Origin of the sequence: Streptomyces sp. AJS327, assembly GCF_013450295.1 — a bacterium.
Lineage (GTDB): Bacteria > Actinomycetota > Actinomycetes > Streptomycetales > Streptomycetaceae > Streptomyces.
In genome coordinates this window covers 247,672-305,342 of record NZ_SKBR01000001.1, presented here as the reverse complement: position 1 = coordinate 305,342, position 57,671 = coordinate 247,672, and the positions used below count along the sequence as shown (strand labels likewise).

Genomic DNA, 57,671 nt, shown 5'->3' with positions numbered 1-57,671 from the left:
TAGCTGGCCCGCGTTCACCTCGGTCATCAGGTCGGTGCCGCCCGCGACGGGCACGGCGGCCGGGACGGCGGAGAGCGCCGCCACCGCCTCGTCGATGGTGGTGGGCAGCATGACGGTCGGCACAGCGTGAGGTTCATGCAGTGCATGCTGTGCGTGCGTGCTCAATCCAGCTGCCCCTTCCCCGGCTCCCCGGCTGCACTGCCGTACGGTACGTGCTCACAGCCCGGACGTGGCAACTCTGGCATACCCGGGCTGGCCACCGGTACGAGGGTCCGTTAAGGGCCGTTCCGCGCGCGGCCGTCCGGTGCGCCCCACCCGTCACCTTCTCGCCCGCTCGCCCCTTCCACGGCGGGTATCACCACCCGCGCCGTGGTTCACCGGAAATCAGCACCTCCCTCCGGTGAGTCCGGAATCCCCCTCCCGGGGAACCCGGGGCGGCTCCGGTTCCCCAACGCGCCCGGCGCCGGGGCGACATGGGCGGTACGGGGGCGGCGGCGGGCGGCGGGAGCGGGGCGGGAGCGGAGGCGGCCCGATGGTGCGTGGGGCGTCAACGGGGGCCGTCCACCCGGGTGTCCGGGGTGCGGGCCGGGGTTCGCCGGGGGCGTGCGGCGCGTGCCGGGGGCGCGGTGGTGCGCGGGTGGCAGCGGACGGCCGGGGCAGCGCGAGGCGCGGAACGGCGCCCACGGCACACCGCGGGCCCGGCCAGAGGTGTCCGGCCGGGCCCGGGCGTCCGCGTCCGGCCCCGCACGACCGGGTCGGCGCGGGGGGGGCGCGTCACACGGCGGGGGGTGGCCCGTCGAGGGGGCGGCCGAGCAGTCCGGGGCGGCGCTGCCACGGGTGCGGCCCGGCGGGCGGGCGGTAGTTGACCCCGAGGGCGTCCAGCCGGGCGTAGTGCGCGCTGGCCATGCGCTGCTCGAAGTGGGCCGGGTCCCGGTCCCCGGGGGCGGGCAGCTCGGACCAGGCGACCTCGGCGAAGGCCGCGAGCCGGGGGAAGAGCTGGTAGTCGATCCGCTGCGGCGTCTCGGTGCACTCGGTCCACATGTTGGCCTGGGTGCCGAGCACCCGCCGCTCGTGCGGGGTGCCCGCGAGGCGGGGCGGCACCGGCTCGAAGAGGTAGACGTCCCGCAGGGTCCGGACGAAGCCGATCGGCACCGGCTCGTCGGCGCCGCCGTCCTGCCGGTGGTCCAGGTACACCTGCTGCTCGGGGCACATCACCACGTCGTGTCCCGCCTCGGCGGCGGCGATCCCGCCCGCGTAGCCACGCCAGCTGGAGACGGTGGCGCCCTCCGCGAGGCCGCCCTGGAGGATCTCGTCCCAGCCGACGAGGTGCCGTCCGCGCGCGGTGAGCCAGCGGTCGAAGTGCCGCATGATCCAGGACTGGAGCTGGTCCTCGTCGGCGAGGCCCTCGGCGCGCATCCGCTCCGCCGCCGCCGGGGAGGCGCGCCACTCGTCCCGGCGGCACTCGTCGCCGCCCATGTGGACGTAGCGGGACGGGAAGATCTCCAGGACCTCCTCCAGGACGTGCTCGTAGAAGCGCAGCACGGTGTCGGAGGGGGCGAGCGCGTGCTCGCTGATCCCCCAGTCCGTCCACACCTCGATCGCCTCGGTGTCCACCGCGTCCGCGTTGCCCAGTTCCGGGTAGGCGGCGATCGCGGCCTGCGAGTGGCCGGGAATGTTGATCTCGGGGATGACGGTGATGTGCCGGTCGGTGGCGTAGGCGACGATCTCGCGCAGGTCGTCCTGGGTGTAGTAGCCGCCGTGCGGGCGCTCGTCCCAGTGCGGTGAGGCCCGGTGACCGGCGCGGGAACGCGGGCGCCAGGCGCCTACCTCGGTCAGCCGGGGGTACCGGTTGATCTCGATCCGCCAGCCCTGGTCGTCCGTCAGATGGAACTGGAGGACGTTCAGCTTGTGCGCGGCCATCAGGTCGATGACCCGCAGCACGCCCTCCTTCGGGGTGAAGTGCCGGGCCACGTCCAGCATCAGACCGCGCCAGCCGAAGCGGGGCGCGTCCGTGAACCGCCCGGGCACCAGCGGGCGGGGCCCCTCGGTGCCGATCCGCGCCCGCCGGTAGGCGGCGGGCCCGAGCAGCTGCCGGAGCGTCTGCGTGCCCCAGAACAGGCCGGCGGGCGTGGCCCCCGCGATGTCGACGCCCCCGTTCGGCGCCTCGGGGCCGACCGTCAGGCGGTAGCTCTCCGGGCCGAGTTCGGCCTCCAGCGACGGGTCGAGCCGCAGCGCCACGTCCCCGTCGCCCGCCTCACCCTCGTCCGCCGCGGGTCGCGCGGCGGCTCCGGCCGGGGACGGCAGCAGCGGCAGTCCGGTCGCCGCGCCCAGGTCGGCGCGGAGGAGCCGCGCCACGTCCCCGGCCCCGGGTCCGGCGTCGAGCGCCGTGCCGGGACCGAGGCGTACGGGCGGGCCCGCCGCCTCGCGTACCTCGCGCACCACGGGGATCACGTCCGGTGTCACCTTGGTTCCTCCTCGCCGCCGGGGCGGTCGCCCGCCCGCTGTCGGTTCGCAATTGTCCGTTCGTAACTGTCGGTTGGCGCGGTCACGCCCCGGCCCGGTGACGCGCTCGCCAGCCGGTACCGGCGGTCCTCGCCGGTGGCGGACCGGGTCGGGATGGACGGGGTCGGTGGTGGAAGGGGGTCGGTGGTGAACGGGGATGGTGGACGGTCAGGGGGTGGTCGGGGCCGGTACGGGGCGGGGTGGTGGCCGGGCCAACGGCCCCTGCCCGACGGATGGTTGACGTGCGCGGCTGGTACGGGGACGGGCACGGCTGGCCGGTACGGGGGAGGGGCGCGGGTCAGTCCTTCACCGCGCCCCCGAGTCCGGACACCAGCCGCCGCTGCACCAGGACGAAGAAGATCAGCACCGGCACCGTCATCACGGTTGACGCCGCCATCACCCCGCCCCAGTCGGGGGTCTCCGCGTCCAGGAAGACCAGCAGCGCCATCGGCAGCGTCGAGTTCTCCGTCGCGCTGATGATGAACGACTTGGCGAACAGGAAGTCGTTCCACGTCACGATGAAGGAGAAGACGCTGGTGGCCACCAGCCCCGGCAGGACGAGAGGAAAGAGGATCTGCCACAGAAAGCGGGTGCGGCTCGCGCCGTCGATGAACGCCTGTTCCTCCAGCGCCTCCGGAACCGCTTTCACGAATCCCCGCAGCATCCAGACGGCGAACGGCAGCGAGAACGCCAGGTGCGGAAGGATCAGCGACACCAGTGAGTTGAGCGTTCCGATATCCCGCATCAGGAAGAACATCGGAATCGTCAGCGCCTCGACGGGCACCATCTGCGCGGCGAGGAACATGATGAGCAGAGAGGTGCGCATCCGGAACCTGAACCGGGTCACGGCGGTCGCGGCGAGAAAGGCGATCAGCCCGGAGGCGACCACCACGGCGCCCGCCACCAGCAGGCTGTTGAGGAAGTACCGCCCCAGGTCCTGCTGTTCGAAGACCCGGCGGAAGGAGTCCAGCGTGGGGTCGAGCGTCCACGGTCGCGGCTCGTCCGACCGGACCTCCCCGGCCGGTTTGAAGGCGGAGAGCACCATCCAGTAGAGCGGGAAGGCCACCACCACCGCGATGACGACGGTGGCGGTCTCGGCCGCCAGCCGCCCCGGTTTACGGAACCACCGGCGCCCCGCGCGGGATCCGCCCCGCCCACGGGTGGTTTCGGGTACCACCTTCCGGGCGGCGGAATCCCGACGGCCCCGCTGGGCCCGCCGGTCCTGCTGGTCCCGGTCATCGCGGTCCCGCGGCATCCGGTGATTCGGGTGACCCTGGTGATTCTGAGAACGCACAGTCGTCTTCCGGCCTCTCACGGTCGGCTCACAGCTCCTCCCCCTCGCGGCGCAGGAGCCGCAGATACACCAGCGTGACCGCCAGCAGAATCAGCAGCATGACGACTCCGATCGCGGCGCCCAGGCTGTACTGCGAGGAGGCGAACGCCTTCTGGTACGCGTAGACGTTCAGCACCAGGTTCTGCCCGGCGATTCCGCCGCCATCGGTCATCACGTAGATCTGGGTGAATATCTTGAAGTCCCAGATGATGGACTGGATCGTCACGATGACCAGGATGGGGCGCAGCATCGGCGCCATGACGCTCCGCCAGGTGCGCCAGGCGGAGGCCCCGTCCAGCGAGGCGGCCTCCAGCACCTCCTCCGGAATGGCCCGGATTCCCGCGTACACCGTGACCATCACGAACGGGAAGGAGCACCAGACGACCTCCATCAGCACCAGTGCGAACGCGCTCATCCGCTCGTACGTCCAGGAGTGGTCGCCCAGCCCGAGCAGCTGGTTGACCGGCCCGAAGTCCGGGTCGAACAGGAACACCCAGACCGTGGAGCCGGTGATCGCCGGGGTGGCCCAGGCGCCCAGCGCGGCCATCATCAGCATCAGCCGGGGCACCGCCCGCACCCGGGTGAGCAGGACCGCCAGCGCGCAGCCGACGCTCAGCGTCCCGGTCACACAGGCCGCCGTGAACACCAGGGTGGCCAGCAGCACGTCCCAGAACTCGCCGTCCGAGAACAACTCGGCGTAGTTGCCCAGCCCCTTGAACTCGGTGGCCTCCCCGCCGCTCACCTGCGCCTGGGTGTACTCCAGCAGGGAGATCAGCCCCAACTGGTAGATGGGGTAGGCGAGAAGACCGCCGAGGACCACCAGCGCGGGGGCGAGGTAGATCCAGGGCGTCCAGCGGCCCCCACCCATGGGGCCGCGCCCGCCGGGACCCCGCCCACCAGGGCCACCACCGGCCCAAGTCCCCCCGGCGCTACGCCCCTTGGGCCCGCGCCCGCGCCCGTGTCGCGGGGCGGGCCGACCCCGGCCGGACGCCGGGGCCGGTCCCGTCACGGCGCTCACTTCCCGAATGCCTCGTCCATCGCGCTGGCGGCACCGTCGGCGGCGTCCGCGACGCTCTTCTTGCCACTGACGATCTGCTGGAACATGGTCGGCAGGATCTGCCCGGCGTCGATCTCCCCCCAGTCCGGACTGGCCGGTACGAACTCCGTGCCCGCGTCCAGGGTCTTGACGAACGGCGCGACGAACGGCTCGTCCTTGGCGGCCTGTTCACGGGTGTCGGTGAAGGTCGGCAGGAAGCCCATCGCCGAGAACAGCTCGCGCTGCGTCTTCTTGCCCGCCAGCTCCTTCATCAGGCTGACCGCGAGCGTGCGGTGCGAAGTGCTCTTCAGCACCCCGATGTTGTTGCCTCCCGCGAAGGCGGGGGCGATGTCGCCGGAGCGCTTCCCGGGCAGCGGAACCACCCCGTACTCGCCCTTCGACTTCCCGTCCTCCATGGCCTGCCGGTTGAAGTCACCACCGATGACCATGCCCGCCTTGCCCCCGGCGAACGCCTCGACGGTGTCGTTGCCGGTCATCTGCGCGCACTTGCCCGCGGGACAGTTGTCGTCCCCGAACAGGTCGGCGTAGGCGGCGACCCCGTTCCTCGCGGCGGCGGAGTTCACCCGGGAGACGAACTCCCCGTCCTTCTCCTCGGCGATCTTCCCGCCGTGTGCCCAGAGGAACGGCATCGCGCCGTAGGTGTAGGCGCCGCCCACCGCGATGCCGTAGAGGTCCGGCCGCTCGGCGCGGATCCGTTTGGCGGCCGTGGCCACCTCGTTGAGCGTGGACGGCGGTTCGAGGTCCAGTTCCTCGAAGACGTCGGTGCGGTAGTAGAGCGCGCGCACCCCGACGAACAGCGGCGCCCCGTACACCTTGTCCTTGACGCTGGCGGACGCCTTCGCCGTCTCGTCCATGTCGGGGGCGGCCTTCCAGCCCTCGATCTCCCTGGTGACGTCCGCGAGTCCGCCGTCCGCGACATACCCGGCGGTGTCCGTGTTGCCGTACTCGATCAGGTCGGGCGCCGACTCCGGGTCGTTGAACGCGCCCTTGATCTTCTCCGCGCGGCTCTCGACGGGGATGTACTCCACGGTCACCCGCACGTCGTCGTGCCGCTTCTCGAAGCGCTTGAGGACGTCGTCCACCACGCGCTCCTTGGGCTTGTTGCCCACCTCCTTGAAGAGCCAGACCCGCAGGGTGCCGGTCTTCTCGTCCTTCTCGGACGTTCCGTCCGAGGTCGACGGCGCGCAGCTGGTGGCCGCGACGGCCGCCACCCCAACCACGGCCGCCAGCGCGGCACTTCGCAGGGACAGGGACACCCTCACGGTCGGACCCCCAAGCTATCCGGCGTTGCAGAGTACGCAATTGATGTTTCGCGCTGCACAACTTCCGCAGGAGGCTACGAGGGAGCACACGCCCCCGGCAATAGGTCTCAACCAATCCGCTACAGGTCTCTACCAATCCGTGACCGGATCCCGGGACCACCCCGGTGACCAGGCACGCCGCCCGGCCCCCGAACCCGGTCGGCGCCGGGACGCGAGACGGGCCCCGACACAGCGGTGCGCCCCGCACCCCCCTCCTGCGAGGGGCGTACGGGGCGCACCGAAGAGCCTTGCGCGGGGCCGGACGGCCTGGACGCCGGATCGGCGCCGGTCAGCGGCTACTTCTTGGCACCGCCGCCCTTTCCGTCCTTGCCCTTGTCGCCGCCGGAACTCATCGACTCGTAGATCTCCTTGCACATCGGGCAGACCGGGTACTTCTTCGGATCCCGCCCCGGCACCCAGACCTTGCCGCAGAGCGCGACGACGGGGGTGCCGTCCATCGCGCTGGCCATGATCTTGTCCTTCTGGACGTAGTGCGCGAACCGCTCGTGGTCGCCGTCACCGTGGGACGTCTGCGGTGCGGGCTCGACCAGGGTGCCGGTGCCGGTTCCGCGCTCGGGCTCATGAGTGCTCATGGAATCCAAGGGTACCCATCCGCGCCGCGTGCCCGTGCGCCACCGACCGCGCCGGAACCCCGCCCCGGCCCCACCGCCACCGGCCCCCCGAGAACCGGGCGGCCAGCGCGCGGCACCGAGCGCGGACAGCCGGACCACGACGGCCCACCACAGCGGGTGACCGCGGCGGCCGGAGCGGGCCCCGGCACCGGAGGCGGCCCGGTCGTGGGGGTCAGTTGAGGGAGGGGTCGTCCGGATAGGTGGCCACCATCGCCAGCTCGCCGCGCTGTCGCCGCAGCACCGCGCGCCACAGCCCCTCGGGGGCCGGGGAGGAGACGTCGCCCGGCTCGGAGTCGACGACGTACCACGCGCCCTCCGACAGCTCCTTCTCCAGCTGACCGGGGCCCCAGCCCGCGTACCCGGCGAAGATCCGCAGGGAGCCCAGCTCGGCCGCGAGCAACTCGGGCGGGGCCTCCAGATCGACCAGGCCGATCGCCCCGTAGACCCGGCGCCAGCCCAGCGGGCCGTCCAGCGCGGGCTCCCGCCCGTCCGGGGCGCCCGGTGGTGCCGGAGCGCCGGAGGGCTCCGGGGTGCCGGGGGCGTCCGGCGGCTCCTCGGCCCCGGGCGCGACCTCCGCGTCGGCGGTCCCCGCTCCGGCGGCCTCCCCGGGCCGCTCCGCGCCACCCCGGCCCCCGGGCCACTCCGCCCCGGTGACCGGGGCGCCGCCCGGGCCGTCGGTTCTCCCCCGGCGGACGGGCTCGGTCTCCCCGGCCAGCGGTTCGGTACCGGCGAGCGGTTCGGCGGCCCCACCCGAGGGCACCACGGCGACGCCGAGCGCGGCGTCCAGCGAGACCGGGCCACCCTGGAAGACGACGCCCGGCGCACCGGCCAGCGCGGCCCACGGAGCCAGGATGTCCCCCACGTCCACGGGGGTGGGACGGTTCAGGATGACGCCGAGGGTGCCCTTCTCGTCGTGATCGAGCAGGAGCACCACCGCGCGGTCGAAGTTCGGGTCGGCAAGCACCGGGGTGGCGACGAGCAGCCGTCCGGTGAGCGAGGACTCCTCTGTCATGCGGCAATGATCCCGCACCCGGCCCGTCAGCGGGAGGCAACCGGTCAATCCCCGGGACCCGCCGTAGCGATCCGGTCAGCCCCGGCCGTGCGCCGACCGGGACGACGCCGGGAGCGGACGCCGGGACGTGCCACCGGGCCGGTCACGGAACCGGGCCCCACCTCAGGACACCTCGGGACACCTCCGAACACCCCGGGTCACGCCACGGCGGCCACCTGAGGGCGACCGGACACCGGAGCGCGGCCGAATGCCGGAGCGCGACCAGGGGAATCCGGAGAGCGAACCGACCCGACACAAAAAGCGATCAGGTACGAACAGAGAGCGCTCATACGGCCGTTGGGAAACGGACACGGAGCGTCCCAACGCGTCGCGTAACATGGGACGGACGGAATGTCACCGCTCCCGTCCCCGGGGCCAGCGGTCCGGACCGCGCGTACGAAAGCGGAGCCGGACCCCCTTACGATTGCGTTTTGTCCACCCCCGTCTCGCCGAACGCGGAGCACCATGAGCGACAGCCCCCCCGACGTCCTGCTCGTCCACGGCGGCGCCCCCGTCGAGGGCGAAATCCGGGTCCGCGGTGCGAAGAACCTCGTGCCGAAGGCCATGGTCGCCGCGCTGCTGGGCAGCGAGCCGAGCCGACTGCGGAACGTCCCCGACATCCGGGACGTACGGGTCGTGCGCGGGCTCCTCCAGCTACACGGCGCGACGGTGCGCGCCGGGGAGGAAGCGGGCGAACTGGTGCTGGACCCCTCGCGGGTGGAGAGCGCGCACGTCGCGGACATCGACGCGCACGCGGGCTCCTCGCGGATCCCCATCCTGTTCTGCGGTCCGCTGCTGCACCGTCTCGGGCACGCGTTCATCCCCGGCCTCGGCGGCTGTGACATCGGCGGCCGCCCCGTCGACTTCCACTTCGACGTGCTGCGGCAGTTCGGCGCCACCATCGAGAAGCGCGCCGACGGCCAGTACCTGGAGGCCCCGCAGCGACTGCGCGGCACCAAGATCAAACTGCCCTACCCCTCGGTGGGTTCGACCGAGCAGGTCCTGCTGACCGCGGTCCTCGCCGAGGGAGTGACGGAACTCTCGAACGCGGCCGTCGAGCCGGAGATCGAGGACCTGATCTGCGTGCTCCAGAAGATGGGCGCGATCATCTCGGTGGACACCGACCGCACCATCCGCATCACCGGTGTCGACAAGCTCGGCGGCTACAACCACCGGGCCCTCCCCGACCGGCTGGAGGCGGCCTCCTGGGCGAGCGCCGCCCTCGCCACCGAGGGCAGCGTCTACGTACGGGGCGCGCAGCAGCAGTCGATGATGACCTTCCTCAACACCTTCCGGAAGGTCGGCGGCGCCTTCGAGATCGACGACGAGGGCATCAAGTTCTGGCACCCCGGCGGCCCGCTGAAGTCCATCGCCCTGGAGACGGACGTGCACCCCGGCTTCCAGACCGACTGGCAGCAGCCGCTGGTCGTCGCGCTGACCCAGGCGTCCGGGCTCTCCATCGTGCACGAGACGGTGTACGAGTCGCGGCTCGGCTTCACCTCGGCGCTGAACCAGATGGGCGCGCACATCCAGCTCTACCGCGAGTGCCTCGGTGGCACCCCCTGCCGCTTCGGCCAGCGCAACTTCCTGCACTCCGCGGTCGTCTCCGGACCGACCAAGCTCCAGGGCTCCGATCTCGTCATCCCGGACCTGCGCGGAGGGTTCTCGTACCTGATCGCGGCGCTCGCCGCGCAGGGCACCTCCCGGGTCCACGGCATCGACCTCATCAACCGGGGCTACGAGAACTTCATGGAGAAGCTGGGCGAGCTGGGCGCCAAGGTCGAGCGCCCCTGACCCCCGCCCCGAGCAGCTGATCCCGCGCCCTTCGGCGCCGCGCGCCGCCGCCCCTCCCCCCGGACGGGCGGCGGCGCGCTTCCGTCCCCGGCGATCCCGGGCCCCCGCGCGCCCCGTACGTCCGGGATTCCGCACGTACGAGGGGCGGTCGCCCGGATCCCGGGTGACCGCCCCTCGCGGTGGTGCTGTGCAGAGCGGCTGGCGACCGCTCCGGGCCGCTTACTTGCCCTTCGCGGATTCCTTCAGCTTCGAGCCCGCCGAGACCTTGACGCTGTACCCGGCCGGGATCTCGATCGGGTCGCCGGTCTGCGGGTTCCGCGCGGTCCGAGCGGCACGGTGGGTGCGCTCGAAGGTGAGGAAGCCGGGGATGGTGACCTTCTCGTCGCCCTTGGCGACGACCTCGCCCACCGTCTCGGCGAAGGCCGCCAGCACGGCGTCAGCGTCCTTGCGGGTCACCTCGGCGCGCTCGGAGAGCGCGGCCACCAGCTCACTGCGGTTCATATTCGTACTCCCGTGTTCTTCTTGCCAATGAGGCGTGAGATCGAAGCCGATGCTGCCAGGGCCCCCGGAGAGTCCCCGGACCCGGGTCCGCGATCCGAAACCCCCGCGCCCAGAGAGGCATCCTGCCCTCACCTGCGGCGGTAAAGCCAATCCGGCGCCCAGCTGACAGCGGCGGAGTCACACGAAAAGCTCGGGTGGCTCGCCGGTGCTGACTTCCGGGGGGCGCGGACTTCCGTGGGCCGCCTCCGCTCCGTACCGCGGCAACCCTACGGGCGGCCGCCACCCGCCCGGCCCACGACGCGCCGTGCGCCGGGGCCGCCGGGACGGGCCCGGAACGCCCGCGCGGCCCGGAATTCAGCCTTCGCCGGGCCGGGGGGCGACCGCCACCGCGGGCTCCTCCTCACCCTCCGCCGCCCTGGCGGCGTTCCGCACCGCGTCGGCCACCGCGCCGGACACCTTCTCGTTGAAGACGCTGGGCACCACGTAGTTGGGGTTCAGCTCGTCCCGCGACACCACGTCGGCGAGGGCACGGGCGGCGGCGAGCATCATCCGGTCGTCGACCGAGCGGGACTGGGCGTCCAGCAGGCCCCGGAAGACGCCGGGGAAGACCAGCACGTTGTTGATCTGGTTCGGGAAGTCGGAGCGTCCGGTGGCTACCACGGCGGCCGTCTCCCGCGCCACCGCCGGGTCGACCTCCGGGTCCGGATTGGCGAGCGCGAACACGATGGCGCCGTCCGCCATGCGCGCCACGTCCGTCCCGTCGAGCACGTCGGGGGCCGAGACGCCGATGAACACGTCGGCGCCCACCACCGCCTCCTTCAGGGTGCCGGTGACGCCCTCGGGGTTGGTGTTGTCCGCGATCCAGCGGAGCGTGGGGTCCTCGCTCCCGTCGTTCAGGTCGGCCCGGCCGCCGTGCACGACGCCGTGGATGTCCGCGACGACCGCGTGCCGCACCCCCGCCTCCAGCAGGAGCTTGAGGATGGCGGTACCGGCGGCGCCCGCGCCGGACATCACCACCCGCACGTCCTCTATCGACTTCTCCACCACGCGCAGCGCGTTGTAGAGCGCGGACAGCACGACGATCGCGGTTCCGTGCTGGTCGTCGTGGAAGACGGGGATGTCGACGGCCTTCCGCAGCCGGGCCTCGATCTCGAAGCAGCGCGGCGCCGAGATGTCCTCCAGGTTGATGCCGGAGAAGCCCGGCGCGATGCCCTTGACGATCTCCACGATCGCGTCGGAGTCCTGGGTGTCCAGGCAGATGGGCCAGGCGTCGATGCCCGCGAACCGCTTGAACAGCGCGGCCTTGCCCTCCATCACCGGCAGCGCGGCCTGCGGGCCGATGTTCCCCAGGCCCAGCACCGCGGAGCCGTCGGTCACCACCGCGACGCTGTTCCGCTTGATCGTCAGCCGCCGCGCGTCCTCCGGGTGCTCGGCGATCTGGGTGCAGACCCGGGCCACCCCCGGGGTGTAGATCATGGAGAGATCGTCGCGGTTGCGAATGGGGTGTTTGGCGGACATCTCGATCTTGCCGCCGAGGTGCATCAGGAACGTACGGTCGGAGACCTTGCCGAGGGTCACCCCCTCGATCTCGCGCAGCCGGCTCACGATGTCGTCGGCGTGCGCGGTCGAACTCGCCGCGATGGTCACGTCGATGCGCAGCCGTTCGTGCCCGGACGCGGTGACGTCGAGGCCGGTCACCGAACCGCCCGACGACTCGACGACCGTGGTGATCTGACTGACCGCGGTCCCGCCGGCGGGGACCTCCAGGCGGACCGTCATCGAATACGAGACGCTTGGCGCCGAGCTCATTGCCGACTTCCCTCTGCTTTCCCTTGTCGCGTGATGAACGCGTCCTTCCCGGGCGTCGTCGTTGGCACGGCCCCAGGCAGGGCACATTGACTGATCGTGCCACCTACCATCCGGTACGCGGTAACGGGTCCACTCATCACGGAAAGACCCTTTCACCATACGAGAGCCCTCCCCCTCCCCGTGCCCCCACCGGTCCCGAGCGGCCCTTCGATGGCTCCCGGCACCCCTCGGTGGCCCCGGTCGCCGTCAGCCACAGCGCGCGGGCGCGACCCCGGTCGGGCGGCGGGGGGCGTGGGTTGGAGGATGGGCGACCGGAGGACGGGAGCGCGCCACGGCGCGAGGGACGGACCACACGGTGGTGGGAGAGCGCGGGCCCGGGGAACCGGAGGAGCCCGGGGAGCCGCGGAGTCCGGAGGAGCCCCGGAAAGGCGAGAGCGCGGCGGCGAACGCGACGGGACCCCCCGCCGTGGCGGAGGGTCCCGTCGCCCGGCTGAACCGGGAGGTCAGGACACCGACCCGCCAGCTCGCCTCGCGGCAAGTGGTCGCTCGTAGCGACAATGGTTGGGCCCGGGGGCATGGATCGGGCCGGTGCCGTCTCCACAGTAACAAACGCCCCCCGGAAGGCGATTCCACGCGATGAGCGGTTTCCGGCACCCCCTCCGACGGCTCTTCCGGGGCCCTCCGGGCGCCCCCTTCCGGGGTGTCCGAGCGCCCCCTTCCCGGCCTCCCCTCGGGGCCTCGCGAGGGGTGCCGCGGGTGCGTGCCGTCCCGCACCGGACCGCGCGAACCGGGTCCCGCAACAGGGCTCCACCGGGCCGCCGAGGGTGGGCCCAGCGGGGTGCGGTCACTCGCGGAGCAGGTCGGGGACGCCCTGCTCGTCGGGGACGTCTCCGGGGCCGGAGAGCACCGTCAGACGGAGGGTGGCGCGGGTCAGCGCGACGTACAGCACCCGCAGACCGGCCGGGGACTCGTCCGCGATCTCGGCCGGGGAGACCACCAGCGTCGCGTCGTACTCCAGGCCCTTGGCCTCCAGACTGCCGAGCGCCACGACCCGGTCCCCCAGCCCCGCGATCCACGTACGGGCCTCCGCCCGGCGGCCCATCGCCACCACGACGCCGACGGTGCCGTCCACCTCCGCCAGCAGCTCCGCCGCCGCCTCCCGCACGTCCGCGCCGGGGTCGACGCCCAGTTCCCGGAAGCGGGGCTCAAGTCCGGTGCCGCGTACGGCGCGTGGCGGCACGGACCCCGGCATCGCGAGGGCCAGCACCCGGTCGGCGAGCGCCGCCACCTCGGCGGGGTTGCGGTAGTTGACGTTCAGCTCGAAGCGCCGCCGGGGCCGCTTACCCAGTGCCTCGTCCCGCGCCCGAGCCGACTCCTCCGGGTCCGACCAGGAACTCTGCGCCGGGTCCCCGACGATCGTCCAGGTGGCCTGACGGCCACGGCGCCCGACCATGCGCCACTGCATCGGGGTCAGGTCCTGCGCCTCGTCCACGATGACGTGCGCGTAGTCGGACCGCTCCTCCTCCAGGCGTTCGGCACGCTCCGCGCGGGGACGGTCGCGGTCCGCGAAGGTGGTCAGCTCCTCCAGCCCGGTGAGCTGGTCGAGCGGGTCCACCTCCCGGCGCCGGGGGCGGGCCGGGGGGCCGAGCTGCACGTTCAACTCGTCCAGCAGCGCCACGTCGTGCACCGAGAGCGGACCCTCCGGCCCGGCCGCGCCCGCCCGGGAGCCGTCGGGCCCCGACGTACTAGCGCTGTCCGTCCCGGAGCTGTCCGTACCGGCACTGTCCCCGCCAGAACTGGCCGTCCCCGTGCTGTCCGTTCCGGCGAAGCGGCGGAGGGAGCGGGCCAGGCGGCGCACCTCGTCCGGCTTCAGCACCCGCCGCGCCCAGCGGGAGAGCAGCCGCTCGTCGGCCATCGCGGCCAGGACGGTGCGCGGGTTCAACTCGGGCCACCAGGCGTCCAGGAACTCCAGGAAGGAGTCCTCGGTGGACACGTCCTCGTCGAAGCCCGAGCGGGCCTCCGCGATCAGCTCGGGGTCGGTGTGGCGGCGCCGGGCCCCGGACTTCTCCCAGAGCGCGTCCAGCAGCAGCTTCCGCGCGCGCGGCCGCATCAGGTTGACGGGGGCGGTGCCGCCGAGTACCTGGCGGCGCACCGCGCGCAGTTCGTCCGCGTCCAGCTCCACCCGGGAGCCGAAGGCGACCACCCGCAGCCGGTCGGGAAGGCCACCACGGTCCAGCGCTCCGCGCGCCGCCCGGCGCAGCACCGTCACCATGCGCGCCGAGCCCTTGATCCGGGCCACCGGCTGCTCGTCGTAGGCGGTGGCCTCGGCTCCGACCGCGTCGGCGGCGAGCGACCCCAGGGCGCGGATCACGACCTGGCCCTCCTCCCCCAGCGAGGGCAGCACGCCCTCGGTGTAGGAGACGAGCAGCGGCGTCGGGCTGACGATCAGGATGCCGCCCGCGTAGCGCCGCCGGTCCTGGTAGAGCAGGTAGGCGGCGCGGTGCAGCGCCACCGCGGTCTTGCCGGTGCCCGGGCCGCCCTCGACCTCGGTCACCGACCCGGCCGGGGCCCGGATCACGAGGTCCTGCTCGGCCTGGATGGAGGCGACGATGTCCCGCATGGTGTGGCCGCGCGACCGCCCCAGCGCCGCCATCAGGGCACCGTCCCCGACGACGGGCAGCTCGTCGCCGCGCAGCCGGGGCGTGAGTTCGGGGCGCAACAGGTCGTCCTCGACGCTCAGCACCCGCCGCCCCTTGCTGCGGATCACCCTCCGCCGGACGACGCGGCCGGGGTTCAGCGGGGTCGCGCGGTAGAACGGCGCGGCGGCCGGGGCGCGCCAGTCGATGACGAGCGGGGAGTACTCGGCGTCCAGCACCCCGAGACGGCCGATGTGCAGGGTCTCCGCGATCTCGGCGGTGCCGTCGGGCGCCACCGCCTCGTCGGCGGGGTCGACGGACGTGTAGGCGCCGTCCGGGCCGCGTACGCCGTCGCGTCCGAGCAGCAGGTCGATCCGCCCGAAGAGGAAGTCCTCGAACTCGCTGTTCAGCCGGTTGAGGTGCACCCCCGCGCGGAACACCTGCGCGTCCCGCTCCGCGAGCGCTCCCGGTGTCCCGACCTGCGCCCGCTTGGAGGCGTCGTCCATGAGGAACTCCGCCTCGTGGATCTTCTCCCCCAGTCTCCGGTACACCCGGTCGAGGTGCTTCTGTTCCTCGTGAATCTCCCGGTCCCGGACACTGTCGTGCTGCGCTCCCAACGCGGCGATCCCCTTCTCGTCGCTGAGCCACGGCCGGACGGTTTCAGCCGGGCCCGGTCACCCGTGGCACGTACCGATGCGCCGAACGGCAGCCGGGGCGGACCCGCCCCCGACGGTGCCGGACCGACCGCGCCGTCCGGCGTCGAAACCGCCGGATACGGCCTGGGCAGCCGTCTACCGTACGCGACCGGCGCGCACGGCGCACGCACAGCACGCGCACAACGTGAGCACACACGGGCGGCGCTCACCGCGCGAGGTACGCCGGCGACGGTCCGCGAGGCGGCCTCCCCGGTCACGCCGCACCGGCCGCGCACGGTGCGGCGCGGCGTCGCCCGGTCCCGCTCCGCGTATCGCCAACCGGAACGCCGCTGCCGCCCCGTACCGTGCCGACCGGCCGCCTGCCCGGCCCCGCCCGGCCGAAACCAGCCGGATACCGCGAGCGACACACCCGCGGCCGCCCCACGAACGCGAGGCCGCGCGGCGAGCCACGGCGCCCCGCGCGGCCGTGGGCCGAGACGGGGGGCGGGACCCAGGAGGGTGCTGGACGGGTCCACAACGGCGGTGGCGGCGTGGGGAGTTCGGGAGCCACGGGAGTTGGGGAGCCACAGGAGTTCGGGAGCTACGGGAGTTCGGGAGCCGCGCGGGTCGGGGAACCGCGTGGATTGGACAGCCGCGCGCGTCAGGGCGAGCTGGATATGGCGCGAGCCGGGTGCGTCCGGGAACCGCCGCGTTCGGAAACCGCTGCGTTCGGGCTCACAACCGGCGTGCTCGGCCGGTCAGTTCGGCGCAGAGCAGGTCCACCATCGGGGCCAGTCGGTAGCGTTCGGGCTGGAGGCTGGGCACGCCCCGCCGCTCCAGTGGCGCCGCGGTCACCGGGCCGACGCAGACGGGCAGCGTCCCGTCCCGCAACGCGGTCAGCAACTCCGGTAGCAGGCCCCGGTGTTCGGCACGGTCCAGCAGTGAGACCACCGCCGGGGCACTGGTGAACGTGAGGGCGTCCACAGAGCGGGCGAGCACCGCGTCGGTCAACTCGTCGACGGGGCCCGGGTCGTGTGGGGGCAGCCAGCGGTACACCGGCACCGGTAGCACCTCGGCCCCGGCGGCGCGCAGCGCCTCCTCGACGTCCGGCACCGGTTCGCCGTGCAGTTGGAGGGCGATCCGGCGGCCGGACACCCCCTCCTCCAGCAGCCGGTCGACGACCTCGGCCAGCGACTCCGACGCCGGGGACCACCGCTCACGCAGTCCGGCCGCGCGGACCGCGCCCCGCACCTTGGGGCCGCGCGCCAGCAACTCCGCCTCGTCCAGCCGCTCCAGCAGGGCGGACCCCACGCCCCAGCGCTCCGCCACGGTCATCCAGCCGCGGAAGCCCACGGCGGTGGTCGCCACCACCACGTCCGGCGGAGTGTCCAGCAACTCCCGTGTGCGGGCGAGCAGTTCGGTGTCGTCGTCGAGTGGGACGGTACGCAGTGCGGGGGCCCGGACCACCTCGGCGCCGCGCCGCTCCAGCAGCGCCACCAGGTCGTCGGCACGGCGCGCCGCGGTCACCCCGACCGTGTACCCGGCCAGCGGTCCCGTCCCGGCCCCGCCCGGACCGGAGCGCCCGCTCACCCGTCCCCGGCCGGCGCCACGTTCCCCGGCCGAGCCGGGCCCGGGTGCCGTCCCGGACCCGGGCCCGGTTTCGGGCCCGGTGCCGTGATCGGGCCCCGACCCGGTTCCGGTGCGGGGTCCGGTTCCGGTGCCGGTTCCGTGGTCCCGTCCGTGGGCCTCGTCCCCGGTGCCGGGGGCGTTCGGGGTATCTCCGGCCTCGTCAGCTGGCATCGTCACGTCCGTTTCCCTTCCGGTCTGCCTCCGGTCTGTCCCCGGTCCGGCTCTGGTCCGGCTCTCGTCCGGTGTGGGGCGCACCGGTGTCCCGGCCGCGGCCTCGACCGTACCGGCGGGGCCCGTCCCCGGTGCCCAGGACGCGGACGGGCGGCCGCCGAAGGGCAGACGCGGTCGGGCGCGGTACCGCTGGCGGGGGCCCGGGGCTGCGGGGAGGGGCGGGTGCCACGGGCGCGGCCGCCGGAGTCCGGCTGGGACGGGGCGGCGGTCGCCTACTAGGGTGCCCCGGGTGACTCAACCCGCTTCCCCACCCCCGGGCACCTTCCGACTCGTCGTCTCGGGAGGAGGTACCGGCGGGCACACCTATCCCGCGCTCACCGCGATCCGTGCGTTGCAGGCCCGACTGGCCGCCGAAGGACGGGCGTTGGACGTCCTGTGGATCGGCACGCCGGAGGGGCTGGAGGCCCGCGTCGCCCCGGCCGAGGGCATCCCCTTCACGACCGTCGCGACGGGCAAGATCCGCCGGTCCGCGAACCCGCTGAAGATGGTCTCCCCCGCGAACGTCAGGGACATGGCCCGGGTGCCGCTCGGTGTCCTCCAGGCCCGGAAGGCGATCCGGCGCTTCCGCCCCAACGCCGTTCTGGCGACCGGTGGTTACGTCGCCGTCCCGGCCGGACTGGCCGCCCGGCTGTGCAGGAGTCCGCTGGTGCTGCACGAGCAGACCGTCCGACTCGGGCTGGCCAACCGGAAGTTGGCCGGGTCAGCGGCGCGCATCGCGGTCTCCTCGGAGTCGACGCTGCCGCTCCTGCCGGAGGCCGTACGGTCGGCGGCGGTCGTCACCGGCAACCCGGTGCGGCCGGAGGTCCTGAGCGGCCACCCGGAGAAGGCGTTCGGCGCGCTCGGGCTGAACGGTTTCGACCGGCGGCTCCCCACCGTCTACGTCACCGGTGGCGCACAGGGCGCGCGGCAGATCAACGACATGATCCGGGACGCGTTGCCGTGGCTCACCGAGCGCGCGAACGTCATCCACCAGTGCGGCCCCGCGAACGTCGAGGAACTGCGCGCGGGTGCGGCGGCGCTCCCGCCGCGACTCGCCGGGCGGTACCACCTCACCGGGTTCGTCGGCGCGGAACTCCCCGACGTCCTGGCGCTCGCCGACGTCGTGGTCTCCCGCAGCGGCGCCGGTACCCTCGCGGAGCTGACCGCGCTCGGCAAGCCCGCCGTGTTCGTGCCGCTCGCCTCCGCCGCGGGCAACGAACAGGCGCACAACGCACGGCACTTGGAGGAGGCGGGCGCGGCCGTCGCGCTCACCGGGGACGTGGACGCGAACCAGCTGTGGAACGCGCTGGGGCCGCTGCTCGACGATCCGGCGCGGCGCGTGGCGATGGCGGAGGCGGCCCGGGCGCACGGTCGTCCGGACGCCGCCGAGCGGCTGGTCGACGTGGTGCTGTCCGCCGCGACCAACTGACGTACGGGAGGGGCTGGTTCCCCTCCACCGAGCCGTGAGGGCGCGTCTCCACACGGCTGTGGGGGCGCGTCCCCACCCGGCCGCGCGGAGGCTGGCTGGCATCCAACCACCGTGTGTCGCACGGTGGTTGGGCGTCGCCGCTCCGGGCGGAGGGGGCGGGCCGGGCGAGGCGACTCGGGGCGGAGGGTGTGGACCGGAGCGGGTCAGCGGTAGATCATGCCGCCGTCGATCAGCACGGACTGTCCCGTCAGGTAGCCCGCGTCCCTTCCGACCAGGAAGGACACCAGCCCGGCCACGTCCTCCGGCGTCTCGACGCGGCCGAGCGCGATGCCCTCCGCGTACTTCCGCATGGTGGCTCCGCGCTCAAGTCCGTTGTATCTGCTCATCAGTTCGTCGATGGTGTCCCACATCGAGGTGCCGACGATGCCGGGGCAGTAGGAGTTGACGGTGATGCCGTCCGCCGCGAGTTCCTGGGCCGCCGCCTGCGTCAGCCCCTTCACCGCGAACTTCGTCGCCGAGTAGGCCCCGAGCATCGGGAAGCCGGACTGGCCCGCGATGGAACAGGCGTTGACGATCCGGCCGCGCACGCCGAGTTCCCGGAACTTCCGCGCCGCCGCCTGGATGCCGAACAGCACGCTGGCGACGTTGACGCTCAGGATCTGGTCGAACTCCTCGGGCGTCACCTCGGAGAGCGGTTTGACCTGCGCGATCCCCGCGTTGTTGACCATCGCGTCGAGACCGTGCAGCTGCCCCGCCGTCTCCTCCACGGCCTCGAACACCTGCCGCTGGTCCGAGACGTCCGCGCTGATGACCGTGGCTCCCTGGCCGAGCGTGCGCACCCGGTCCGCGAGATTCTCCGCCTCGTTCCGCTGGGAGGCGAGATCGACGATGCCGATATCGAATCCGTCCGTTGCCAGCCGTAGCGCTATTCCGTGGCCGATGCCCTTCGCGGCCCCGGTCACCAGGGCCACCCGCCGCCGTTCCGTGCTCATTCTCGGCTCCTTTCCCGTTCCTTTCGCGTCCGCGCTCCGATCGTTTCCCGCCGCGCCCTTCCGCCCCTTTCAGCCGGTTTCCCCCGGTTTACTTCCGGCTTTCCTCTTCCGTCGGCTCGCCGCCGCCTTCCGGTGCCGTCACGCACGCGGCTCAGACCGTTCCGTACGGTATGGGGCGGTGGATTCCTCACGGAGTGGACAAGGGTTTCCGTCCAGGACTGGACAAGGTTTCCGTCCGGCGCTGACCCGGGGTACCCCGGGAGCGGGCGATTACCCTCGCCGTCGCCGCCGGCTGGTCTCTCCGTCATTTCCCGGCATTCGCCCGCCGGGCCCCGGCGGGCACCCGCTGAACGCCCGGCGGGGAGCCAGCTCCCGTCCCCGGTGGTGATCAGAGCCCGGGGAGTCCAGGCTGGGGGAACGGATCGGCCGCTGGCGGGTGTGGGTCACCGGGACAGGGAAACCCGCTCCCCCACGGGGTCGATGTGCCGCGCATATCGCGCCCCCGGAACGCTGAACCGAGAACCGCCGGGCGGAGGACGACATGGGTTACGCGACCATCAACCCGTACACCAACGAGACACTCGCGAGTTTCCGGGGCCTCTCCGAGGCCGAACTGGAGGAGCGGGTGGCGCGTGCCGACTCCGCCTCCCGGTTCTGGGCCGAGTCGTCCTTTCCGCAGCGCGCGAAGGTCGTCCTGCGCGCGGCGGGAATGCTGCGGGAGTACAAGGACGACTACGCGCGGCTGCTCACCCTGGAAATGGGCAAGCTGTACCGGGAGGCGCTGGACGAGGTACGGCTCAGCGCGGAGATCCTGGAGTACTACGCGAACAACGCGGAGGACTTTCTGGCGCCGGAGACGCTGAGTGTGGCGAGCCCCGACGAGGGCGAGGCCCGGGTCGTCAGCGAGCCGATGGGGGTGCTGCTCGGAATTCAGCCGTGGAACTTCCCCTACTACCAGCTGGCGAGGTTCGCGGCGCCCAACCTGATGGCGGGCAACGTGGTGCTGGTCAAGCACGCCTCGATCGTTCCGCAGTCGGCGGGCGCGGTGGAGCGGCTGTTCCTGGAGGCGGGCGCGCCGGAGGGCGTGTACACCAACCTGTACGCCAGCAAGGAGCAGGTCAACGCGCTGATCGCGGACGACCGGGTGCAGGGGGTGGCGCTGACCGGCGGGGAGGCGGCCGGAGCGGCGGTGGCCGGGGAGGCGGGCAAGCAGCTGAAGAAGAACACCCTGGAGCTGGGCGGGAGCGACGCGCTGATCGTGCTGGCCGACGCGGACGTGGACCGGACCGTGGAGTGGGCCCGCTGGGGACGGATGAACAACTGCGGGCAGAGTTGCGTCGCCGCGAAGCGGATCATCGTGGTGGAGGAGCTGGCCGACGAGTTCCTGGTCAAACTCCGGGACGCGCTGGGCGCGTTGCGCGCGGGCGACCCGTTCGACGAGGAGACCACACTCCCGCCGCTGTCCTCGCAGCAGGCGGCGGACACGGTACGGGAGCAGGTACGGGAGGCGGTCAACGGCGGCGCCACGCTGATCAGTACGGGGGCGCGGGTGCCGGAGCGCGGCGCCTTCGTGGAACCGGCGCTGCTGACCGACATCGACGAGCGGAACCCGGTCTACGACCAGGAGATCTTCGGGCCGATCGCGATGTTCTTCCGGGTGCGGGACGAGGACGAGGCCGTGCGGCTGGCGAACGACTCCAGCTTCGGGCTGGGCGGTTCGGTGTTCACCTCCGACCCCGCGCACGGGGAGGAGGTGGCCCGGCGGATCCACACCGGCATGGTGTTCGTCAACCATCCGACGTGGACCAAGGCGGACCTCCCGTTCGGCGGTACCAAGCACTCCGGGTACGGCCGCGAACTGTCCGAGTACGGCATCCACGAGTTCGTCAACAAGAAACTGATCAATGTGGTGCCGATTGACGGCGCCCCCTGAGACCGCCGCGCGGAGGGAGTACGGAACGGCCTGAGGGCCTCCGCGCGGCCGGACACCCCCGGGGCTCACGGCCCCGGGCGAGCGGGCGGGTGTGCGACCCCGCCCGGCGGCCCCCCGCGAGCGGGCGGAGCCGGTGGCACCGGACCCGACGATCCCCCGCACGTGGGCGGAGTCGGCCCCACCGGGGCGGTCGACCGGTGGGGCCCGCGCACCCCACCGCCCCCAGCCCCATGACTCCCGGCCCAACGGCCCCCAGTCCCACGGCTCCCAGTCCCACGGCCACCCCACGGCTCCCAACTCCCCGCCGGGCTCCCGGTCGCCACGCCCCGCTCCCGTACACGGGTCCGCGCCCCGGCGGCCGACGGCCGCCGCAACCCCAACTGACCGCCGAATCGCAACAGTTCGACCGCCGAACGGTCCCGGCACGGTGACAGTTCACGGCCGACCGCCCCGCTCCGTAGCGCCCCACTGGCGCGCGCCCCTACGATGCGGGCGCTACCCCTGCGACATGACGGACCGACGGGGACGGGGAAACGGGATGGTCCATCTCTGCGGGTACCACAGCCTCCTGGACGAATTCGTACCGGCGCTCATCGGCCTGGAACGCCACGGGAACGCGCTGCTCGACAGCCCCTTCCCGAACGGTCCACCCGTCATCCAGCTCACCGGCGGGGTGGGCGCGGGCAAGAGCGCGCCGCTCGCCGCGCTCCAGGCCAGCTACCGCGACCGGATTCCGGCCGCGCTGCTCGATGTCGGGGCGCCGTCCGTGACCCTTCGGCGGGACGGCCCGTCGAGCGCGTTACCGGTGCCCGGGGCGGTCCACCGGCTCGCCCGTGACGTGGCCGCCAGCGTGCCCGGACGGCGCGGCGTACCGTTCCCACGCTCCCAGATCGGCCTGCTGGTCATGGCCAGATGGCACGCGGTGAGCGACACCAGTAACCCTCAACTCAACGCCGCCGAAACTCAGTTGGCGTCCCTCTTAGAGGACCAGAACGTCAGGGACGGGATGCTGCGTGGGCCGCTGCGCCGCTGGCTTGAGCTGCTGCCCGGCGTGCTCCAGGACGTCTTCCCGATGGTGCCGTACCTGGGGAGCGTGGCCTCGACCGCCGTGCAGGTCGTACCCGAGCTGCACCAGAGAGGCCGCACCGGCGGGCGGACCGTGGAGTGGTGGGGAGAGCAGCTCACCCCGTACTTCCAGGGCGGTCCGCTCGAAAAGCTCGCGCGCTTCCTGTTCACCCTCGAAGCCCCGGAGGGCGACCCGGACTTCGCGGATGAACTGCTCTTCCGGGCATTACTCGCCGACATCAGCGCGCACTACGGGCAGCTACGCCGCTGGAACAAGCTCCCCCGGCCACTGCTGATGCTCGACAACACGCACACCGAGACCGGGGACCGGCTCACCGCCGCGCTGCTGCGCGCCTACGCGGCGCCCTTCGACACCGGCACCCTCACCAGGCCGGTCATCCTCCTCACCGCGCTGGGCGACCCGTCCGGACTGACCAGCGCCGAGCAGGTCGCGGAGGCCGGGAAGCAGTGGGCCGGACAGCCCGCCCACGACACCTCGCCCGGACGGTGGTTGCTGCCGCTGGCGGCGCCCCAGCTGTCCCGGCACCAGGTCCGGCAGATGTTCCCCACGAACCGTCCGCCGTCGACCCACGCGACCGGGATCATCCAGCGGCGCTGCGGGGGACGGGCGGGCAGCATCCACGCGATGGTGACCGTGCTCCGCGAACCGCCGCGGGAGGGGACCACGCGGGAACAGCAGGAGCTGGCCGCGGTCCGGGCGCTCGCCCACCACCTGGTGCGGAACCAGGAGGCCCGGGAGTGGCTGCCGTTGCTCTCGGTGGCCCTGGACGGATCGGCGGCGAAGGCCCTCTGGCGGGAGTTCCACGACGGGCTGCCGGACACACGGCCGGACGACGGGCGGAACGCACGGCCGGACGACCGACCGGACGGCGAGCCCGACGACGGACCCGACGACGGACCGGGCGACGGACCGGAGGACGGACCGGCTGGCGGTTCGCACAGCGAGTCCTGGGAGCGGAAGGCACTGACGCTGCTGCCGCGCGAGGACCACTGGCAGCAGGAGAAGCCCTGGCCGGGGCTCGGAAGCGACACACCACTGGTGCGGGACTACACCGTCCGCACGGCCTTCTCCCAGCTGCTCGCCGCCGACGACCCCGACCTCTGGGCGCGGGCCCACCGTCGCGCCCGCGCCGTCTACTGCTCCGACCAGCGGGACCCCGGCCCTTTCGGCACGCGCGAGCACTCCGTCCAGTGCCTGCACCACACCCTGGCGTTGGGCGACCGGCACGCCGTGGTCTGCGCCCTGCACACGAAGTTCGCGCGGCGCGTACCGGAGGAGCAGCGCGCGCCGGAGGAGCAGCGCACGCCGGAGGAGGAGCGCCGGGCGGAGAAGTGGCTCTCCGACCTCCAGATCGTGTGCGCCGCACCACGGCCGCCGAGCGGGATGCTGACGGACGCCGAAGCCAACGCCCCCGGCGAGAGCGGACGTTGCTCGGCGTGCGTGCACGAGAGCGACCGGGGACCGCACCGGGTGATCGCCGCTCTCGTCGACCTGCTCTGGTCGTTCTCCGCACCGGACACCGTCCCCGACGTGGACGAGATCGAGACCTTCGGGCAGAAGCTGATGTACCTGGCTGGTGTCCCGGCGGGCAGCCAGACCTACACCCGCGCCGCGCACGCCTGGACGCGGTCCCTCGTACACGGCGTCAAACCACCGCACCTGCCGCGGCTCTAGCCCGGCTGCGTCCGCACCACCCTCCGCCCCGGCACCCGGCCACGGCCCACCCCGGCGCCCACGGCTCCGGCCAGCACCGCACGGCACGGCACCACCGCACCAGCACGCACCGGACCGCACCACTCGTACCAACCGCTCGCACGCCCGCGCCGAGGAGCACCGCTCCGGACGACACGGACGGGCACACACGGGCACGGACACCGCCCCAAACGGGCAGCCACACCGCACCGTTCGGGCATCCATACGGGCAGAAAAGCGCAACGGCACCGGCACGTACGGGCACCAGCGCAACGCCGTACGGGCACCGGCCGCCGCACCACGGGCACGAACCGCACACCGTACGACCGGACACGGGCACGTGACCGTCCGGACCCGGGCACGGCCCACCCGTTCTCCGGGCACGGCCCCACCGGACGCGCGACGCCCCGGCACCACGGGGCAGGAACGCGTCGCGGCCCGAGGTCCGCTGGCGTGGAGAGGACGTGGAGAGGAACGGCATGGCGCGGAACACACGGAACACCTGGACCCTGCCCCCGCGCGGCGCGGGGCCACTCACCAAGGGCGCGCTCTACCTCGTCCTGCTACTGGCCCTGGGCGCCGGGACGTTGGTCGCCCACGACCGACTCACCGACGTCGCCTGCGCGCCGGGCGTCGAGGAACGCGACGGCGAGTGCACGGGCGTCACCGACGGCGGCTACACCTTCGGTGAACTCACCGACGTCAGCGCCCGGATCAAGCGCGAGAACGACCGGGTGACCGGCGACGACGCGCCCTACGTGACCGTCGCCATGATGATCCCGATGACCTCCGGCGAGAACGCCCCGCGTCGCCGGGCCGCGACCGAAAGGCAGATACAGCACGAGGTACAGGGCGCCTACCTGGCGCAGCGCGCCGCCAACCGGTCCGCGCGGCCCGCCATTCGGCTCGTCCTCGCCAACCCGGGGGTGGGCAGCGCCCACTGGCGGCCCGTGGCACGGCAGTTGAAGGAGATGGCCGAGGACGGGAAGCACCGGCTGCGCGCGGTGGTCGGCTTCGACCTGAGCGAACGCAACACCGGGGAGGCCATCCGCCACATGACGGGGAAGCTGGGCATCCCGGTGGTCGGCGGCCCGATCAGCGCCGACTCGCTGACCACACCGGGGTTCAGCCGGGTCGTCCCGTCCAACCGGGACCAGGCCGCGGTGCTCACCCGCGACCGCGACATGCGGGACGCCTTCCTGGTCGAGGACGTCCGCCCGGGCGACAGCTACGTCCGCACCCTGCGCGAGGCGTTCGAGGCCAAACGCTCCGCGGGGGCGCTGGAGTCCGAGCAGTACACCTCGACCCGGCGCGGCGACGACGACCGGACGCTGGCCGGGGACTTCCAGAACATCGTGCAGAACATCTGCCAATCCGGCAGCGACACCGTGTTCTTCGCCGGACGCCCACCCCAACTCCGGCTACTGGTCGAGAAACTGGGCGACCAGCCGTGTGAGAACACCGGCAACACCTTCCGGATCATCACGGGTTCGGGAGCCTCGACCGTCGACTCGTACGTGCCGAAGGACAGGACCGACGAGTGGCGCAAGGCGCTGAAACGCGTCACCGTCGAGTACGCCTCGGTGGCCCACCCCGACGCCTGGAAGACCTCCGACGCCCCCGAGGCACGGAGCGCCCGCAAGGAACTCGCGGCGCTGCGCGTGGCGGCCAGCAAACTGAAGGGCGCCAGCCTGACCGACTCCCGCCTCATGACCACCTACGACGCGGCCCGCACCGCCATCACCTCCATCCGTCTCCAGTCGGACAACGGACGCCGGACACCCCGGCTGGACGAGGTGTGGGACGGCTGGCGGCGGCTGAAGAACGTGGACAAGGTCCCCGGGGTCAGCGGCTGGATCTGCCTCGACAACACCGGCAGCGCGCACAACAAGGCGGTGCACGTCGTACGGCTCAACCCGGAGTGGGAACAGGGCCAGAGCAAGATCACCCTCGTCCGGGTGGCCTGGCCCGACGGCAAGCCCTCCCCCTCCACCTGCACCGCCCCCAGCCGCTGACCGCGCCCCGACTCCCGCCGCGCCGGGCTCACTTCGGACGCCGTGGCCGGGCGGTCGGGCGCCCGGCGAAGCGGAGGCGGGCCACCGGGCTGTCGGCTGTCGGGCGTCGTGCTAACGGCCCATCCCCAGCGGAGCGGCCGCGCGTGGAGGTGCACCACGATCCGGCGCTGGCCGAGCCGTTCACCGACGCGTACGAGGCGACGTGGTGGCGCGCCGTTCCGCACACGGAGCGTTCTCCAACCTCACGCCGATGCGTGGTGAAGGGCGAAAGCAGCCATCACCACATCGGTGATGCGGTTGGTTCCACAGTGGAGCTTTCGCGGGAGGCGCCACCCCTTGGGGATGGCAATGGCCTGTTCGCCGAGGCACCGGATCTTGGCGTGGGTGGTGTTGTGGCAGCGCTCCCACCGCCTGAGGCGGCGGCCCCGAAACGGGACCCCTGCTTCGCCCCGATGGTCGTCTTGGGCTACGGTCGTGCCTCCATGTCCGCGAGGGAGTGGTGCTGATGCCCCGCCATGTACTGGCCGCGATAGGCATGGACGGCGGGGAAATCGCGCGCGAGGAGCGCCCCGCCGCGCCATCGCTCGCCATGGTCGCCGCGTACGGGGATTTCCACGCCTGCGACTACGTGACCGTCTCCGAGGGGGAGTCCGTCGCCCTCTACGCCCGCTATCCCGGAGATATGTGGGACGCTGTGAGCCCCGGGACCGACGCTGTGACCGCCGACGAGTTGCGCCTGTGGTTCGAGCTCACTCACCACTACCCGGGCCCAGACGGGGCGGACCCGAGCCATCCGCTGGGCAGGGCCCCGCAGCCGGGTGCGGTCGGACGCATCGACGAGCGGCGCGCCATCGCCCTGGTCCAGGAGCACATCGCCACCGGCGGCCTGGACTACCCGACCCAGGGCCTGGTGGCGGATCGGTTCGCCGCGGGCTGGAGCGTATACGCGCCCGTCGACGTCGACGACAGCGATCCCATGGCGTTTCTCGACATGCCCGTCGGCCGTTCGGTGTTCATGGTCGGCGACACGGGGCGGATCAAGGAGGTCACCTCCGCGATCCCGCCCGAACAGGCCGACGCCCTGTTCACCGCGGAGGAGGCCTTCGTACGGCGTCCGCCCGCCGAGGAGGCGTTCATGAACGACCTCAAGGCGGAGTTCGAGCGCCTCGATGCCCGGTCCGGGCAGCCGGGCGCGATCGCTGACTTCACCGTCGTCGGTACCCCGCCCGAGGACGTGACGGCGGCCCGCGTGACCGCGCTGACCGACGAGATCGCCCGCCAGCTGGTGCTGTGCGGACCACAGCGGTGGGAGCGCATGGTGGCAGCGTTCTCCTGCGCGGTCTCCGCCGAGACGGCCGATCTGTGCTTCTGGCAGCACGAACGGCCCGTGGAGGCACGGGTGCCGGAGCGGATAGCCCTTCTCGTACGCCGCCAGCGCCATCTCGCGGCCGCCATGCCGGCCGGACCGTGGCTGCGTCTGCTGGTCGCCGTCACCAAGGGGCCCGGCGGCCAGGCCCAGGTCTCGACCCAGTACGACTACGGTGACGAGCGGCTCCCTGACGGGCAGCTGCTCGCCCCCACGCACTACCGCAACGACCTCGCCGCCTACCCGCGGGCCGGGGTACCGGCGTGGCTGCGGGCCTATGCCGGGGCGAACGGCCAGCGCACGGCATCCCCGCGCACGGCGCCTCCGCGATCCGCGGCCTCGCGCCAAGAGGCCCCCGAGCGCCCCTTCGTGGACAGTCTGGTCGGCTGGACGACACACGTGGTCGCCGACCAGCAGCGGATCACGTATGGCCGTGACTCGCTGGCCTGGGAGGAGATCGAGTGGGTCCGGTATCCCGTCTCGCGGACCAAACACCTGGGCTTCCTGTTCCCCTCCACGTACACCAACACGTACACGTTCGGCGTGGGCGGATACGGGAACTCACCGAAGAGCCTGGGAGATCTGACATGGAGCAAGGGCGGTAAGAGGGCACAAGCCCCCGAAGCGTGGCTGGCCTTGGTCGAGTTCGCGCAGCGCGTGCTCGAACCCCGGCTGCTCGCGGAGCGTCTCGACCTGATCCGGCGCGGCGGGTCGTTCACCGTTGGCGAGGTGCTCGTGCACCGCGGCGGGCTCACGCTGCGCGGGGTCATGGAGGCCGATTGGGGTTCGCTCACGGACGTCGAGGTCGCGGACGGCCTGGTGTGGATCCATGAGCGGGGCAGGCACCAGCCGGTGAGGGTGTCCCTCGGCAGCGCCAACGCCGTACTCCTGCCCCGCATCATCGCGGCCATGGCCGGCTGAGCCGCGGCTATCCGTGCAGGCGCCCCGAGACCCGCGTGATCTCCTCGGCGCTCAGCGGGTACGGGCTGCCGTACAGCAGCGGACCGGTGACGACGGCGGGACCGGTTACGGGCACCGCGCCGTGATCGGCCACGAGCCGGCTGACCACGGGGTTGGGCGGGCCGGAGCGCGCCCGACCCGGGCCGTCCTCGGCGTACCAGAGGGTGAGCTCCTCACCGAGCTTGGTGGAGCGTATGTGCTCCGAACCGAGAAGACGAGCGACCTCCTGCACGAGATCCATCCCGAACGAGGCGGTCTCTACTCGCTTGATGCCCCTGTCGGACACGAGCAGCAGGCCGGACGTCGCCTTGTTGCGCTTGAAGAGTCCCATCCCGTCACTCTACGGACGCGGCCACGTCAGCTGCCACCTCTTCCTTGGCCCCGCACGCGCCGGCCCCTCCCCGCGCGGTCCGCCTGGCAGTCCGCACCTGTTACGCGAGGCCGTCGACCTCCCGGCCGCGCTCGCGCCCACGCTGGAGCATGCCATGACGGCCGTGCGGAAGAAGGCATACGTGATCCTCGACGGCACCGTGCTGCCGATCGACCGCATCGCTGCCGACCAGCCCTACGGATAGGGCGTATCAGGGCGCGGGCCCCGCTGTCCGCGTCCCGTTCCGGGCGAGGGGCCGCGTGGATGGCGTCGCCGTCGCAACCGCGATCACGCCGATGTCCGCAGCCTCGGCGAACGTGCCATGGCCACCCTCAAGTGCCGGGGCTCCCGCGGAAACTCCGTTGCGGCACCACCCGGATCACAGCCGTCGTCCGTGCCGTCGTCGCGCTCGAACTCGCTACCCGATCAAGATGGAAAGGGTTCACGGAGTACCGACCCCTGACGCACCTGGCGCCGTCCCCTCCTGAGGAGCTGGCCCGCTAGGAGCCGGTCACGACTTCTGGTGGGTGGTGTGGAGTTGGGCGTCGGGGGTGGGGAGCCAGCTGTCGGCGGGGCGGTGGCGCCAGCCGTCCGCCGTGCCCAACTCCCGGGCGGTGGCGCGGAGTACGTCGAGTCCGGGGTGCCGGAGCCCGGCGCGCCAGACCAGGGAGACGGGGGAGAGCGGCCGCGGCGTGGTCACCGGGCGCAGCACCGTGCCGGGAACCTCGGTGAACACCTCGCTGGCCAGCACCAGCCAGCCGCGTTTCCGCACGAGCCGGGCGAACTCCGCCTCGCCCTCGATCCTCGGGAAGGGGTCGGCGGGCCGCGCCCCGGCGGCGGGTCCCGTGCCGTCCGCGAAGAGGGCGCGGGCGTACTCCGTCCACTCGACGGTGTCCGGGTTGCCCGCGCCGACGTAGAGGGTCTCTCCGGCAAGCCGGGCCGCCGGTATCCGGGGGAGCCGGGCGAGCGGGTGCTCCTCGGGCAGCAGGACCGCCACGCGCTCGTACCGGACCAGCGTGTGGTCGAGGGAGGCCAGCGTGGCGGGTGGCAGTCCGGCCACCCGCCCGAAGGAGGCGTCCAGTTCGCCGCTGAGCAGGGCGGTGGCGGCGCCGGTCAGGCCGCTGTGGTAGCGGGCGACGAACTCCAGGTCGGGTGCGGCGTCGCGGGCCGCGTCCAGGACGCGCTGGCCGGTGCTGACCGGGGCCGAGGCGTCCACCACCAGCGGGCGTTGCTCGCGGGAGCAGGCGGCGCGCAGCTCGTCGTGGGCGGTCAGGACACGGCGTGCGTACGGCAGCAACCGGGCGCCCTCGACGGTGAGTTCGGTGCGCCGGGTGGTGCGGGCGAACAGGGCGGCGCCGACACGGTGTTCCAGTCGCCGCACGTCGCGACTGAGGGCCTGCTGGGCGACGTGCAGCCGGTGGGCGGCCCGGGTGAAGTGCAGTTCCTCCGCCACGGCGACGAAGGCGCGCAGCTGCCGGGGGTCGATGTCGGCGGGGCCGAAGGGACCGGTGTGCCCGGGGGAGCTGACCGGTACCGGGCTGCTGGCGGGGTCCGCGGGGTCGGGGGGCATCGCGGCAGACTAACAACCGGAGTGCGTGAGTTGGCGGGAACCGGTGTTGGACCTCCGGAGGCCGCGCGACAAGGCTGGCGCCATGCCGCACGATTCCCCCCGCTCCTCCCCGCGCCCGGACCGCGCGGTCGTCCCCCTGCCCGCCGACGGCCGTACGCCGCCGGCGGAGCCCGTCCCGGCCGACGGGGGCCGCCCCGGCAGCCCCCGTCCGGCTCCCGCCACCAACTCCCCTACCAACACCGGACGTTCGGGCGCCGCCGAGGATGGTCCCGGGCCTCCCCGGCGGCCCGGACAGTCCGGGGCGCCGACGGCCGCCTCCGGGCGGCGCGGGACGGTCACGCGGTGGGCCGCGCCGTACGGGCGGCTGTTCCGGCGGCCGGGCACGGTCGCGTTCACGCTGGGCAGCGTGCTCGCGCGGCTGCCGATGGGGATGTTCGGCATCAGCGCCGTGATCATGATCGCCGGGTCCCGGGGCTCCTACGCGCTGGCCGGGGCGGTGACCGCGACGGGTCTGGCCGCGACGGCGGTGGTGGCCCCGCTGACCGCCCGGATGGTCGACCGGTACGGCCAGGCGCGGATCGCGCTGCCCGCGACGCTCCTCGCGGCCTGCGGTTCGCTGGCGCTCGTCGCCTGTGTGCACTACGACGCCCCGCACTGGACACTGTTCGCCTCCTACGCGGCGACCGCCACCACCCCCAACACCGGGGGGATGTCCCGGGCACGCTGGGCCCACCTGCACCCCGGCGACGGGCCGGGCGGCGGCGCGCGCCACACCGCCAACTCGCTCGAACAGGCCCTGGACGAGATGTGTTTCATGCTCGGACCGGTCCTGGCCGCGCTGCTGTGCACCGCGCTCTTCCCGGAGGCGGGGACCCTCGCGGGGGTGGCGCTGCTCGTCGTCGGAATGGCGCTGTTCACCGCGCAGCGCTCCACCGAACCGCCGGCCGGACGCGGGGAGTCGGGCCGTTCGACGGGCCGGGCCCCGATCCGGCTGCCGGGCGTTCCGCCGCTGCTGGTCACCTTCCTGTGCACGGGCGCGGTGTTCGGCTCGCTGGAGGTGGTGACCGTCGGCTTCGCCGACTCCCGGGGCCAACAGGCCGCGGGTGGCGTGGTGCTGGCCTGCCAGGCCGCCGGATCGGGCCTGGCCGGGCTGGCGTTCGGCGCGCTGCGGCCCCGGCTGACCGCCGAACGGCGGCTGCCGCGCTGTGTCGCGGCGATGGCGGCCCTGCTGACGCTGCCGCTGCTCACCGCCTGGGGGCTGGGCAGTCTCCTGGTGCTGGGGGTGGCGCTGCTGGTCGCGGGGATGGCCACGGCGCCGACCATGGTGACCGGGATGACCCTCCTCCAGGAGCGCACCCCGGCCGCGCGGCTCAACGAGGGGATGACGCTCGCGGTGACCGCGCTGCTCTGCGGGGTGGCGCTGGGGTCGGCGCTCGGCGGCTGGGCCACGGAGCACTGGGCTCCCGCCCTGCCCTACGCGCTGCCCCCGGCGGCCGCGGTGGCGGCGCTGCTGACCACGTTCGTCCCGGCCGCCCGCCGCCTCCCCCGGGTGGGCTGAACCACCCGTGCGCGGCCCCGTGCGCGACCCCTGGCCGACCCCGGCCCTCGCCCCCGGCCCGGCCCCGGGTCCGTCGGCGGGCGTGCGGGGACGGAGTCCGGCTCCCGCCCCGGACAGGGGGCTTGGCCTGCGACGGCGTCATGTGGGGTGGGGCGGGCGGGAGTTGGGTGGCGGATGGTATCGCGCACGGGGGACCCCGGGAACCCGTCGCTGGTCGCCACATGTGAACTGGATTACTCCACACGTCTCAGCGAGACTGACCCCTGCCCGGAGGGCTGATCCGGCGTTCGGCCGGTCTCCCCCTCCGGGTGCCGCACGCCAGTCACCGCACAGGGCAGGGAGGCCACCCGTCCCATCGCGTGGTGGTCGGCCTCCATGAGGCTCATTGAGGGGAGCACCGGTACATGGCCAGACTCCAGCTCGACAGCGTGGTACACGACTACTACCGCGGCCATCAGCCCGTACGCGCGCTGGACGGGGTGTCGTTGAGCATCGAGGAGGGGCAGTGCGTGTCGGTGCTGGGCCCCAGCGGTTCCGGCAAGAGCACCCTGCTGCACCTGATGGGGGCGCTGGACGCGCCCTCCTCCGGGCGGGTGTTACTGGACGGCACCGAACTCGGCACGCTCAACGACGACCAGCTCTCGGACCTGCGCCGCAAACGGGTCGGATTCATCTTCCAGTTCTTCAACCTCCTTCCGGCGCTGACCGCCTGGGAGAACGTGGCGGTGCCCCGGCTGCTGGACGGCGAGAAGCTGGGCGACGTCCGGGAGGAGGCGGTGGCGCTGCTGGAGAAGGTGGGGATCGGCAAACGGGCCGACCACCGGCCGGGCGAGATGTCCGGCGGCCAGATGCAGCGCGTCGCGATCGCCCGTTCGCTCATCATGGACCCCACCATCCTGCTGGCGGACGAGCCGACCGGGAACCTCGACACCCGTACCGGGGACGAACTCCTCGACCTCCTCGCCGGGTTGGCGCACGATGACGCGCGCCGCTCGGTGGTGATGGTCACGCACAGCATGGACGCGGCGCTGCGCAGCGACCGTTCGGTGCTGCTGACCGACGGCGACATCGTCTCCGACGGTGTGCCGGAGGACGTGGTGGCGAAGTTCATCGGGGACGGGAGGGCCCGGTGATCCGGGGCGCCCGCGTGATCCTGTCCCGGCTGCGGCTCCTCAACTTCCGCTATCTGCGCCAGCATCCGGCACGTACCGCGCTCTCGCTCGGGGTGCTGACGGTCTCCGCCGCGCTGATCGTCTCCGTCCTCGGTATCTACGGTTCGGTCAGCGGCTCGGTGGGACGGCTGACCGGCCAGGTGGCGGGCGAGGCCGAACTGGAGGTCACCGGCCGTACCGACGGCGGGCTGAGCGCCGCGCAGGCGAAGCGCGCGGACGAGGTCGACGGGGTGGAGACCGCCGTTCCGCTGGTGCGCGCGCCAGTGCGGGTCGACGGGGAGCGGGTGCTGCTGTTCGGCGCCGACTCCCGGGCGTCCGCGCTGCGCAGCGACCTGAGCGAGATGACCGCCGAACCCTCCGGGAACGGCGGGGACTCGGCGCTGTTCGCCGGGCCGAACCTGGACGTGCCCGGGGACAAGCCGCTCGGGATCCAGTCGATGGCCGGGCAGACGCAGCGGATGCCGCTCGCCGGGGTGCTGAAGGGCTCGGCCGCCGGGCAGGTCAACGACGGCCAGTACCTGGTGGCGCCGCTGCCGGTGGCGCAGCGGCTGGCCGGGCTGGGTGACCGGGTGGAGTCGGTGCTGGTCGTCACCGAGAAGGGCGCCGACGCCGGGGCGGTTCGGGACCGGCTGGCGAAGGAGCTGGGGCCGCGGGCGTTCGTCTCGGACACCTCGTTCCGTACCGAGCAGGCCGACAAGGCGACGGCGCTGGTGCGGAACGTCACGCTGCTGGTGGCCTTCATGGCGCTGGTCGTGGCGGGCTTCCTGATCTTCAACTCGATGAACATGTCGGCGGCGGAACGCCGCGCGGAGATGGCCTCGCTGCGCGCGCTGGGCTCCCGGCGGCGGCCGATCATGCGGGACTTCCTGTTGGAGTCGCTGGTGCTGGCGCTGGCCGGGGCGGCGCTCGGCAGCGGCCTCGGCTATCTGATCGCGGGCGCGAGCGTCGACTCGCTGCCCCCGGTGATCACCGACGCGGTGGACGCGCGGATCACCACCGCGGTCCCGCCGAGCGCGGTGCCCGCCGCCGTCCTCGCCTGTGTGGGCGCGGGACTGGCGGCCTCCTGGCTGGCGGCGCGGCGGGTGTCGCGGGTGTCGCCGGTGGAGGCGATGCGCACCGCCGATCCGGCGGCCGACACCGGGGAGGGCGAGCGGCATCCGGGGCGGACGCTGACGCTGCTGCTCGGCGTGATCGCGCTGGTGATGGCGCTGGGGACGGCCCTCGCCTTCGACGACGAGCGGTCGTTCGGCAGCGGGGCGCTGTTCCTGGTGGGCGTGATCCTGCTGTCGTACGCGCTGATTCCGGAGGTGACGCGGCTGACGGCCTGGGTGGCCGCGCGACTGGGCGGCCCGGGCCGGATCGCGGCCACCGCCGTCGCGCGGGCGCCGCGCCGCGCCTGGGCGACCGGCATGACGGTGTGCCTGGCGGTGGCGATCGGCGCGGCCACCACCGGTGCCTCGCAGAACACCGTGGACGCCGCCTCGGAGAACGTGTCGACGCTGGCGGACTCGGACTTCGTGGTGCAGCGCGCCTCCGCCGACGTGCTGCCGGTGCGGCCGCTGATGCCCGCGTCGGACGGCGAGAGGCTCGCCGAGGTCAAGGGCGTCGAGCGGGTGGTCGCGGGCCAGTTCACCTACCTGAACCTGGACGACGAGCGGGCGCTGCTCCAGGGCGTCGGCGGGCCGAGCAACTCCACCGCCTACCGGCTGGCGGACGGCCCGGCCAGGAAGGCGCTGCGGGACGGTTCCGGCGCGGTGGTCTCGCGGGCGTTCGCGAAGGACAACGGGCTGGAGAGGGGTGACCGGCTGACGCTGCCCACCCCGAAGGGCGAGCAGCGGATCAGGATCGCGGACGTGGTCGACTACGTCAGCATGGACGCCGGGCTGGTCGCGCTGTCCATGGACCGGCTGGCCGAGTGGTACGGGCAGTCCGGCGCCTCCTTCTACGAGGTGCTGCTGGAGCCGGGGGCGGACGCGGGCGCGGTCCAGGAGCGGCTGGAGGCGGCGGCCGAGGCCCGGCCGTACCCGGTCAACGTGCTCACCGGGGACGAGGCGGTGGACGCGATGGAGACCGCGGTGCGGCAGATCCAGTCGCTGGCGCTGGCGCTCCAGTGGGTGATCGCCGGGGTCGCGGCGCTGGCGCTGCTGAACACGCTGATGCTGGCGGTCGTGGAGCGGCGCCGGGAGCTGGGCATCCTGCGGGCGCTGGGCGGCAGCGGCCGCTACGTGCGCCGGGTGATCCTCGCCGAGGCGGCGGCGGTGAGCCTGGTCGGCGGGGTCGCCGGGGTGCTGGTCGGCAGTGTGCTGCACGCGCTGTCGACGCGGGTGATGGCCACGTCCGTCGCGATGGAGATCCCGTTCGAGGTGGCACCGGCCGCGCTGGCGCTGGCCGTCGGGGCGATCGTCATCGCGATGGCGGGTTCCGTCCCACCGGCGCGGCGCGCCGGGAAGCTCAACGTGGTGCGGGCCATCGGCTATGAGTGACCGCGGTCGCCCCGGGCGCCTTCGACACCACCGTACGGTCAAGCAGCGGGCGGCCGGGGCCGTGTGGCGGCCGCCCGCGGACGAGGGGAGCAACCGTGCCGCGTAACGCGCCGGGACCAGCACCACACCAGATACCGGGTCTGCTGCGGCTGGCCGTCTCCGACCCGCTGCGGTCGATGTACCAGACGGTCAGCCGGTACGGGGACGCGGTGCGTATCCCGTTCGCGCCGGGGCGGAACATCCATCTGTTCTGCCGTCCGGAGCACGCCGAGCACATCCTGGTGGCCCGGCAGCAGCGGTACGGGAAGGCGTTCACCTACCGTCCGCTGCGCGAGTGGATCGGGCTGGGCCTGATCACCAGCGACGGTGAACTGTGGGAACGGCAGCGGCGGTTGATCCAGCCGCTCTTCTCGCACCGGCGGGTCTCGACGCTCCAGCCGCTGATGGTGGACGCCATCGAGCGGATGCTGCGCGAGTGGGACGAGCGGCCGGAGGGCTCCGTGGTGGACGCCACGGAGGAGATGAGCGGGATGACGCTGGACATCGTGGGCGCCACGCTGTTCGGCGCGGACCTGACCGCCGACCGGGACCGGATCTACCACGCGGTGGAGACCCTCCAGGACGCGGTCACGAAGGTCATCAAGAACCCGCTGACCTGGGTCTCGGCGAAGGCGGCCCGGCGCACCAGCCCGGGTTTCCGGCAGTGGGACCAGGCGAAGGCCACCATCGACGAGGTGGTCACCCGGGTCATCGCGGACCGCCGGAGCGGCCGGGCGGAGAGCGACGGACGGGACCTGCTGGACGCGCTGCTCAACGCCCGGCACGAGGACGGCACCGGGATCGGGGACGTCCAACTGCGGGACGAGATCGTCACGTTCTTCATGGCGGGACACGAGACCAGCGCCAACTGCCTGGCCTGGACCCTGTATCTGCTGTCCACCTCCCCCGCGGCGCGCGAACGGCTGGAGGAGGAGGTCGACTCGGTGCTGGCGGGCCGCGCCCCCACCCAGGAGGACCTGGACAAGCTGGTGTGGACGCGGGCGGTGCTGAGCGAGTCGATGCGGCTCTACCCGCCGGTGTGGACGGTGGAGCGGGACGCGATCGCCGAGGACGAGGTGGCCGGGGTGCCGGTCTCCGCTGGCAGCACCGTCATCGTCCCGCCGTACCTGGTGCACCGGCATCCGGGGGTGTGGAGCAGCCCGGAGGCGTTCGCGCCCGAACGGTTCCTGCCCGAGCGGTCCGGGGAGCGGCACAAGTACGCCTTCATCCCGTTCGGCGGCGGACGGCGGGGCTGTATCGGCAACGCCTTCGCGCTGATTGAGGTGGTGGTGGCGCTGGCGATGATCACCCAGCGCTACCGGCTGGACCTGCTGCCCGGTTTCGACCCGGTGCCGAAGGTGACGGTCACCCTGCGGCCGCCGCAGGAGATGGCGATGGCGCTGCGCCGCAGGGCGTGAGGGCCAGGGGCCCGGAGGGGCGCGGGGAGCGGTGGAGCGACGCGAAGGGGGAACAGGTGTCACCGGAGTCACAGGACGCGACGCGGTCCGGCGAGCCGCGGGAGGCGGCCAACTCGCCGGACACGTCCGGAGGTTCGGCACGGCGCTCAGCAGCCGACGCGGCGCGGCGCGCGCTGCCGGGCGGGGTGCCGGGGCCGCCGCGGCGGGCGGCGCCCGGGCTGCTGGCCGCGATCGGCCGCGATCCGCTGGCCGCCGCCATCGGCCTGTACCGCGAGTACGGGGACCGGGTGCGGATCCCGATCCCCGGCCACCCGTTGTTCCTGCTGAGCCATCCGGCCCACGCGGAGCACGTGTTCGTCTCCCGGCAGGACAACTACCGGAAGGCGGCCACCTACAAGCCGCTGCGGATCTTCCTCGGCGACGGGCTGGTCACCAGTGAGGGCGCGCTGTGGGAGCGGCAACGCCGCCTGATCCAGCCGCTGTTCGGCTACCGCAGGGTCAGCGCCCTGCAACCGGTGATGGTGCGCAACACCGAGAAGACGCTGGCGGAGTGGGAGCGGCTGCCGGACGGGCGGCTGGTCGACGCGTCGGAGGCGATGAGCCTGCTGACGCTGAACATCGTGGGCGAGGCGCTGTTCGGCGCCGACCTGACCCGTCCGGGGGCGCGGATCTCGTCCTCGGTGACCGGGATGCAGGACTTCGCGGTGACCGCGATGCGCAACCCGCTGCTGCTGCCCGCGCCGATGCTGGGGCTGCGCACCACCCCCGGCTACCGCAGGTGGCGGGCCACGGTCCGGGCGATCGACGAGGTGGTGGAGCGGCTGACCGCGGAGCGGCGGGCGGCCCCCGCGCGGGAGGACGAGCGCGACCTGATGGACGCGCTGCTCAACGCCCGCTACGAGGACGGCGGTCAGATCAGTGACCGCCAACTCCGGGACGAGGTCGTCACGTTCCTGATGGCCGGGCACGAGACCAGCGCCACCACGCTGACCTGGGCGCTGTACCTCCTGGCCGCGCACCCCTCGGCGCGGGAGCGGCTGGAGGCCGAGGTGGACGCCGAACTCGGCGGCGCCCCGCCGTCGGTGGCGGACCTGGACCGGCTGCCGTGGACCAAGGCGGTGCTGAGCGAGGCGATGCGGCTCTACCCGCCGTTCTGGACGCTGGAGCGGAACGCGGTGGAGGACGACGAGGTGGACGGGGTGCCCATCCCGGCGGGCAGCACCGTCGCGGTGCCGCCGTACCTGGTGCACCGGCACCCCGAGGCGTGGGACAACCCGGAGGGCTTCTCGCCCGAGCGGTTCCTGCCCGGCGGCGGGGCCGAACGGCACCGGCACGCCTTCATCCCGTTCGGCAGCGGGCGGCGCGGCTGTGTGGGCAACACCTTCGCGCTGATCGAGACGGCGGTGGCGCTGGCGATGATCGCCCAGCGGTTCCGGCTGGACCTGGTCCCCGGTGGGGTGCCGAAGCTGCAACCGACCGTCACACTGCGTCCGTTGGGCGGCCTGCGGATGGTGCTGCGCCGCCGCTGAGGCCGGGAGCGCGAGGGGGCCGTCACCCGTGGTGGGTGACGGCCCCCTCGCGCTCCGCTCGCCGTCCGCCGCTCGCGCCGACCGTCAGCGCCGGTCGTCAGCGGGGGCGGTCTACGGCCAGGGCGTGTCCAGCACGTGGTCGAGCCCGAGCTTGTAGCGCGCGTCGTCCGCCTTGCGCAGCAGCCGGAACTCCGGCGGCGCGTACAGGTCGTGCGTCACGCAGCCGTCGGCGTCCGAACCGGCCGCCTCCAGCAGGGCGTTGACGGCCCGCTTCGCGGTCTCGTTGGCGCCCTCCATGGTGGCGCAGCTGAGGTTGTCGCGAACGTAGTCGGCGGCGAGGAAGAGGTTCCCGATGGCGCTCGCCGGTTCCGGACGGGCGTCCCAGGAGCCCACCACCGAGACGATCAGCGGTTCGTCGTTGCGGGCCGTGGAGCCGTCGCCGGGGTGGGTGATGGCCGGGTCGAGGTGCCAGGACCGCACGGCGGACTCCGGCAGCACCGTGCGGCCGGTGTCCTCCAGCGCCGCGCGCATCTGGGCGAGGGTCTCCTCGGCGATCTCCTCGGGGGTGCACTCGCGGGCCGGCTTCTTGTACACGATGCCGGGGTTGTCCCAGTGCGCGATGTTCACCGACACGCACTCGCGGGCGCTGCCGTCGCCGTAGTCGGCGGCGAGGTCCCGGTCCCAGTTCTGCGCCTGGCTGTAGGAGACCAGCGCCCAGGGCGAGTCGACGTAGTCGACGAAGCCGTTCACCACGGGCGTGGGTTTGTCCAGGTAGAATTGGATGCCGTTCATCCACTCGGTGCGCAGCTCGTCCATCCTGGCCAGCGCGGGGTCCGCGGAGCGCACCTCGGCGCTCCACAGCTTCCGGGCCCGCTCGGCGGGGATGGCGCAGACGTACCAGTCGGCGGTGACGTTCCGCCGCCCGCCGCTGGCGTCGCGGACCCGGGCGCCGGATATCCGGCCGTCGGTGAGGGACAGGCCCTCGACCTCCCAGCCCACCCGGAAGGTGACGCCGCGCTCGCGGAGGTACTCGACCCAGGGGCCGATCCACACCTCGCTGGTCGGGCCGTCCAGCACCCGGCCCATGTGCTCGGTGCTGCCCTTGCCCGCGAGGGAGTAGAAGTACAGCTCGGTGAGGATGCCGGTGGCGCGGGCTGAGGCCATGTCGGGACGGGAGGCGACCAGCGCGGTGGTCAGCCCCTCGACGAACATCTTGCGGTACTCCTCGCTCATCCGCTCGGTCCGCATGAAGTCCTGCCAGGTGGTCTTCTCCCACTGGCCGTGCCGCCGGGCCTGCCCACTGGTCGCGAAGATCGCCATCTGCCGGGCGAAGAACAGCAGTTCCCGCATCGGCAGCGCGGTGACCTGCTGGAGCATCGCCACGATCAGGCGCTGGAACTCCTCCGGGGTGGGGAGGTCCTTCGCGGCGGACTCCAGCTGGAGGTCCTCCCGGCCGCCGGTACGGGAGTACAGCACGCCCTCGACCGGCCGCAGATGGTCGTGGACGCTGCCGCCGGAGGCGCCCGGGACGCGCTCCATCGTCTCGGGCAGGTGGCGGTAGAAGCCGGGGACGAAGCGCCAGCCGTGCTCGCCCGGTAGGTCCTTCCGGCCGCCGGTGCCACTGCCCTTGAACGGGATGGAGCGGGACTTGCCGCCCAGCTCCTTGCGTTCGTAGACGGTGACCCGGAAGCCGCGTTCGGCCAGCTCCTGCGCGGCGGTGAGCCCGGCCACGCCGGCGCCGAAGACGGCCACCTCCCGGCCCTTGGCCTCGGCCGCCCGCGCGCTGCCCGCGGTGGAGGCCCCCAGCCCGAAGGCGGCCACCGCACCGGCGCCGACCGCTCCACCGACGAACCGCCGTCTCGACGCGTGCTCCAAGGGGTTCTCTGACACCGGGGCCTCCTCGCTCCGTATCCGCTCCGTAAACCCGCTCACGAAAGATCATGGCGCCGTCTCGCGCGAAAGTGACCGTACCGGGCGTCTGGTACGCGTCAAGCGGGAGATCTACGCTAAGGCTACTCCGATTCTTTCTCACCCTTTCCGACCTAAGGAGAACCGGCGGTGCCCACCAGCAAGTGGCGTAGGACTCTCAACGCCGCATTCGGACAACCCGATCCCACCGCGCACGCGCTTCTGCTGCGGGACTCCCAGGCTTTCGCCAGGACGCATTTTCTGCACGCGGCAGCACATTTGGGACTGTTAACGGAATTGCGCACTCCGAATTCCGCCGACGGGCTGGCCGAACGACTGGGAATCACCCGGCACCAGCAGTTCCGGCTCATGCTGGAACTCGGTGTTTCCGTGGGCGAACTGAGCGAGAGCGGAGGCAGCTACCGGCTCCGGGGCAAGCGCGCCAAGGCCCTGGTCGGCCGGAACGGCAGCGTGCTGCGCGCCCTGATCGACGAGCAGGTCGAGTACCACGGCTCGGTCTACCGCCACCTTCCCGAGCGGCTGCGCGGCGGCGAGTTGGGCGACTACCTCGGCGAACACGCGGGCACCATCGCGGAGTCCTCGCGGATCGCGGAGAGCGTCGTCGCGGGGTACGTCACCGACACCGTCCAGGAGGTGCCCGGCACCCGGGTCCTCGACCTCGGCTGCGGCAGCGGCGTCTACCTGCGGGCCGCCTCCCGCAAGCCCGGCACCAGCGGCACCGGACTCGACGTCCAGCCCGCCTCGGTCGAGTTGGCCCAGGGCAACCTCAAGCGCTGGGGCCTGACCGACCGGTTCGAGGTCCGCCAGGGCGACATGCGCGAGGCCGAGCTGAACGGCCCGTACGACGTCGTGCTGTTGATGAACAACATCTACTACTTCGCGCCGGAGGAACGGCCCGAGCTGTTCCGCACCCTGCGTGCGGCGCTGCGCGAGGGCGGCACCCTGGTGCTGGTCTCGATGTTCCACGGCACCAGCGTCAGCGCGCTCGGGCTCGACCTCGTCCTCGCCTGCACCCAGGGCTGTTACGCGCTGCCCCGGGCCGAGGACCTCGAACCGGAGCTGCGCGAGGCCGGGTTCGGCCAGGTGCGGACGGACCAGCTGATGGCCGGCCAGAGCCTGCTGGGGATGCGCGCGTGCTGAGTCCCCGGTCCGCCCGGTGGGCCCCACCCCCGGTTTCCACCCCGGTTTTCCGAGCAATCGGCATGGGAAACCGGGGAGTTGGCCGCAACGGCCTTGCGTGGCCCTCACGGAAGTGCAAGTGTGGGGGCCGTTCGTTGTCACTCTCAGGCGCTGAGGATTCTCATGTCCGACCGTAGCCCGACATGGTGAGCGCGAAAGAAAAGCCCGATGTCACCATTGTCGGTGGCGGGCTCGCCGGTCTGGCCACCGGCATTGCGCTGGCTGATTCCGGATTCGACACGGCCATTGTCGAAGCACGCCGCAAACCGGCTTCCGATGTGTTCGGATTCCTGCTCTGGCCCCCTGGCACCCGCACCCTGCGCTGGTTAGGCGCGCTGCCCGAGGCCGCCAAAGCGGGTTCCGAACTGGAATCCCTCACCTGGTTCGTCTCCGGAAAGAAGGACACCTGGCTGAGCGTCCGGCTGGACGAACTCGGCTGCGGCACCTTCCTCGGAATCCTTCCGTCCCGGCTGGAGGAGATCCTCCGCGACACGGCGCTCCGCGCCGGGGTCCGCATCCTGGACTCCGTCGAGGACTGGAGCCTGGTGCGCGAGCGCGCCTCCTGGACGCTGCGCGCCGAACGCGCCGACGGCCCGGTGGAGTTGCGCACGCCGCTGCTGATCGGCGCGGACGGCGCCAACTCGCGGCTGCGCGAGGAACTCGGCCTGGCCTCCTCGCGCTGGCAGCCCTCCGGGCAGGTCATCGTCACCGGCGTCGGCGGCCCGCTGCCCAGCCGGGAGTCCCGGCAGGCGCTGTCGTCCACCGGCTCCGGCGGCTGCGTCAGCCTCGGTGAGGAGCACAGCTGGCTCTACACCGTGGCGCACGAGTCCGAGGCCACCGACCCCGAGCGGACGCTGCGGCACTACGCCTCCCTCGACCCGGAACCTGCCGCCGCCTTCGAGCAGGTGCGGCGGACGGCGGTGGTCCGCCCGTGGAACATCACGGTCCCCCGCTGGTCGACGGACGGCGCGCTGCTGATGGGCGACGCCGCCCACGGCATGCTGCCGCACTTCGGCCTCGGCGGCTCGCTCACCCTGGAGGACGTGCCGATCCTCCGCGAGGTGGTGGAGGAGGCGCTGCGCACCGGGGACACCTGCGCCGCCCGGCTCTCCGCCTTCCAGCAGCGCCGCCGCGCCCGCGTCGCGTACGCGCAGCGCACCTCCAACCAGTGGGCCCGGCTGCTCAGCAACCGGGCGCCCGGCATCCAGACCGCCCGTGACCTCGCGGTGCGCCGGCTGGTGAAGGACATGAGCCTGGTGGAGCGCTTCTACCGGGAACTCGCCTCACCGTCCGTCCCGGCGCTCAGCACCCGGATGCGGATGCTGCTCCTCTGACGGCGGGGTGTGCGCCGGACGCCCGGCGCACGCCCGTCCCGTCTCCCCGGGGCACGGGCCGCCAGCGGCCCGAACGGACCCCAACGACCGGCCACCGGCCGCGCGTTGGCGCTCCGCCCACGGCCCCGGGACCGCGCGGGGACCGCACCGCCGGTCCCACCGTCCGACCATCCATGAACGACCTATCGGGTGAGGTATGGCCAAGCGAGGAACAGCCGCCGTCGTCGGCGGCCGAGGATTCATCGGCGGCGCCATCGTGGAGGCCCTGCGGGCCACCGGCTGGGACGTCACCGTCGTCACCCACAACCAGCGGCTCGCGGCGCACCACGCCGGCTACCGCTGGGGCGACATGCTCGACCCGACCACGCTCGGGCCCGCCGTCGAGGGCGCCGACGTGGTCGTGCAGAGCGCCAACTTCCCCAACTACCCCTTCGAACGACCGCAGTTGCGGCACACCTTCCTGGAGTACGACGGGCTCGGCACCGAACGGCTGGTCCGCGCCGCCCGGGACGCCGGGGTGCGCCGGTACGTGTTCATCTCCGGTGTCGGCGTCACCGAGAACCCCAGCAAGCCGTACTACCGCGCCATCCGCCGTGGCGAACAGGCCGTCACCGAGTCCGGGATGGAGCACCTGGTGGTGCGTCCCGCCTTCGTCTACGGCCCCCGCGACAACGGCATCAACCGGATCATCCGGGCCGCCCGCGCCCTGCCGGTGCTGCCGCTGCCCCAGGGCGGCGACCAGCTCCACCAGCCGGTGTTCGCGGACGACATCGGCACCGTCGTCAGCCAGGCGATGGACAGCGACGGGCCGCAGGGCACCTTCGAGATCGGCGGCCCCGACCGGATGTCCATGGCGCACATGCTGCGCACCGCGCTCGACCTCGTGGGCCGCGGCCGCCGCGTCGTCACCGTGCCGGACCGGGTCTCCCGGCCCGGCGCCCGGCTGCTGGCCAAGCTCCCCGGGCCGCTGATCACCCCGAACGCGCTGGACTTCATGGTGGAGGACTTCGTCGCCGACACCGAGCCGCTGCTCAAGGAGTTCGACCTGCGGCTGACCCCCTTCGAGGAGGGCCTGCGCGACTACCTGGTGCCCTGACGCACCGGGCGCCCGGGCCCTGACGGCCCGGAACACCACCGCCCCCGCCCCGGTCCGGCCGCGTCCGCGCGCCCGGACCGGGGCGCGGACGTCCCGGGCGCCGGGCGTCCCCGGCCGGGAGTTCGGGCCCGGCCGGGCGCCCTGCCTCCGGCGGGTGGTCAGTCGGTGGGGGCGGCGGCCCCGGCGACGGCCTCGGCCCGCAGGGTGTGCCGGGCGATCTTGCCGGTCGCGGTGCGCGGCAGGTCGTCCACCACCCGCAGGACGCGCGGCCGCTTGTAGGCGGCCAGCCCGTCCCGGACGTGACGGCGCAACTCGCGGCGGAGCGCCGCCGCGTCCGGCGGGTCGGCCGCTTCCGGGGCGCCGTCGCCGTCCCGGGTGCTCTCCGGTCGGACGTAGGCCACGATCTCGGTGGTGGCGTGTGCGCCGGGCACCCCGATCACCGCGCACTCCCGGACGGCCGGGTGCCGCAGCAGGCAGTCCTCGATCTCGGTGGGCGCCACCTTGTACCCGCCCGCCTTGAGGACGTCGTCGGAGCGGGCGACGAACCAGAACACCCCGTCCTCGTCCCGGCTGAGCTGGTCACCGGTCCGCGTCCAGCCGCCCACCATGGTGGCGACGGACGCGGGGTGGTTGTTCCAGTAGCGGGCCGCGTTCGCCTCGGACCGCACCCAGAGGTGGCCGATCTCGCCCGGGCCGAGCCGCCGCCCCTCCTCGTCCCGCAACTCCGCCTCGAAGCCCGGGACCAGGGTGCCGGAGCTGCCGGGCGGGGTGGTCCCCGGCTCCGTCGCGATGAAGATGTGCAGGCACTCCGTGGAGCCGAGGCCGTTGAGGATCTCCAGTCCGAACCGCTCGCGCCAGCGGTCCGCGAGGCTGGCGGGCAGCGGCTCCCCCGCCGAGACGCAGAGCCGGACGCTCGACAGGTCGACGTCCGCGCCCCGGTCGGCCACCGCGAGCATCGCGGAGTACAGCGCGGGCACCGCGCACAGCACCGTGGGGCGGCCCCGGGCCACCAGCCGCAACAGCCGGGCGGCGTCCGCCGTCTCGGGCATCAGCAGGGTGCTCGCCCCGGCCGCGAGCGGGAAGAGGAAGGAGTTGCCGAAGCCGTAGCCGAAGGACAGCTTCGCCCCGGACAGGCAGCGGTCGGAGGCGGTCAGCCCGAGCCGGGTCGGCAGCCCCTCCAGCAGCGCCAGCAGCCCCCGGTGCAGGTGGACCACGCCGCGCGGCGCCCCGGTACTGCCCGAGGTGTACTGGATGACGGCCGTGTCGTCCAGACTGGTCGGGCTGATCGGCCGGTCCTCGGACTCGCCGGACAGCACCGCGTCCAGCGCGGGCTCCTCCGCCCCCTCCGGCGGTTCGCCCAGCACCCACACCCGGCGCGGCCAGCTCGCCTTCGCCAGCCCGGCCGCGCCGGGCGCCGCCCGTACGGTGGCCAGCTGCTCGGGTCCGGCCACCGCCAGCAGCGGACGGCAGTCCGCGAAGACCCGGGCGAGGTCGTCCGAGGTCAGCTGGGTGGCGAGCGGCACCGGGACCGCGCCGATCCGCAACAGGCCCAGCACACAGGCGAGATAGTCCGGGGTGTCCGGAGCGACCAGGGCGACGCGCGTCTCGTACCCCGCCCCGGCGGCGGCGAAGGCGTTCGCCGCCTGGCAGGAGCGGCGGTGCAGCTCGCGGTAGGTCCACGTCTCGTGCTCGGTCCGTACACACACCGCCTCGCCCCGCCCCTCCTCCAGGTGGACGTCGAGGAAGCGGTGGACGCTGTTGCCGTCACCCACGGGGGCGACGGGGGCTGGAGTCACGCTGGTTCACCTCCGGTGAGCGGGGACGTACGGGACGGGACGGACGGATGACGGGACGGGCCACGCGGGGCGGTCAGTTCGCGTGGGACGGGCCGGGCGGGCCGGACGCCGGAGACGGGTCCGCCGCGGGAGCCGCGCCGAACAGGACGGCGGCCGCGTAGCCGCGCGGGTCGAGCGCGAGCACCATCACCCGCCGCACCGCCCGGTGTTCGGGCTCCCGCACCACCGTCAGCGGCGCCAGCGCGGGATCGAGGACGCGCAGACCCGCGGTGCCGGGCAACAGCCCGTACCGCAGGGCGAACACCGCGACCGCGGACTGCACCGCGCCCGTCGCGCCCGCGCAGTCCCCCAGCGCGCCCTGCACCGCGCAGACCGGCGGCCCCCCGGTGCCCAGCGCCGCGACCGACGCCGCCTCCGCCGCGTCCAGCACGGGACAGCCCGGCGCGGACAGCACCACGGCGTCCACCTCCCCGGGCTCCGCCCCGGCCTCCGACAGCGCGGCGACCATCGCCCGGCGGCCCGGCTCCGCCCCACCGAACGCGGAGCCCGCGCCGAGCAGTTCGGCCAGCGCGGGGGCGCCGCGCCGCCGCGCCGCCGCCGCGTCCTCCAGGACCAGCGAGACCGCGGCCTCCCCCGGCAGCGCCCCGGAGCGGTCGCGGTCGAAGGGACGGGCCGCGCGGACCGTGCCGAAGGCGGGGTCCTGGGAACGGCGGGCCCGGACCTCCGGGTCGGTGAGCAGCTGCGCTCCCCCGGCGATCATCACGTCGGCGACTCCGGAGCGCACCACCCGCGCCGACTCGGCCAGCGCGTCCAGCGCGGCGGCCCGCCCGGTGGCCAGGGTGAGGTTCGGCCCGGCGGCACCGGTGCGGATCGACACGACCGAGGCGGGGGCGTTCAGCCCGGTCTGCGGACCCTGCGCCGGGTTGACGCGGGCCACCCCGCGCTCCAGCCGCCCCGCGAACAGGCCGACGTAGTCCTCCAGTCCGGCCGAGGTGGTGCCCGCGGCCACACCCGTCGACGGGTCGCTCTCCCGGCCCCCCTGACCGGCCTGACCGGCCTGACCGTCCGGCAGTCCGGCGTCCCGGCGGGCCGCGACGGACGCGACGGTGAAGGCGGTGCTCTCCCGGCTGAGGGTGCGCAGCCCGCGCTTCCCGAGCGTCTCCTCCGGCGCGTAGGCCGGGAGCCCGGCCAGCAGCACCGGCTCCAACTCCGCGAGGCCCGGCGGGGGTTGGGGCACCCGCTCGCTCAGCGGGGCGCTGCCGCCCCCGGCGGAGACGACCAGCGACCAGAGCGCGTCCGCGCCGACCCCCACGGCGGTGACGGCACCGACACCGCTGACCACCACCCCGCTCATCGGCTCGCCTCCGGTGCGGTGAACACGAGACAGCAGTTGTTCCCCCCGAAGCCGAAGGCGTTGTTGACGGCGGCCCGCACCGGAGTGTCCCGGGCGGTCTTCCGGACGAGGTCGAGCGGCTCGGCCAGACAGGCCGGGTCCGGGGTGTCCACGTTCGCGGTCGGCCAGACCACCCCGTCCCGGACGGCCAGCGCGCAGGCGACCGAGGCGATGGCCCCCGCCGCCCCCTGCGCGTGCCCGAGCAGCGACTTGAGGGCCGTGACCGGCAGCGGCGCGGCGCGCCCGCCGAACACCTCGGTCAGCGCCCGCGCCTCGGCCGCGTCGTTCGCGGGGGTGCCGGTGCCGTGCGCGCTGACGAGGTCCACGTCGTCCGGGCCGAGCCCGGCGGCGTCCAGCGCGGCGCGCAGCGAACGGACCGCACCCAGCCCCGCCGGGTGCGGCGCGGTCATGTGGTGGGCGTCGGAGTACGCGCCGTGCCCGGCGACCACGGCGTAGGGCACGGCGCCCCGGCGCCGCGCTCCCTCCTCGGACTCCAGCAGCAGCACCCCGGATCCCTCCCCGAGCATCATCCCGATCCGGTGCGCGTCGAAGGGCCGCACCGCCTGCGGGGCCAGCGCCCGGAAGCTGTTGAACATCAGGAACATCGACTCGGACAGCTCGTCCGCGCCGCCCGCCACCATGGCGTCGGCGCGGCCCTCCGCCACCGCCTCGGCCGCGTGCGCGACGGAGCCGTTGCCCGCCGCGCAGGCGGTGGGCAACAGCAGATGGGGACCGTGCAGCCCGAAGCGCTCGGCGGGCAGCCCGCTCACCCGGAACGGGTCGTGCGCGGTGACCGGCGGCAGCGCCGGGACCTCGCCCGCGTGCAGCCGGGCCAGCGGCCCCTCCAGCCCCGGCCGGTTGCCGACCACGATGCCGAAGGCGGCGCCGATCCGCTCGGCCGGGTAACCGCCGGGCAGCCGCCGGTCGTCCGCGTCGAGCAGGCCGCCGTCGCGCAGCGCCATCCGGACGGCGCTCAGCGCGAAGGACTCGCTGCGGGTCAGCGGGCCGGTGCCGGGCTCCTCGCCCGGGATCCAGCCCGCGATCTCACCGCCCCGGTGCGTGAGGCAGTCCGCGGTGTCGAACAGCGAGACCTCTCCGGTGCCCACCCGGCCCTCCCGCACCGCGGGCCAGAACTCCGCGGTTCCGGTGCCGAGGGCCGAGACCACACCGAGGCCCGTGACGACCACGCGGCGGCGCACCGTCACTTCTCCAGCGCCCGCTGGCTGTACTCCACGGCGGCCCGCACCGAGACGATCTCGACCTCCTCCTCCACGGTGAAGACCACGCCCAGCTGCTCCTGGAGCACCGAGACCAGCTCCAGGCGCTGGATGGAGTCCCCACCCACGGCCTCGAACGCGGTGTCGTCGGCGAGCTCCCCGGGCTCCAGCTCGAATATCCTCAGCGCGCTCTCCCGTACGACCGCGCGGATCTCGCCCTCCGTCATCGGGCTCTCCCTTCCATATCCAACCCTTCCCGCCCGGTGGCGGCCACCGCTCCGGCGGTCCGCGCCCCAGCCTCCAGACCGTCCCCCCGGCGGCCCGAACTCCCGGTGTGCTCCCGGCGATCCGGGCGGACCAGCGTGACGACGGCCCGCACGGTCTCCCGCCGCACCCCGGCGGACCAGTGCATCCGCTGGGTGGCCGCCCCCCAGAAGGCGACGACGCAGCCGACCGCGAGCGCGGTCGACCAGCCGGGCGCGTACAGCAGCGAGGCGACCGCGAGCGACAGCATCCAGTACTGGTAGAAGAACTCGCGGGTGGCGAGGCGCTCCTCGGCCGAGGAGGCGCGCCACAGACAGCGGGCGAGCGCGGCGCCCACGGGTATCAGCAGCAGCCAGAGCCAGAAGCGCGGCGGGAAGCGCCCGGCGAGCACGAAGACCGTGACGAGCAGGTACGTCGAGCCGACCATCACGGCGGCCAGCCAGGGACCGAACCGGCGCACCAGGTCTATCCAGGCACTGTGGTAACCGATCCGGGCGTCCCCCGCGAGGTCGGTGAGGTCCTTCGCGCCGCCCAGCGCCAGCAGGGTCACCATGCCGACGACGAAGAACGGCAGCGGGTAGCCGGTGAACTCCCGCCACACCTCGGCGTCCCAGTGCCGCTGGGCCAGCACCCAGCCGATCACGAAGGTGCCGCCGAAGTGGAAGGTCAGCAGCAGCGGCGCCAGATAGCGGTTCCGGGACAGCCGCAGCCCGTAGGAGTAGTTGACGCCGCTGACCCCGGCCAGCAGCAGGAACAGGGCGAGCACCGGATCGGGCCACAGCACCAGCAGCAGGGCGTCCAGCAGCGCGACGGCGATCCACGCCGCTATCCCCGCGCGGCGCAGGTTGCCGAAGCCGACCCGAAGACATATCGCGGTGCGCTCGGGTCGGTTGACCTCGTCCTCGGTGCGGTCGGCCAGCCGGTTAAGGGCCTCGGTGCCCAGCCCGTGCGCGAACCAGTACCCCGCCCCCACCAGCACCCACTGCCAGCGGGCCTGCCCGGCGGCGGCGAGCGCGGTGTAGAAGGGCAGGAAGTACAGGGCCGCGAACCGGACACTCGTGGCACGCAGGAGTGCGGTTGCTCTGCTCAATCGACCGCAACCCCACCGCTCGTGACGACCGCGACGGCCCGGGGGACCCTCGCGGTCCCGGGTATCGCGGGAACTGTGTCGCGCTGCCTCATCGAATCCCCCGGCTCATCCCGCGCGGTGGGCCACGGCCACGCACATCGCCGCCAGGCCGTCGCGCGCGGGGCCCTCCGGCAGGGGTGCGAGGGCGTCCTTCGCCCGCTGGACGTACGTCTCCAACTGCTCCCGGGTACGGTCCAGCGCCGGATGCGAGCGCAGCAGCCCCAGCGCCTCCTCCCGGGCGTCGTCGTCGAGCCCGTTCCCCTCGGGGACGGACTCCAGCAACTCCCGCAGCCGGTCACTGGCCGGACCGGTGTCGCGCACCGCGTAGAGCAGCGGGAGCGCCGGGGCGTTCTTGTTGAGGTCCGCGCCCGGCCGCTTACCGGACTTCTGCGCGCTCTCCGAGAGGTCCAGCAGGTCGTCGGTGATCTGGAAGGCGACCCCGAGCGCCTCGCCGAACCGCTCCAGCGCCCGCACCGCGGTCTCGTCCGCGCCGGAGGTCAGCGCGCCGAGCCGGACACAGGAGCGCATCAGCGAGGCGGTCTTCTCCGTCGCCATGGTGACGTAGTAGTCGAGGGGGTCCTCCTCCGGCGCCGGACCCGCCATCTCCCGGAACTGGCCGGTGACCAGCTCCGCGAAGGTGTTCACCTCCAGCCGGGCCGCCTGCGAGGGCACCACGGCGAGCAGCAGGAAGGCCTGGGAGAACAGGAAGTCCCCGGTCAGGATCGCGACCGGCTCCCCCCAGCGCGCGTTGACACTGGGCACACCACGGCGCAGCGCGGCCTTGTCGAGCACGTCGTCATGGCAGAGGGCGGCGATGTGCACCAGCTCCACGGCCGCGGCGGCGCGCAGGACGTCCGGGTCGGACGCGTTGCCGAAGCGCGCGGCGAGCAGGGTGAGCAGTGGACGGTGGCGTTTGCCGCCCGCGTCCATCAGATGCCGGGACGCCTCGTGCAGCAGCGGCACATCGCATTTGACGGCATCCCGGATGATCTGTTCAACGGCCGCTAAATCGGTATTCAGCCCGGCCGTCACATCAGGATCTAATGCCGTCAGCTTTGCGGATTCCCCGTTGGTCACGCCTTCCCCCATCTTCTGATTCCGCGAGCACCCTGGGACAACAGAAAGTCGTCAGCTGCCAGCCGTCGGCCTCCGTGGCCGACCAGATCGGATGTGGCCTGTGCCACAAGTGTACGGAGACGATACGACGGAGAACAGGGGTTTGAGTGGCGAACTGAGCTGTTTGGGCCACGTGTTGGTGTCCCCGGAGTGACGCGGGCGCGGAATACCGTATTCCGGCCGCGGGGCGTCTTCGGGTCGCTCCTCCGGTTACTCCCGGGTTTGCCGGGAACCCCCGGAGCGCAATCCCGGAACACTCCGCATAAACAACGCCGTCCGGAAATCGGAGCCCCGCCACCGGCACGCCGCACGGCGCCACGGTATCCCCCGACCGCCGCCCCACCACCCCCTCCGGGCCCCGGTCCCACCCCCGGCCCTGCTCCCCCGGGACACCACCCGACGGCCACCCCACCCGGCCGGTCACCCCCGGCCCCCGGCGGTCCGGACTCCCGGCCCCCGACCGTCCGGCGGCCCGGCGGGCGACCCTCCGCCAGCGTCGGCCCCCGGCGGACGACCGAACCCGGGCGGCCGACGGGATCGCGCCGTCCCCCGGAGGGAGGGCGCACCCCGGAGACAGCGCGAGGCGCGGAGCGGAGAGACGAGACGGGAGAGGCGGGACAGGAGAGGCGGCCACCGGGACGACAGGCGACGGCCGACGACCGACGATGGGGACGGGGGCACGCGCGGGGAGGAACACGCACGGGACGGAGGCGGCGGGAACCGAGGCGCACGGGAACGCGGGGCGCGGATACGGGGCGGGCCTCCCCGGCGGACCTGGCGCTGCGGGTACGGCGGGGCGCGGGTGCGCGGATTCCCCGGCGCGGAACACCTCCGAGGCGGAGCCCCCCGTCGGGGAATACTCCCGGCGCTCGTTTCGGGGGCCACACACTACGACAGCCCCTGTTCCGACGCTGTCGCGGAACAGGGGCTGTCGCCCATGGGAGATGGTGGAGATGGCGGGAATCGAACCCGCGTCCAACGAAGCGGAAGGAGGGCTTCTCCGAGCGCAGTCCGCTGCGATTTTCTCAGCCCCGGAGATCACACGGACAAGTCTCCGACGGGCTCAGTCACTGTGAAATGTCCCGGTAGGCTCCGTGACCGAACCTACGCGGTGAGTCCCCTAGCTGATGCCAGGAACCGGGTCGGGAACTAACCCGGGCTGACACTTCACGCTCGCTGCTTAGGCAGCGAGGGCGAAGGAATCGCGCTTCTGATTGGCGATTATTTTTTGCGGCACATGGTTAACGAGATCATTACCGCGTTCCTCGGCTCGCTTCCCCTGCTTCGACATTCGCTGTCGAAACCGATCATCCCCATGTTGAATTAACAATCTGCACACCCTCGCGGGCGCTGTGCGGTCATCGTACGCGAAGCGACCACATCTAGGCCAACCCTTTACGGCGCCGAGGTATTCCCGGCCCCCACGGCCGTCCGGTCAGACGGTGCCGCGCTGCCGCCGCCGGGCCGCCGACATCGCCCGGTCGGCCTCCCTGCGGTCCTGCTTCTCCCGCAGCGTCTGCCGCTTGTCGTACTCCTTCTTGCCCTTGGCCAGGGCGAGTTCGATCTTCGCCCGGCCACGCAGGAAGTACAGCCGCAGGGGCACCAGCGTGTGGCCGGTCTCCTGCGTCTTCCCGATCAGCTTGTCGATCTCCTCCCGGTGCAGCAGCAGCTTCCGCTTGCGGCGGGCCGCGTGGTTCGTCCAGGTGCCCTGGGCGTACTCCGGGATGTGCACGTTGTGCAGCCAGACCTCCCCACCGTCGAGCTGGGCGAAGCCGTCCACCAGCGAGGCCCGGCCCTGGCGCAGCGACTTCACCTCGGTGCCGGTCAGCACCAGACCGCACTCGTAGGTGTCCAGGATGTGGTAGTCGTGCCACGCCTTCTTGTTTTGGGCGATCAGCTTGCGCTCGGGCTCCTTGCCCTTGACCGCTTTGCCGCCCTTGGCGCCGCTCTTCTTCTTGCCGTCCGTCTTAGCCATAGCCCCGTCATTCTCCCACTACGAGGGGGTACCGAGGCCACCCAATACCGCGCGGGCACGCTCGGTGACCGCCCTGTCGGAGCCGCCGGCCACACCGTCCAGCGGCAGGTCCGGGATGAGCCCGGTGCCCTCGACGCTCCGCCCGGCCGGAGTCAGGTAGTGGCCGACGGTCAGCTGGGCGACCGAGCCGTCCGGCTGGCGGCGCGGCAGCTGCACGGAGCCCTTGCCGAAGGTGCGGCTCCCGACGACCACGGCCCGGCCCCGGTCCTGGAGCGCCCCGGCCAGCAGTTCGGCGGCGCTCATGGTGCCGCCGTCGACCAGGACGGCCAGGGGGCGTCCGGTGTCCCCACCGGGTTTGGCGTACAGCGCGCGCTGCACGCCCTCGTCGTCGTAGGTGCCGACCAGTCCGCCGTCCAGCAGGGCCGAGGCCACCTCGACGGCCTCCTCCACCAGGCCGCCGGAGTTGCCGCGCAGGTCGAGCAGGAGGCCGGAACCCGCCGGAACCTCCCGCTCCAGCGCCCGCCGGACCCGCTGGCCGGTGCCCTGGGTGAACGAGGTGATCCGCACGCGCGAGGCCGCCGGTCCCAACCGGTCCACCGTGACGGGATCGGCGCGCAGCCGGGAGCGGTGCAGGGTGCGCTGCCAGGTGCGGTCCGCGCGGGCCAGGGTCAGGGTGACGGTGCTGCCGGGACCGGCCGGTGCGGTGCGGGTCGGGCGCGGGGCAGTGCTCCCGGCGTCCCCGGCGTTCCCGGCGTCCCCGCCGTTCTCGGCGTTCCGCGGGGCTCCGGGCGCGCGCCGCGTCGTGCCCGGCGTCCCGGAGTCCCGCGGAGCGCGCGGCTCCACGGGCTTCGCGCCGCGCAGCCAGGCGACGATCTCGGTGACCGGCCGATCGGCGACCGGCCGTCCGTCCACCTTCCGCAGCAGGTCACCGGGGCGCACCCCGGCGCGGTCGGCGGGGCCGCCGGGGCGGACCCGGGCGGCGGCGACGGCCGGGCCGTCCGCCGTGTCCACGCGCCGGACCGAGACCCCGATCCCGGTGTAGCCGCCGTCCAGCGACTGCTCCAGCCCCTCGTACTCGGTGGCGGAGAACGCTCCCGACCAGCGGTCGCCGTTCCGGCTGACCAGTTCGTCGGCGTCCCGCGTACCCCGGTCCGGGGTGGCCTCGGGGGTGGCGTCGGGGATGAAGGGGCCGGGACCGCCGCCCGAACTCGGGGCGGCGCTGGGCGCGTTCGCGGTGGTGGAGTGCGCCGTGCGGTCCGGGGAGGGGGACTTCGCCTGGGCGGTGAGGGGTTCGGTACGCCAGGAGCCCCCCGCCGCGCCCGTCGCGAGGACGCTCGCGAAGACCAGTGCCAGCCCCGCGGCCCTGCGGGCGCGGCGCGGAGAAGCGGAGTCGCAAGAACCCTGCATAGTCCGGAGTGTAGGCGAGATGCCGGTGCCGTACGGCTTGTTGGCCAGTACGGCACCGGCGGCGTGCGTCACACTTTGAGGTACTTGCGGAGCGTGATAAAGGCTGCAATGGCGGGCATCAGCACGCCGACCGCGACGATGAGCGGCATCACCTTCATCACCGCGTCCCAGCCGATGAAGTTGATCAGCAGGATCTTGTCCGCCAGCCAGTTGTCGATCAGGAAGTACTTGCCGCCGATCAGCAGCACGCAGGCGAACCCGGCGCCGATCAGCCCCGCGATGGCGGCCTCCAGGATGAACGGCAGCTGGATGTAGAAGCTGGACGCGCCCACCAGCCGCATGATCCCCGTCTCCCGCCGTCTGCTGAACGCCGACACCCGAACGGTGTTGACGATCAGCAACAGCGCGACGACCAGCATCAGCGCCATCACACAGAGCGCCGCGATGTTCATGCCGTTGAGCAGGTTGAACAGGTTCTCCAGCAGACTTCGCTGATCCTGTACCTCCTGCACCCCGGCCCGCCCGGAGAAGGCGGTCTGCAACACCTGGTACTTGGTGGGGTCCTTGAGCTTGACGCGGAAGGACTCCTGCATCTGGTCCGGGGTCAGCGAGTCGGCCAGCGGTGAGTCCTTGAACTGCTCCTTGTAGTGCTTGTACGCCTCGTCGGCGGTCTCGTGGTAGACCTTGTCGACGATGCCGAGCTCGTTCAGGTCCTTCTTGATCTCCTGCTTCTGCTGATCGGTGACGGCTCCCTTGCAGTTGGCGTCGGAGGCCGCGTCGTTCTTGTTGCAGAGGTAGATCGACACCTGGACCTTGTCGTACCAGTACCCCTTCATGGTGTTGACCTGCTCGCGGGCGAGCAGGGAGCCGCCCGCGAGCGCGAGCGAGAGAGCGACCGAAACGATCACCGCGAAGGTCATCGTCAGATTGCGGCGGAGACCAACACCGATCTCCGACAGAACGAACTGGGCGCGCATGGCGTCCTTTCCTCGATGCAGCTCAGTGCTGGTACCCGTAGACGCCGCGCGACTGGTCGCGTACGAGTCGGCCCCGTTCCAGCTCCACCACGCGCTTGCGCATCTGGTCGACGATCTGCTGGTCGTGGGTGGCCATCACGACCGTGGTGCCCGTCCGGTTGATCCGGTCGAGCAACTTCATGATCCCGACTGAGGTCTGCGGGTCCAGGTTGCCGGTGGGCTCGTCCGCGATCAGCAACATCGGACGGTTGGCGAAGGCGCGGGCGATGGCCACGCGCTGCTGTTCACCACCGGACAACTCCCCCGGCATACGGTCCTCCTTGCCCCCGAGGCCGACGAGGTCGAGCACCTCGGGGACGGTCTTGCGGATCTGCCCGCGCGACTTGCCGATGACCTCCAGCGCGAACGCCACGTTCTCACCCACGGTCTTGTTGGCGAGCAGCCGGAAGTCCTGGAAGACGGTGCCGAGTTGACGTCGCATGTGCGGCACCTTCCAGTTGGAGAGCCGCGCGAGGTCCTTGCCAAGGACGTGCACCTGCCCGTGGGAGGCGCGCTCCTCACGGAGGATCAGCCGCAGGAAGGTGGACTTGCCCGAGCCGGAAGAGCCCACCAGGAAGACGAACTCGCCACGCTCGACATCCACCGAGACGTCGCGGAGAGCGGGGCGGTTCTGCTTCGGGTAGTTCTTGGAGACGTTGTCGAATCGGATCACGGATACACCACGTCGACCTGGGGTAGGGGCAGCGGCAGCCGCTCTGCGGCTCCGCGTCGGTGGGGCGACCATACGCGAACCCGTCAGCGCCGCGCAGTCAGCACCCTGGGTTGGTGCTCTTCTTCACGGCGCATTGACCGTGAAACGGCAGCAAACCGCGCATCCCCCGCCAGACCCCGCACCAGCGCCCCGAAGGACCGGCGGTCACCGGCCGCCGGGCCACCTCCGCCCCGCACCCGCCCCGTCTCCGGCCCGGTGCCCGCTCACCTCCGGCCCGCGGACGGGCGGGTGCGGGCGGGGTGCGGACCGCGGGTGCCCGGCGGTCGCCGGGGCCGGTACACCGTGAGCGGCCCGGAGCGGAAACTGGCACAGTGGAACCGGCGGAGCCGCCCCCGGGCGGGCACGCTCCAGCCGGGTCACCGGTCGCCCGCCCGCGCCGCACCGGAGGACCGTCCGCCCCGCGTCCCTCCCGTACCGTGCTCCGGTCCGGGGCTTCGGGTGACAGGCGACGGCGACGGGTGGCGGGGACGGTGGCGGGCTGGCGCTCGGGCACCGGTTCCGGAAATCGGACAAGGGGAACGAACGACCTCCCCCTGGCGTTGGCACGGCAGAGGAGGACTTCGCAATGACATGCGACCGGCTGGTGTGTGCCAACTGCGCGGGCCCGGTGAGCGAGGGCCGCTGCCCGGTCTGCCGGGCGCAGCGCGAGCGGCTGCACCGCGCGGCCCCGCTCCAGGTGACCCCGGCGACCCTGCTGGCGCTGGTGGTGGCCCTGATCGCGGTGGCGGTCCTGGCCCAGCGGGTGGCCAGCGCCTGACCCGGGTCCGTGGCCGGCTGGGCGGACGGCCGGGCGACGGGGAGTGAGCGAACGCACCGGGCACACCGAGGGCCGGGCACACCGAGGGCCGGGAGCGTGGCTACGCTCCCGGCCCTCGTCACGCGCGCCGGAGCACGCGGGGTGTGCTTCCGCCTCAGGCGGCCGTGCGGCGGGTGACCAGCCGCGGCATCAGCCGGAAGCCGATACCACCAGCGATCATGGTCGCGGCGCCGACGAGCAGGAAGGTCGTCTCGGCCGAGCCGGTCTCCGCCAGCTCGTCCTTCTCGGACCCGGCGGGCGCGTCCTTGCCGGGCGCCTCGGAAGGCTCCTCGACGGGCACGCTGCCACCCGCGTCGGGGTCGGTGTTCCCACCGTCCCCGCCGCCGACGGTCGCGGGCTCCTGACCCTCGGTGTCGCCACCGGTCCCCTCGGTGTCACCGCCGGGACCCTCAACGTCGCCACCCGGACCCTCGGTGTCACCACCGGGACCCTCCGTGTCGCCACCCGGACCCTCGGTGTCGCCACCCGGACCCTCGGTGTCACCGCCCGGGACCCTCCGTGTCGCCACCCGGACCCTCGGTGTCACCGCCCGGGCCCTCGGTGTCGCCGCCGGTGTCGTCGCCACCG

General features: G+C 73.0%; 41 protein-coding genes, 1 other RNA gene and 2 pseudogenes (2 of these 44 only partly in view). 16 read left to right on the top strand and 28 right to left on the bottom strand.

Annotated elements, in window-relative coordinates; all coding sequences use genetic code 11:
• From E0L36_RS01100 to E0L36_RS01070, 7 genes are all read right to left on the bottom strand, one after another.
• Positions 1 to 111, bottom strand: the beginning of a protein-coding gene (locus E0L36_RS01100; RefSeq protein WP_180928512.1) for a xanthine dehydrogenase family protein subunit M. It extends 750 nt beyond the left edge of the window; the window shows 111 of its 861 coding nt (coding positions 1–111); its start codon is at positions 109 to 111; its stop codon lies off the left edge, out of view.
• A gap of 663 nt (positions 112 to 774) precedes the next feature.
• The gene (locus E0L36_RS01095) at positions 775 to 2,463 is read right to left on the bottom strand and encodes a beta-N-acetylhexosaminidase (protein ID WP_374705469.1); all 1,689 of its coding nucleotides are present in this window, start codon (positions 2,461 to 2,463) and stop codon (positions 775 to 777) included.
• Between the two features lie 337 nt (positions 2,464 to 2,800).
• A complete protein-coding gene (locus E0L36_RS01090) occupies positions 2,801 to 3,757 on the bottom strand; it encodes a carbohydrate ABC transporter permease (RefSeq protein WP_180926972.1) in 957 nt (318 codons plus the stop codon).
• A 67-nt stretch (positions 3,758 to 3,824) separates the two neighbouring features.
• Positions 3,825 to 4,703: a carbohydrate ABC transporter permease gene (locus tag E0L36_RS01085; RefSeq protein WP_180926971.1), complete on the bottom strand. Its 879-nt coding sequence runs from the start codon at positions 4,701 to 4,703 to the stop codon at positions 3,825 to 3,827.
• A gap of 146 nt (positions 4,704 to 4,849) precedes the next feature.
• Positions 4,850 to 6,148: an extracellular solute-binding protein gene (locus E0L36_RS01080; protein ID WP_180928510.1), complete on the bottom strand. Its 1,299-nt coding sequence runs from the start codon at positions 6,146 to 6,148 to the stop codon at positions 4,850 to 4,852.
• 341 nt (positions 6,149 to 6,489) lie between these two features.
• Positions 6,490 to 6,786, bottom strand: coding sequence for a DUF3039 domain-containing protein (locus tag E0L36_RS01075; protein ID WP_180926970.1), 297 nt, complete (start codon positions 6,784 to 6,786; stop codon positions 6,490 to 6,492).
• 211 nt (positions 6,787 to 6,997) lie between these two features.
• Positions 6,998 to 7,837 carry a YqgE/AlgH family protein gene (locus tag E0L36_RS01070; RefSeq protein ID WP_180926969.1) on the bottom strand — a complete coding sequence of 280 codons (840 nt, stop codon included), beginning with the start codon at positions 7,835 to 7,837 and terminating at the stop codon, positions 6,998 to 7,000.
• A gap of 504 nt (positions 7,838 to 8,341) precedes the next feature.
• On the opposite strand from E0L36_RS01070, the gene murA reads away from it, so the two are divergent.
• A complete protein-coding gene (murA, locus tag E0L36_RS01065) occupies positions 8,342 to 9,670 on the top strand; it encodes a UDP-N-acetylglucosamine 1-carboxyvinyltransferase (protein ID WP_180926968.1) in 1,329 nt (442 codons plus the stop codon).
• A 219-nt stretch (positions 9,671 to 9,889) separates the two neighbouring features.
• Here the strand turns inward: murA and E0L36_RS01060 are convergent, their stop codons facing one another.
• The 4 genes and pseudogenes from E0L36_RS01060 to E0L36_RS01045 all read right to left on the bottom strand — a co-directional run.
• Complete coding sequence (locus tag E0L36_RS01060) at positions 9,890 to 10,171, bottom strand: HU family DNA-binding protein (protein ID WP_180926967.1); 282 nt, start codon at positions 10,169 to 10,171, stop codon at positions 9,890 to 9,892.
• A 354-nt stretch (positions 10,172 to 10,525) separates the two neighbouring features.
• The gene (locus E0L36_RS01055; RefSeq protein WP_180926966.1) at positions 10,526 to 11,980 is read right to left on the bottom strand and encodes an NAD-dependent malic enzyme; all 1,455 of its coding nucleotides are present in this window, start codon (positions 11,978 to 11,980) and stop codon (positions 10,526 to 10,528) included.
• 844 nt (positions 11,981 to 12,824) lie between these two features.
• The gene (locus E0L36_RS01050) at positions 12,825 to 15,233 is read right to left on the bottom strand and encodes a UvrD-helicase domain-containing protein (protein WP_219636063.1); all 2,409 of its coding nucleotides are present in this window, start codon (positions 15,231 to 15,233) and stop codon (positions 12,825 to 12,827) included.
• A 756-nt stretch (positions 15,234 to 15,989) separates the two neighbouring features.
• A pseudogene (locus tag E0L36_RS01045) lies at positions 15,990 to 16,841 on the bottom strand (uroporphyrinogen-III synthase); the annotation flags it as partial.
• 499 nt (positions 16,842 to 17,340) lie between these two features.
• Here E0L36_RS01045 and E0L36_RS01040 point away from each other — a divergent pair.
• Positions 17,341 to 18,519: a glycosyltransferase gene (locus E0L36_RS01040; protein ID WP_180926964.1), complete on the top strand. Its 1,179-nt coding sequence runs from the start codon at positions 17,341 to 17,343 to the stop codon at positions 18,517 to 18,519.
• A gap of 203 nt (positions 18,520 to 18,722) precedes the next feature.
• Here E0L36_RS01040 and E0L36_RS01035 read toward each other — a convergent pair whose 3' ends face one another.
• The gene (locus E0L36_RS01035) at positions 18,723 to 19,511 is read right to left on the bottom strand and encodes an acetoin reductase (RefSeq protein ID WP_180926963.1); all 789 of its coding nucleotides are present in this window, start codon (positions 19,509 to 19,511) and stop codon (positions 18,723 to 18,725) included.
• A gap of 541 nt (positions 19,512 to 20,052) precedes the next feature.
• Here E0L36_RS01035 and E0L36_RS01030 point away from each other — a divergent pair.
• The 4 genes from E0L36_RS01030 to E0L36_RS01015 all read left to right on the top strand — a co-directional run bounded on the left by E0L36_RS01030 (position 20,053) and on the right by E0L36_RS01015 (position 28,525).
• Positions 20,053 to 21,444, top strand: a complete 1,392-nt coding sequence (locus E0L36_RS01030) for an NAD-dependent succinate-semialdehyde dehydrogenase (protein ID WP_180926962.1) — start codon at positions 20,053 to 20,055, stop codon at positions 21,442 to 21,444.
• 538 nt (positions 21,445 to 21,982) lie between these two features.
• Positions 21,983 to 24,205 carry a hypothetical protein gene (locus E0L36_RS01025; protein ID WP_180926961.1) on the top strand — a complete coding sequence of 741 codons (2,223 nt, stop codon included), beginning with the start codon at positions 21,983 to 21,985 and terminating at the stop codon, positions 24,203 to 24,205.
• A 497-nt stretch (positions 24,206 to 24,702) separates the two neighbouring features.
• Entirely contained in the window at positions 24,703 to 26,238 is a 1,536-nt protein-coding gene (locus tag E0L36_RS01020) for an ABC transporter substrate-binding protein (protein ID WP_180926960.1), read from the top strand.
• Between the two features lie 505 nt (positions 26,239 to 26,743).
• Positions 26,744 to 28,525 (top strand): hypothetical protein, encoded by a 1,782-nt coding sequence (locus E0L36_RS01015; protein ID WP_180926959.1) that lies wholly within the window; start codon positions 26,744 to 26,746, stop codon positions 28,523 to 28,525.
• Between the two features lie 7 nt (positions 28,526 to 28,532).
• On the opposite strand, the gene E0L36_RS01010 is transcribed toward E0L36_RS01015, so the two are convergent.
• Positions 28,533 to 28,895, bottom strand: coding sequence for a hypothetical protein (locus E0L36_RS01010; protein ID WP_180926958.1), 363 nt, complete (start codon positions 28,893 to 28,895; stop codon positions 28,533 to 28,535).
• A 106-nt stretch (positions 28,896 to 29,001) separates the two neighbouring features.
• Here E0L36_RS01010 and E0L36_RS27285 point away from each other — a divergent pair.
• Positions 29,002 to 29,438 (top strand): annotated as a pseudogene (locus E0L36_RS27285) (hypothetical protein); the annotation flags it as partial.
• Between the two features lie 7 nt (positions 29,439 to 29,445).
• Here E0L36_RS27285 and E0L36_RS01005 read toward each other — a convergent pair.
• Positions 29,446 to 30,504: a LysR family transcriptional regulator gene (locus tag E0L36_RS01005; protein WP_180926957.1), complete on the bottom strand. Its 1,059-nt coding sequence runs from the start codon at positions 30,502 to 30,504 to the stop codon at positions 29,446 to 29,448.
• Between the two features lie 82 nt (positions 30,505 to 30,586).
• On the opposite strand from E0L36_RS01005, the gene E0L36_RS01000 reads away from it, so the two are divergent.
• The 5 genes from E0L36_RS01000 (at position 30,587) to E0L36_RS00980 (ending at position 38,703) form a co-directional block, all read left to right on the top strand.
• Positions 30,587 to 32,062, top strand: coding sequence for an MFS transporter (locus tag E0L36_RS01000; protein ID WP_180926956.1), 1,476 nt, complete (start codon positions 30,587 to 30,589; stop codon positions 32,060 to 32,062).
• Positions 32,063 to 32,466: 404 nt separating this feature from the next.
• Positions 32,467 to 33,195 (top strand): ABC transporter ATP-binding protein, encoded by a 729-nt coding sequence (locus E0L36_RS00995; RefSeq protein ID WP_180926955.1) that lies wholly within the window; start codon positions 32,467 to 32,469, stop codon positions 33,193 to 33,195.
• Entirely contained in the window at positions 33,192 to 35,717 is a 2,526-nt protein-coding gene (locus E0L36_RS28160) for an ABC transporter permease (RefSeq protein ID WP_180926954.1), read from the top strand. Before E0L36_RS00995 ends, E0L36_RS28160 begins: the two co-directional genes overlap by 4 nt.
• Positions 35,718 to 35,812: 95 nt before the next feature.
• Positions 35,813 to 37,174, top strand: a complete 1,362-nt coding sequence (locus E0L36_RS00985; protein ID WP_180926953.1) for a cytochrome P450 — start codon at positions 35,813 to 35,815, stop codon at positions 37,172 to 37,174.
• Between the two features lie 56 nt (positions 37,175 to 37,230).
• A complete protein-coding gene (locus tag E0L36_RS00980; protein WP_308416586.1) occupies positions 37,231 to 38,703 on the top strand; it encodes a cytochrome P450 in 1,473 nt (490 codons plus the stop codon).
• A gap of 111 nt (positions 38,704 to 38,814) precedes the next feature.
• Here E0L36_RS00980 and E0L36_RS00975 read toward each other — a convergent pair whose 3' ends face one another.
• The gene (locus tag E0L36_RS00975; RefSeq protein ID WP_180926952.1) at positions 38,815 to 40,593 is read right to left on the bottom strand and encodes an FAD-dependent oxidoreductase; all 1,779 of its coding nucleotides are present in this window, start codon (positions 40,591 to 40,593) and stop codon (positions 38,815 to 38,817) included.
• A gap of 315 nt (positions 40,594 to 40,908) precedes the next feature.
• Between E0L36_RS00975 and E0L36_RS00970 the strand changes: the two genes are divergently transcribed.
• The 3 genes from E0L36_RS00970 (at position 40,909) to E0L36_RS00960 (ending at position 44,241) form a co-directional block, all read left to right on the top strand.
• A complete protein-coding gene (locus tag E0L36_RS00970; RefSeq protein ID WP_180926951.1) occupies positions 40,909 to 41,772 on the top strand; it encodes a cyclopropane-fatty-acyl-phospholipid synthase family protein in 864 nt (287 codons plus the stop codon).
• A gap of 185 nt (positions 41,773 to 41,957) precedes the next feature.
• Positions 41,958 to 43,145, top strand: coding sequence for an NAD(P)/FAD-dependent oxidoreductase (locus tag E0L36_RS00965; protein WP_180926950.1), 1,188 nt, complete (start codon positions 41,958 to 41,960; stop codon positions 43,143 to 43,145).
• Between the two features lie 196 nt (positions 43,146 to 43,341).
• Positions 43,342 to 44,241, top strand: coding sequence for an NAD-dependent epimerase/dehydratase family protein (locus E0L36_RS00960; protein ID WP_180926949.1), 900 nt, complete (start codon positions 43,342 to 43,344; stop codon positions 44,239 to 44,241).
• A 158-nt stretch (positions 44,242 to 44,399) separates the two neighbouring features.
• Here E0L36_RS00960 and E0L36_RS00955 read toward each other — a convergent pair whose 3' ends face one another.
• The 11 genes from E0L36_RS00955 to ftsE form a co-directional block, all read right to left on the bottom strand.
• Positions 44,400 to 46,037 (bottom strand): benzoate-CoA ligase family protein, encoded by a 1,638-nt coding sequence (locus E0L36_RS00955; protein WP_180926948.1) that lies wholly within the window; start codon positions 46,035 to 46,037, stop codon positions 44,400 to 44,402.
• Positions 46,038 to 46,110: 73 nt separating this feature from the next.
• Positions 46,111 to 47,391: a beta-ketoacyl synthase N-terminal-like domain-containing protein gene (locus tag E0L36_RS00950; protein ID WP_180926947.1), complete on the bottom strand. Its 1,281-nt coding sequence runs from the start codon at positions 47,389 to 47,391 to the stop codon at positions 46,111 to 46,113.
• Complete coding sequence (locus tag E0L36_RS28155; RefSeq protein WP_180926946.1) at positions 47,388 to 48,629, bottom strand: beta-ketoacyl synthase; 1,242 nt, start codon at positions 48,627 to 48,629, stop codon at positions 47,388 to 47,390. The genes E0L36_RS00950 and E0L36_RS28155 overlap by 4 nt, the downstream gene beginning before the upstream one ends.
• A gap of 2 nt (positions 48,630 to 48,631) precedes the next feature.
• A complete protein-coding gene (locus E0L36_RS00940) occupies positions 48,632 to 48,874 on the bottom strand; it encodes an acyl carrier protein (protein WP_180926945.1) in 243 nt (80 codons plus the stop codon).
• Positions 48,871 to 50,001: a UbiA family prenyltransferase gene (locus tag E0L36_RS00935; RefSeq protein WP_180926944.1), complete on the bottom strand. Its 1,131-nt coding sequence runs from the start codon at positions 49,999 to 50,001 to the stop codon at positions 48,871 to 48,873. The genes E0L36_RS00940 and E0L36_RS00935 overlap by 4 nt, the downstream gene beginning before the upstream one ends.
• 105 nt (positions 50,002 to 50,106) lie before the next feature.
• A complete protein-coding gene (locus E0L36_RS00930) occupies positions 50,107 to 51,117 on the bottom strand; it encodes a polyprenyl synthetase family protein (protein WP_308416585.1) in 1,011 nt (336 codons plus the stop codon).
• A gap of 984 nt (positions 51,118 to 52,101) precedes the next feature.
• Positions 52,102 to 52,471: a transfer-messenger RNA gene (ssrA, locus tag E0L36_RS00925) on the bottom strand.
• A 120-nt stretch (positions 52,472 to 52,591) separates the two neighbouring features.
• Positions 52,592 to 53,131, bottom strand: coding sequence for an SsrA-binding protein SmpB (gene smpB, locus E0L36_RS00920; RefSeq protein WP_180926942.1), 540 nt, complete (start codon positions 53,129 to 53,131; stop codon positions 52,592 to 52,594).
• A gap of 18 nt (positions 53,132 to 53,149) precedes the next feature.
• A complete protein-coding gene (locus E0L36_RS00915; RefSeq protein WP_180926941.1) occupies positions 53,150 to 54,538 on the bottom strand; it encodes a S41 family peptidase in 1,389 nt (462 codons plus the stop codon).
• A 68-nt stretch (positions 54,539 to 54,606) separates the two neighbouring features.
• The gene (ftsX, locus tag E0L36_RS00910) at positions 54,607 to 55,515 is read right to left on the bottom strand and encodes a permease-like cell division protein FtsX (protein ID WP_180926940.1); all 909 of its coding nucleotides are present in this window, start codon (positions 55,513 to 55,515) and stop codon (positions 54,607 to 54,609) included.
• A gap of 22 nt (positions 55,516 to 55,537) precedes the next feature.
• Positions 55,538 to 56,227 carry a cell division ATP-binding protein FtsE gene (ftsE, locus tag E0L36_RS00905; protein WP_180926939.1) on the bottom strand — a complete coding sequence of 230 codons (690 nt, stop codon included), beginning with the start codon at positions 56,225 to 56,227 and terminating at the stop codon, positions 55,538 to 55,540.
• Positions 56,228 to 56,852: 625 nt separating this feature from the next.
• Here ftsE and E0L36_RS00900 point away from each other — a divergent pair.
• Positions 56,853 to 57,044: a hypothetical protein gene (locus E0L36_RS00900; RefSeq protein WP_180926938.1), complete on the top strand. Its 192-nt coding sequence runs from the start codon at positions 56,853 to 56,855 to the stop codon at positions 57,042 to 57,044.
• A 154-nt stretch (positions 57,045 to 57,198) separates the two neighbouring features.
• Here the strand turns inward: E0L36_RS00900 and E0L36_RS28415 are convergent, their stop codons facing one another.
• Together E0L36_RS28415 and E0L36_RS27260 are read right to left on the bottom strand one after the other, a co-directional pair.
• On the bottom strand, positions 57,199 to 57,612 hold the full coding sequence (locus tag E0L36_RS28415) for an LPXTG cell wall anchor domain-containing protein (protein ID WP_374705468.1): 414 nt from the start codon (positions 57,610 to 57,612) through the stop codon (positions 57,199 to 57,201).
• Positions 57,584 to 57,671: the 3' portion of a hypothetical protein gene (locus E0L36_RS27260; protein ID WP_258015850.1), read on the bottom strand. 458 nt of this gene lie beyond the right edge of the window; the window shows 88 of its 546 coding nt (coding positions 459–546); its start codon lies beyond the right edge, outside the window; it ends in the stop codon at positions 57,584 to 57,586. Before E0L36_RS27260 ends, E0L36_RS28415 begins: the two co-directional genes overlap by 29 nt.

Coding starts and splice junctions, on each gene's coding strand:
- E0L36_RS01090 (WP_180926972.1), bottom strand. CDS start 3,757: ATGCCGCGGGACCGCGATGACCGGGACCAGCAGGACCGGCGGGCCCAG.
- E0L36_RS01085 (WP_180926971.1), bottom strand. CDS start 4,703: ATGGGTGGGGGCCGCTGGACGCCCTGGATCTACCTCGCCCCCGCGCTG.
- E0L36_RS01075 (WP_180926970.1), bottom strand. CDS start 6,786: ATGAGCACTCATGAGCCCGAGCGCGGAACCGGCACCGGCACCCTGGTC.
- E0L36_RS01070 (WP_180926969.1), bottom strand. CDS start 7,837: ATGACAGAGGAGTCCTCGCTCACCGGACGGCTGCTCGTCGCCACCCCG.
- murA (WP_180926968.1), top strand. CDS start 8,342: ATGAGCGACAGCCCCCCCGACGTCCTGCTCGTCCACGGCGGCGCCCCC.
- E0L36_RS01060 (WP_180926967.1), bottom strand. CDS start 10,171: ATGAACCGCAGTGAGCTGGTGGCCGCGCTCTCCGAGCGCGCCGAGGTG.
- E0L36_RS01055 (WP_180926966.1), bottom strand. CDS start 11,980: ATGAGCTCGGCGCCAAGCGTCTCGTATTCGATGACGGTCCGCCTGGAG.
- E0L36_RS01035 (WP_180926963.1), bottom strand. CDS start 19,511: ATGAGCACGGAACGGCGGCGGGTGGCCCTGGTGACCGGGGCCGCGAAG.
- E0L36_RS01030 (WP_180926962.1), top strand. CDS start 20,053: ATGGGTTACGCGACCATCAACCCGTACACCAACGAGACACTCGCGAGT.
- E0L36_RS01025 (WP_180926961.1), top strand. CDS start 21,983: ATGGTCCATCTCTGCGGGTACCACAGCCTCCTGGACGAATTCGTACCG.
- E0L36_RS01020 (WP_180926960.1), top strand. CDS start 24,703: ATGGCGCGGAACACACGGAACACCTGGACCCTGCCCCCGCGCGGCGCG.
- E0L36_RS01015 (WP_180926959.1), top strand. CDS start 26,744: ATGCCCCGCCATGTACTGGCCGCGATAGGCATGGACGGCGGGGAAATC.
- E0L36_RS01010 (WP_180926958.1), bottom strand. CDS start 28,895: ATGGGACTCTTCAAGCGCAACAAGGCGACGTCCGGCCTGCTGCTCGTG.
- E0L36_RS01005 (WP_180926957.1), bottom strand. CDS start 30,504: ATGCCCCCCGACCCCGCGGACCCCGCCAGCAGCCCGGTACCGGTCAGC.
- E0L36_RS01000 (WP_180926956.1), top strand. CDS start 30,587: ATGCCGCACGATTCCCCCCGCTCCTCCCCGCGCCCGGACCGCGCGGTC.
- E0L36_RS00995 (WP_180926955.1), top strand. CDS start 32,467: ATGGCCAGACTCCAGCTCGACAGCGTGGTACACGACTACTACCGCGGC.
- E0L36_RS00960 (WP_180926949.1), top strand. CDS start 43,342: ATGGCCAAGCGAGGAACAGCCGCCGTCGTCGGCGGCCGAGGATTCATC.
- E0L36_RS00950 (WP_180926947.1), bottom strand. CDS start 47,391: ATGAGCGGGGTGGTGGTCAGCGGTGTCGGTGCCGTCACCGCCGTGGGG.
- E0L36_RS00940 (WP_180926945.1), bottom strand. CDS start 48,874: ATGACGGAGGGCGAGATCCGCGCGGTCGTACGGGAGAGCGCGCTGAGG.
- smpB (WP_180926942.1), bottom strand. CDS start 53,131: ATGGCTAAGACGGACGGCAAGAAGAAGAGCGGCGCCAAGGGCGGCAAA.
- E0L36_RS00915 (WP_180926941.1), bottom strand. CDS start 54,538: ATGCAGGGTTCTTGCGACTCCGCTTCTCCGCGCCGCGCCCGCAGGGCC.
- ftsX (WP_180926940.1), bottom strand. CDS start 55,515: ATGCGCGCCCAGTTCGTTCTGTCGGAGATCGGTGTTGGTCTCCGCCGC.
- E0L36_RS00900 (WP_180926938.1), top strand. CDS start 56,853: ATGACATGCGACCGGCTGGTGTGTGCCAACTGCGCGGGCCCGGTGAGC.